The 57,671-nt window shown below is 68.8% G+C and carries 40 protein-coding genes and 3 pseudogenes (1 of these 43 running past the window's edge); 14 read left to right on the top strand and 29 right to left on the bottom strand.

Features of this window, described 5'->3' with window-relative positions; all coding sequences use genetic code 11:
• The 4 genes and pseudogenes from ACH4TV_RS41015 to ACH4TV_RS41000 all read left to right on the top strand — a co-directional run.
• Positions 1 to 514, top strand: partial view of an FAD-binding oxidoreductase gene (locus ACH4TV_RS41015; protein WP_398406460.1) — the 3' end only. 761 nt of this gene lie to the left of the window's left edge; 514 of the gene's 1,275 nt are visible here — the last part of the coding sequence; the start codon falls outside the window, past its left edge; its stop codon occupies positions 512 to 514.
• Positions 515 to 582: 68 nt separating this feature from the next.
• On the top strand, positions 583 to 1,281 hold the full coding sequence (locus tag ACH4TV_RS41010; protein WP_330288732.1) for a flavodoxin: 699 nt from the start codon (positions 583 to 585) through the stop codon (positions 1,279 to 1,281).
• 24 nt (positions 1,282 to 1,305) lie between these two features.
• Positions 1,306 to 1,578: pseudogene (locus tag ACH4TV_RS41005) on the top strand (SDR family oxidoreductase); the annotation flags it as partial.
• Between the two features lie 435 nt (positions 1,579 to 2,013).
• Entirely contained in the window at positions 2,014 to 2,550 is a 537-nt protein-coding gene (locus ACH4TV_RS41000) for a LuxR C-terminal-related transcriptional regulator (protein WP_398406459.1), read from the top strand.
• A 311-nt stretch (positions 2,551 to 2,861) separates the two neighbouring features.
• On the opposite strand, the gene ACH4TV_RS40995 is transcribed toward ACH4TV_RS41000, so the two are convergent.
• Together ACH4TV_RS40995 and ACH4TV_RS40990 are read right to left on the bottom strand one after the other, a co-directional pair.
• Complete coding sequence (locus tag ACH4TV_RS40995; RefSeq protein ID WP_398406458.1) at positions 2,862 to 6,152, bottom strand: S8 family serine peptidase; 3,291 nt, start codon at positions 6,150 to 6,152, stop codon at positions 2,862 to 2,864.
• A 732-nt stretch (positions 6,153 to 6,884) separates the two neighbouring features.
• Positions 6,885 to 7,826: a helix-turn-helix transcriptional regulator gene (locus ACH4TV_RS40990; RefSeq protein ID WP_398406457.1), complete on the bottom strand. Its 942-nt coding sequence runs from the start codon at positions 7,824 to 7,826 to the stop codon at positions 6,885 to 6,887.
• A gap of 308 nt (positions 7,827 to 8,134) precedes the next feature.
• On the opposite strand from ACH4TV_RS40990, the gene ACH4TV_RS40985 reads away from it, so the two are divergent.
• Entirely contained in the window at positions 8,135 to 9,112 is a 978-nt protein-coding gene (locus ACH4TV_RS40985; RefSeq protein WP_398406456.1) for an aldo/keto reductase, read from the top strand.
• 482 nt (positions 9,113 to 9,594) lie between these two features.
• On the opposite strand, the gene ACH4TV_RS40980 is transcribed toward ACH4TV_RS40985, so the two are convergent.
• The 6 genes from ACH4TV_RS40980 to ACH4TV_RS40955 all read right to left on the bottom strand — a co-directional run bounded on the left by ACH4TV_RS40980 (position 9,595) and on the right by ACH4TV_RS40955 (position 19,030).
• A complete protein-coding gene (locus tag ACH4TV_RS40980; RefSeq protein WP_398406455.1) occupies positions 9,595 to 12,789 on the bottom strand; it encodes an RICIN domain-containing protein in 3,195 nt (1,064 codons plus the stop codon).
• Positions 12,790 to 12,874: 85 nt separating this feature from the next.
• Positions 12,875 to 14,635, bottom strand: a complete 1,761-nt coding sequence (locus tag ACH4TV_RS40975; RefSeq protein ID WP_398406454.1) for an amylo-alpha-1,6-glucosidase — start codon at positions 14,633 to 14,635, stop codon at positions 12,875 to 12,877.
• 113 nt (positions 14,636 to 14,748) lie between these two features.
• On the bottom strand, positions 14,749 to 15,591 hold the full coding sequence (locus ACH4TV_RS40970) for a carbohydrate ABC transporter permease (protein ID WP_398406453.1): 843 nt from the start codon (positions 15,589 to 15,591) through the stop codon (positions 14,749 to 14,751).
• A complete protein-coding gene (locus ACH4TV_RS40965) occupies positions 15,588 to 16,568 on the bottom strand; it encodes a carbohydrate ABC transporter permease (RefSeq protein ID WP_398406452.1) in 981 nt (326 codons plus the stop codon). The genes ACH4TV_RS40970 and ACH4TV_RS40965 overlap by 4 nt, the downstream gene beginning before the upstream one ends.
• 20 nt (positions 16,569 to 16,588) lie before the next feature.
• On the bottom strand, positions 16,589 to 17,833 hold the full coding sequence (locus ACH4TV_RS40960; protein WP_398406451.1) for an extracellular solute-binding protein: 1,245 nt from the start codon (positions 17,831 to 17,833) through the stop codon (positions 16,589 to 16,591).
• 141 nt (positions 17,834 to 17,974) lie between these two features.
• On the bottom strand, positions 17,975 to 19,030 hold the full coding sequence (locus ACH4TV_RS40955) for a LacI family DNA-binding transcriptional regulator (protein ID WP_398406450.1): 1,056 nt from the start codon (positions 19,028 to 19,030) through the stop codon (positions 17,975 to 17,977).
• A 785-nt stretch (positions 19,031 to 19,815) separates the two neighbouring features.
• Here ACH4TV_RS40955 and ACH4TV_RS40950 point away from each other — a divergent pair.
• Positions 19,816 to 22,461: a cellulosome protein gene (locus ACH4TV_RS40950; RefSeq protein ID WP_398406449.1), complete on the top strand. Its 2,646-nt coding sequence runs from the start codon at positions 19,816 to 19,818 to the stop codon at positions 22,459 to 22,461.
• Positions 22,462 to 23,265: 804 nt separating this feature from the next.
• Here the strand turns inward: ACH4TV_RS40950 and ACH4TV_RS40945 are convergent.
• Positions 23,266 to 24,246: an aldo/keto reductase gene (locus ACH4TV_RS40945; RefSeq protein WP_398406448.1), complete on the bottom strand. Its 981-nt coding sequence runs from the start codon at positions 24,244 to 24,246 to the stop codon at positions 23,266 to 23,268.
• A 403-nt stretch (positions 24,247 to 24,649) separates the two neighbouring features.
• Here ACH4TV_RS40945 and ACH4TV_RS40940 point away from each other — a divergent pair, with 403 nt between their 5' ends.
• Positions 24,650 to 26,020, top strand: coding sequence for a metallophosphoesterase (locus ACH4TV_RS40940; protein ID WP_398406526.1), 1,371 nt, complete (start codon positions 24,650 to 24,652; stop codon positions 26,018 to 26,020).
• A 177-nt stretch (positions 26,021 to 26,197) separates the two neighbouring features.
• On the opposite strand, the gene ACH4TV_RS40935 is transcribed toward ACH4TV_RS40940, so the two are convergent.
• On the bottom strand, positions 26,198 to 26,662 hold the full coding sequence (locus ACH4TV_RS40935; protein WP_398406447.1) for a PaaI family thioesterase: 465 nt from the start codon (positions 26,660 to 26,662) through the stop codon (positions 26,198 to 26,200).
• Positions 26,663 to 26,959: 297 nt separating this feature from the next.
• Positions 26,960 to 27,847 carry a helix-turn-helix transcriptional regulator gene (locus ACH4TV_RS40930; RefSeq protein WP_398406446.1) on the bottom strand — a complete coding sequence of 296 codons (888 nt, stop codon included), beginning with the start codon at positions 27,845 to 27,847 and terminating at the stop codon, positions 26,960 to 26,962.
• A gap of 104 nt (positions 27,848 to 27,951) precedes the next feature.
• Between ACH4TV_RS40930 and ACH4TV_RS40925 the strand changes: the two genes are divergently transcribed.
• The gene (locus ACH4TV_RS40925) at positions 27,952 to 28,437 is read left to right on the top strand and encodes an HAD-IA family hydrolase (protein WP_398406445.1); all 486 of its coding nucleotides are present in this window, start codon (positions 27,952 to 27,954) and stop codon (positions 28,435 to 28,437) included.
• A gap of 44 nt (positions 28,438 to 28,481) precedes the next feature.
• Positions 28,482 to 29,075: a TetR/AcrR family transcriptional regulator gene (locus ACH4TV_RS40920; protein ID WP_398406444.1), complete on the top strand. Its 594-nt coding sequence runs from the start codon at positions 28,482 to 28,484 to the stop codon at positions 29,073 to 29,075.
• A gap of 54 nt (positions 29,076 to 29,129) precedes the next feature.
• Here ACH4TV_RS40920 and ACH4TV_RS40915 read toward each other — a convergent pair whose 3' ends face one another.
• Both ACH4TV_RS40915 and ACH4TV_RS40910 read right to left on the bottom strand, forming a co-directional pair.
• A complete protein-coding gene (locus ACH4TV_RS40915; protein ID WP_398406443.1) occupies positions 29,130 to 31,652 on the bottom strand; it encodes a family 78 glycoside hydrolase catalytic domain in 2,523 nt (840 codons plus the stop codon).
• Between the two features lie 43 nt (positions 31,653 to 31,695).
• Positions 31,696 to 33,024 carry an MFS transporter gene (locus ACH4TV_RS40910; protein ID WP_398406442.1) on the bottom strand — a complete coding sequence of 443 codons (1,329 nt, stop codon included), beginning with the start codon at positions 33,022 to 33,024 and terminating at the stop codon, positions 31,696 to 31,698.
• Positions 33,025 to 33,683: 659 nt separating this feature from the next.
• Between ACH4TV_RS40910 and ACH4TV_RS40905 the strand changes: the two genes are divergently transcribed.
• The 3 genes from ACH4TV_RS40905 (at position 33,684) to ACH4TV_RS40895 (ending at position 38,461) form a co-directional block, all read left to right on the top strand.
• The gene (locus tag ACH4TV_RS40905) at positions 33,684 to 34,631 is read left to right on the top strand and encodes an alpha/beta hydrolase (protein WP_398406440.1); all 948 of its coding nucleotides are present in this window, start codon (positions 33,684 to 33,686) and stop codon (positions 34,629 to 34,631) included.
• A 232-nt stretch (positions 34,632 to 34,863) separates the two neighbouring features.
• Entirely contained in the window at positions 34,864 to 35,067 is a 204-nt protein-coding gene (locus ACH4TV_RS40900) for a zinc-binding dehydrogenase (RefSeq protein WP_398406525.1), read from the top strand.
• Between the two features lie 304 nt (positions 35,068 to 35,371).
• Positions 35,372 to 38,461, top strand: coding sequence for a S8 family serine peptidase (locus tag ACH4TV_RS40895; protein WP_398406439.1), 3,090 nt, complete (start codon positions 35,372 to 35,374; stop codon positions 38,459 to 38,461).
• Between the two features lie 408 nt (positions 38,462 to 38,869).
• Here ACH4TV_RS40895 and ACH4TV_RS40890 read toward each other — a convergent pair whose 3' ends face one another.
• Together ACH4TV_RS40890 and ACH4TV_RS40885 are read right to left on the bottom strand one after the other, a co-directional pair.
• A complete protein-coding gene (locus tag ACH4TV_RS40890; protein ID WP_398406438.1) occupies positions 38,870 to 39,838 on the bottom strand; it encodes an alpha/beta hydrolase in 969 nt (322 codons plus the stop codon).
• 112 nt (positions 39,839 to 39,950) lie between these two features.
• Positions 39,951 to 40,781: an SDR family oxidoreductase gene (locus ACH4TV_RS40885; protein ID WP_398406437.1), complete on the bottom strand. Its 831-nt coding sequence runs from the start codon at positions 40,779 to 40,781 to the stop codon at positions 39,951 to 39,953.
• Positions 40,782 to 40,851: 70 nt separating this feature from the next.
• Between ACH4TV_RS40885 and ACH4TV_RS40880 the strand changes: the two genes are divergently transcribed.
• Entirely contained in the window at positions 40,852 to 41,463 is a 612-nt protein-coding gene (locus ACH4TV_RS40880) for a TetR/AcrR family transcriptional regulator (RefSeq protein ID WP_398406436.1), read from the top strand.
• A gap of 220 nt (positions 41,464 to 41,683) precedes the next feature.
• Here the strand turns inward: ACH4TV_RS40880 and ACH4TV_RS40875 are convergent, their stop codons facing one another.
• The 14 genes and pseudogenes from ACH4TV_RS40875 to ACH4TV_RS40810 all read right to left on the bottom strand — a co-directional run.
• Positions 41,684 to 42,721 (bottom strand): aldo/keto reductase, encoded by a 1,038-nt coding sequence (locus ACH4TV_RS40875; RefSeq protein ID WP_398406435.1) that lies wholly within the window; start codon positions 42,719 to 42,721, stop codon positions 41,684 to 41,686.
• Positions 42,718 to 43,464, bottom strand: coding sequence for an HAD family hydrolase (locus ACH4TV_RS40870; protein WP_398406434.1), 747 nt, complete (start codon positions 43,462 to 43,464; stop codon positions 42,718 to 42,720). Before ACH4TV_RS40870 ends, ACH4TV_RS40875 begins: the two co-directional genes overlap by 4 nt.
• A gap of 59 nt (positions 43,465 to 43,523) precedes the next feature.
• A complete protein-coding gene (locus ACH4TV_RS40865; protein ID WP_398406433.1) occupies positions 43,524 to 44,759 on the bottom strand; it encodes a beta-ketoacyl-[acyl-carrier-protein] synthase family protein in 1,236 nt (411 codons plus the stop codon).
• On the bottom strand, positions 44,759 to 44,998 hold the full coding sequence (locus ACH4TV_RS40860; RefSeq protein ID WP_398406432.1) for a phosphopantetheine-binding protein: 240 nt from the start codon (positions 44,996 to 44,998) through the stop codon (positions 44,759 to 44,761). The genes ACH4TV_RS40865 and ACH4TV_RS40860 overlap by 1 nt, the downstream gene beginning before the upstream one ends.
• Complete coding sequence (locus ACH4TV_RS40855; RefSeq protein WP_398406431.1) at positions 44,995 to 46,056, bottom strand: beta-ketoacyl-ACP synthase III; 1,062 nt, start codon at positions 46,054 to 46,056, stop codon at positions 44,995 to 44,997. The genes ACH4TV_RS40860 and ACH4TV_RS40855 overlap by 4 nt, the downstream gene beginning before the upstream one ends.
• The gene (locus tag ACH4TV_RS40850; RefSeq protein WP_398406430.1) at positions 46,053 to 47,108 is read right to left on the bottom strand and encodes an AfsA-related hotdog domain-containing protein; all 1,056 of its coding nucleotides are present in this window, start codon (positions 47,106 to 47,108) and stop codon (positions 46,053 to 46,055) included. Before ACH4TV_RS40850 ends, ACH4TV_RS40855 begins: the two co-directional genes overlap by 4 nt.
• A 6-nt stretch (positions 47,109 to 47,114) precedes the next feature.
• Positions 47,115 to 48,329: a hypothetical protein gene (locus ACH4TV_RS40845; RefSeq protein WP_398406428.1), complete on the bottom strand. Its 1,215-nt coding sequence runs from the start codon at positions 48,327 to 48,329 to the stop codon at positions 47,115 to 47,117.
• Complete coding sequence (locus tag ACH4TV_RS40840; RefSeq protein WP_398406427.1) at positions 48,326 to 49,180, bottom strand: HIT family protein; 855 nt, start codon at positions 49,178 to 49,180, stop codon at positions 48,326 to 48,328. Before ACH4TV_RS40840 ends, ACH4TV_RS40845 begins: the two co-directional genes overlap by 4 nt.
• A gap of 36 nt (positions 49,181 to 49,216) precedes the next feature.
• The gene (locus ACH4TV_RS40835) at positions 49,217 to 49,972 is read right to left on the bottom strand and encodes a DUF6182 family protein (protein WP_398406426.1); all 756 of its coding nucleotides are present in this window, start codon (positions 49,970 to 49,972) and stop codon (positions 49,217 to 49,219) included.
• Entirely contained in the window at positions 49,969 to 50,625 is a 657-nt protein-coding gene (locus ACH4TV_RS40830; RefSeq protein WP_398406425.1) for a dTMP kinase, read from the bottom strand. The genes ACH4TV_RS40835 and ACH4TV_RS40830 overlap by 4 nt, the downstream gene beginning before the upstream one ends.
• Positions 50,622 to 51,530, bottom strand: coding sequence for a hypothetical protein (locus ACH4TV_RS40825; RefSeq protein WP_398406424.1), 909 nt, complete (start codon positions 51,528 to 51,530; stop codon positions 50,622 to 50,624). Before ACH4TV_RS40825 ends, ACH4TV_RS40830 begins: the two co-directional genes overlap by 4 nt.
• On the bottom strand, positions 51,527 to 54,313 hold the full coding sequence (locus ACH4TV_RS40820; RefSeq protein WP_398406423.1) for a PEP/pyruvate-binding domain-containing protein: 2,787 nt from the start codon (positions 54,311 to 54,313) through the stop codon (positions 51,527 to 51,529). Before ACH4TV_RS40820 ends, ACH4TV_RS40825 begins: the two co-directional genes overlap by 4 nt.
• 675 nt (positions 54,314 to 54,988) lie before the next feature.
• Positions 54,989 to 55,213, bottom strand: a pseudogene (locus ACH4TV_RS40815) (SDR family NAD(P)-dependent oxidoreductase); the annotation flags it as partial.
• Between the two features lie 852 nt (positions 55,214 to 56,065).
• Positions 56,066 to 56,945 (bottom strand): annotated as a pseudogene (locus ACH4TV_RS40810) (integrase core domain-containing protein); the annotation flags it as partial.
• Positions 56,946 to 57,407: 462 nt separating this feature from the next.
• Between ACH4TV_RS40810 and ACH4TV_RS40805 the strand changes: the two are divergent.
• A partial coding sequence (locus ACH4TV_RS40805; protein WP_398406422.1) for a transposase occupies positions 57,408 to 57,671 on the top strand: 264 nt, incomplete at its 3' end.

Genomic DNA, 57,671 nt, shown 5'->3' with positions numbered 1-57,671 from the left:
CTCAGTCACCGACGACAATCAGAAGACCCTGAGCTTCACGATTCGGCAGCACGGAGACTTCACTCGCCGCCTCGACAATGTCGAAGTGGGAACCCGCGTCCGCCTGGAGGGGCCATTCGGCCGCTTCGAATCGATCATCCAAGGGCGGGACCGTGAAGCCCCGCTCGTCCTCGTCGGAATGGGCGCGGGCGTGGCGCCCCTTCTCAGCCTGGCAGCAGCACACCACACCACGCGAAAGATTCACCTGCTGTGGGCGGTGCGTAACCCAGAAGACGCCTATTACCGTGACGTGCTCGAGGAGTACCAGGCGGCGTCCGGTAGCCAGATGCAGGTCACCATCAATGTTGGCCGGTTTCGACGCGAAGATCTTGCCGACACTCTTTCCGCGGAGGCAATTACAAAGGGCGCGTTCTTCATCGTGGGTCCGAACCCCGCCGTGTTGGCAAACCAGCGTCTACTGCGGCGCATCGGAGTCTCTGCACGGCGAATACACCAAGAACGCCTCACCATGTAGACGGTGCGGCCACCTTTCCAAGCCGCCCCAATGAAATCGACATAGACGACGAAACGGAGTTCACTGAGATGACAAACACTACGCGCCGGAAATTTCTTGCACTGGTCACCGTCGCATTGGCGGGAGGTAGCGTCGCCGGCTGCTCGATAGTAGGAGGGGCAGGCGAGGCACTCAGCGATTCCGGATCTTCGGAAACCGCCCCTCCGCTGGACAAATCGCGTACTCTGGTCGCCTATTTTTCGATGCCGGAAACCGATGACCCGACCAACATGACCGAGGACGAGGAGAGCAGTACTCACGTCGTTGACGGCAAGGTTCTCGGAAACACCCAGCACGTCGCTCAACTCATTGGGGAGAGCACGGGTGCCGGAATGTTCCGCATCGAGACAGCAGAGGAGATGCCTCTTGATCATAAAACGCTGTCGGATCTTGCACTCAAACAGCAGGAAGAAAACGAAAGGCCGAAACTCAAGGCTCTGATCCCGAACCTCGAAGAGTATGACACCGTGTTCATCGGTTATCCGATCTGGTGGTACGGCCTGCCGATGCCGGTGTACACATTCCTTGAGCAGCACGATTTCAGCAAAAAGAACATCATCCTGTTCAGCACCCACGGTGGAAGCCGCCTGTCGGGAACTGTTGAAATCGTCACCGAAAAGCTTGCTGATTCAACCGTGATCAGTAATGCGTTCACGATCTCGCGAGACGACATGGGCAGTGCAGAGGCGGGGGTGGGTGATTGGCTCGACAGCCTCGGGGTTTCATGACGCTCGCCAGCTGATCCCAACTCCTGGGGCGAGCGGGGAGCCCGGATCAACTCCATCAGCCCCGGCGTGATCGCCACCCCCATGGGACAGCAGGAACTCGACGGCGACAGCGGCCACATCATGCGCGCCATGATCGCAGCGTCGGGAACCGGCCGTCCGGGCACTCCCGACGACATCGCCGAGGCCGCCGCCTCCCTCCTCGGCCCCAACGCCACCTTCATCACCGGCAACGACCTGCTCGTGGACGGCGGCGTCGTCGCCGCCATCCGCACCGGCCGCCTCACACCTGCCGCCTGACCCGGAGGACCGGGGCACAGCGGCACTCCCGCACCCCGGCCATCCTCCACCACCCCACGAACCGTCAGCCCTCATGACGCCACGCTTTGAAGGTCGGCGAGAGGCCTTGCTCGCTTTGCCTTCTTTGGGAATTTTTCCCCGTTTCCGGTGTGCCATATCGCCATTTTGCACCGGATGAGCAAGATGCTAAAACTTTCAATATCATCGGAGTAGGTAACCACAAAGGGCTCCGATACACTCCCCCCACATGGAGTTGTAGTGATTCACCACTTCGCTTTCCAAATGGACCCCCCTTATCCGATACCGTTGTCGGTCGCTCTCGTCAGCTGTCACGACATCAGGTCGGTATCTCTCGCCGGCGTCAGCGCCCGACTGGTCCGGGAACCGCACGAGCTCCGCCCGAGTGACGACGTCGTACTGTTTTACGGATCCGGCATGGCACAGCGGCTGAGGTGTTTCTCGGACAAGATGGAGGGCTTGCTGCCGCCCGCCGTGGTCTTGGCCCACGGGCTTGACTGGGATGACGTGCGCCTGGCGCTGGACAGTGGAGCCGCCGGCTATCTCCTGGAGAACCGGTACGCGTACCTGCTCGCCGAGGCGCTATGGTGCGCCGCCCGCGGTTCCAGCATCCTGGACCCGGAAATCGCCGCCGAACAGGTCCGGGTCGCCGTCCGGGCCAGGGCCGACGAGGAGGAGCGCACCAGAACGACGGAGAGGACGAAGTCGGCGACGTCCGCCGATCGACTGCGGCAACTGTCCCGGCGGGAACGGCAGATCATGGAACTGCTCGTCTCCGGGCGGGGCGTCAGTGACGTCGCCCGGGAACTGTTCCTGACCGACAAGACGGTGCGGAACTATCTGAGCCGCATCTACGTGAAGCTCAACGCGCGCTGCCTGTCGGAGGCGATCCTGTACTGGCTCGGGCACCTGGACGCCCCATCCGCGACCGATACCCCCGGAATCCAGACGTAGGCGGATCGGCGGCCGGCCGGAGCGCCGCCTGCTGAATCGGTGCCCTCCGCCTGCGTCGACGGGGCGAGGCGTGTCGTCTCGGCCACGGGCCTACGGGCACGCCTCGGCGGGTACCGGCCGGGGCCGTAGCTCGGATCGCCTCCGTCTCCACTGATCGTCGTGGCACTCCGGTTCAGGGGCACCGTGGGCGGCGGCCTGGTCGCCGAGCTCGGACGTCAGTGCCCAGGGCGGTCGGAGCCGTCCCGGGCACTGACGTGGAGGTGGGCTGGTGCCTCAGCCGGGCGGGCGTGAGGCTGTGGCGTCACCCGCGTCTACGGCGTCACCTTCCCGATCTTGACAGTGCCTTTGCCCACGAAGGTCCCGCGGTCGTTGAGCAGGTGCACCTCGCCGAAGAGCGTGCGGCTCTCCCGTGCTGCGGTCGCGGCCGTGACGTGTGCGGACACGGTCGCCGAGGCGCCCGTGCCGACCAGCACCGGCCCCGCATCGTCTGGGGTAAGCGAGCCAAGGGCGGTGGAGAAGAACAGGTCGCGGTAGTCGTAGGCGGTGGAACCGGAGGCGATGTCGAAGCCCACCACCTCGATCGTGTAGGTGCCGGCGGGCGGACGAGACACGGAGACCGACTCCTCGGCGTCGCTGTCCGCGTCCATGCCGACGAGGTCGCCGTCGGCGTCGTACACCCGCAGATCCAGGTCGGTGGCCTTGTCCGAGGGGTTGCCGATGGCGACGTCCAGTGACGTGGTGCCCTCGGGCACCTCGACCGTGGTGGTCTGTGTGTCGCCGGTGGCGATGGTGGGACGTGTGGTCCGCGACGAGCCGAGCGGGCCGCCCTTGATGGTGCCGTTCACCGGCGCGTACTCGTTCTCGGCCGTCCAGGAGACGGCGGCCGGTGTGCCCGCCTTGGCCTCCGGCACGGTCGCGGGCTCCGGGTCGAAGGAGGTGCGGTACACGGTGACGTCCAGGTTGTACGGATTGTCGAGCAGCTTCGAGGCGTAGGACGACTGGACCGCTATCTCCCAAACACCGGCCTGCGGGTCCGGGTACGCGGCCACATCGGGGCTGTCGGGGTCGTCGTCCCTGACGGGCAGACCGTACGGCTGGATCGCGCTCGCCACCGTCCGGCTACCGTCCTTCAGGCCGCCGAGCCTGATCTCCAGGCTGTTGGCGCCTTCGGGGACGGTCACGAAGTAGGTTTCCGTGCTGTTGCGCTGCACCGATCCCGAGGCGGAGTAGGTGTACTCGGCCGGCGTGGAGACCATCACGGTCATCAGGACCTGCTTGTCGACGCCCACTGTCGTTCGGTCATCGATCTCCAGGCGGGCGCTCTTGATTCCCTTGGACGTCGGCGTGGCCTGGACCTTCACGGTCACCGGACGGTTCAGCGGCAGTGCCACCGTCTGCGAGCCGAGGAGAGAGAAGGTGCGGGACTTGTTGTTCTTCAGCCGCAGCGTGTGCGGGACCGGGCCGTCGGGGCCGGAGGTACGCGTCAGGGTGACCTTGTACGTCTTCTTCTGGCCGGCCTCGAGACCGCCCTCGCGGTCGTAGATCCCGGTACCGAAGCCGGGCGTCTTCAGTGCCTGGTCGAGCGCGGTGTCGACCGGGGCCTTCACGGTGTACTCGTGGGCGTTCGCTCCCTCCTGGATCTCCTTCCAGGCAGCCTGGATGTCGATCAGGCCCGCACCCTCCTCGTACGCCTGAAGTCCTTTGATGTGGCGGGCGGTCGAGGTGAGCGCCGTTCGCAGTTTCACGGGGGTGAGGTCACCACCCCGCTGCTTGGCAGCGGACAGCAGCAACGCGCTCGCGCCCGCCGTCTGCGGGGACGCCATCGACGTGCCCTGGTACATGGTGTAGCCGGCAGGCAGGTTCCAGCCCGTGTACTGCTTGAAGAGCTGGGCGCCGGGCATCCAGGACGGGCTGGAGGAGACCGCCGAGCCAGGCGCTACCAGGGTCGGTGCGAACCCGCCGTCCTCGCGGGGGCCGCGGGCGGAGAAGGTGAACAGGCCGTACTTCTTCTCCACTTCGGAACCGTAGTTGGCGGCCCAGGTCTCCTTGGAGACGCCGGCGCCGACCGAGATCACCTTGTCGGCCAGGCCCGGGTCATCGATCGTGTTGGCGCCGGGGCCGGAGTTGCCTGCGGCGATCACGAGTTGGACGCCATAAGTGTCGATGAGGCGCGTGTACAGCTCGGCGCGCGCGTTGTTGCCATCGTTGAGCGCGGGCAGGCCGCCGATGGACATGTTGACGATGTCGACACCGCGGTTGACGACCAGGTCGATCATGCCCTCGGCCAGCGCGACGTTGGTGCAGCCGGCCCCGAAGATGCAGGCACGGGACGACACGATCCTCGCCCCCGGCGCGGCTCCGTTCATTTTGCCGCCGAACAGGCCGTTGGCCGCGGCGATACCGGCGACGTGGGTGCCGTGATATTTGCTGACGACGCCGATGTTGACGAAGTCGGACTTCTTGCCGACCCAGTCGCCGCCGAGCGGGTCCATGGGTACGTCCTTGCGGATCTCCACGACGAACGGCTGCCGCTCGGCGATGTCGGTCTCGGGGTCGTCGGTGCCGAACCAGCCGATCTGATGAGCGTCCTTGTACGGCTTCATCGGCTCGTCGTCGGTGAAGTCGTGGTTGTTGTTCAGGTCGACGGTGACCGCGCCGGCCGCCGGCTCATACAGCACGCCCCAGCTGTCCGTGGTGTCACCGTCGCGGTTCGCATCGCCGTCGGTCAGGCCGTCCTCGACCCTGCCGCCCCTGGTGACGGACTCGCGGAAGACGTTGACGCCGTACGAGCCCGAAGGGGCCTTCCAGCTCTGGCCGCCGTAGGTGAAGGCCGGCCCGGACACGTCGGTCGTCATCGCGCGCCAGGTGCCGTCGCCGTCGACGATCGGGGCGGTGGCCGTCACCCAGTCGACGATCTTCCGCTCGCCGGTTGTGGTCTTCTGCAGCGCCGGGCTCGCGAGGTCCACTCCGGTGTCGAGGACACCGATGGTGACACCTCTGCCGTCCGCCTTCGGGTGTTTCTTTACGAAGTCGACGGCGCCCGTCTCGAAGGACGGGTTGTACGGGTTCTCGGCCGGGGTGTCCTTCCCGGGACCGGGATAGGTGTCCGAAGTCGCCTGCACGGCAGCGCCATTTACCCCGTGGGCAGCAGGCAACGGATCTTCCTGCCGTATCTCGTCGCGCAGGTCGATGCCGTGGACGGAGGAGAGCTTCACGGCGGCGGCGATGGCGGAGTCCGCGCGGCCGGTGGGGACGGTGGCCCGGACGTATCCGAGCTTGTCGTAGGTGCGGCCGACGGAGCCGCCCTTGACCGCGTCCAATTCCTCGGCGACCTGCTCGGTCTTCCCCGGAGCGGTGGCGATCATCATCGTGACGTTCTTCTCGCCGGTGGCCTCCGCCTCGGCGAGCAGCTCGGCGTCCGCCGAACCGAGCTTGTCATGCGCGGACTTGGGTCTCTCGGCAGAGGAGTGGCCCTCGGCAGCGAAAGTCAGGGGTATCAGCCCGGTCGTGGTGAGTACGGCCGTCAGTCCGGCGGCCACGGCTATGCGGGTTAAGCGTCTTCCACCCGATATCGGGTGGACGTGGGGGGTGGTGGGGGGCATTCGATTCCTTTCCCTCGGGGCGGTTCGTCCGCCACGGGGTGACGGTGACCGTCAGGGGAGTTCGGCCGACCGTCGCGGTTCTGTCGCCGTACTCCACCAGGCCGTCCGACTGTCGTGATCAGGCGGCCTGCCCAAGGATTCGCGCCACGTCGATCGACGGGATAGAGGCAAATCTCATCAACTGCGGTCACGTGCCTGTGTCTTGTCTCACGCTTTGGTGCTCCGCCAACGGGCCTGCCCTGAAGCCGTGTTCGAGCGAGAGTCGCCGCAGCGACCGGACGCGCTCGGTGCGGCGTAGGTGACTTCAGCGCCGTCAGTTACCAGGGAGGGATTCGATCCGCGACAGGGTCCCCGCGAATGAATATTCTGTAGCCCCTTCAAGCAAGTTGGGGAGAGTCACCTGCGCGGCCGGGATCGGCCACTTCCCGACGGCCCTGACAGGGGGCCGGGCTACTCTTTCGAAGCGGACGTTGCCTAGCGATCTGACGGTCGGGGCCACGTTGACTCAGGTGAGTGTCTGCCCCCACGGCATGCAGATGGGTTGAAAGAACACGAGGTTGTCGTTGGGACGCGCAGCCCGCGGAACTGCCCGCACCTCGGAGTGAGGTTCCGTGTCGGACTACGTGGCAACGCTGGCCTGGTTCTGGTGGCGGCCCAGCTGGCCAGGGACATCAACGCTTGGCGGCAGGCGGGGTCGCCAAAAGCTCCCGCATTTTCATCACGGTGGGCGCGTCAGGACGTAAAAGGCGAGCCCCCGTTCGGCCGTGTGCCCTGGCTGTGGGCCGAGGGAGTGGTCGCCTGCACCGTCCTGTTGGAGGACTGTTCGTGCGCGGTCATGTCGAGGAGGACGATCGCGTCGTGTTCGGGAGTGCCGGGTTCGGCGTAGTACGTGACCAGGCGCTGGCCGGGGGTCCCCTCCAGTTGCATGGACTGGTAGCCCAGGGTGAGGGTGCCGACCTCCGGGTGGTGGTAGGTCTTGTGGCCGTAAGCGCGTCCTCGGACGTCGTAGCGTTCCCAGAGGCGGGCGAACTCCGGGCTCTTGAGAAGGAGTTCACCTACGAGCTGGGCGAGGTCGGGGGCATCGGGATCGGTGCCGGCCACGGCGCGCAGGCGGGCCACGCAGCCACGTAGTGAGTTCTCCCAGTCGTCGAACACCTCGCGGGCCGCGGGGTGGAGGAATGAGTAGCGCGCGGTGTTGCGCTGCCTGGCCGGCCAGTCCTCGATGCCGGGGAGGAGTCGCAGCCCGGCCGGGTTGTGGGCGAGCAGGTCGAACGTGCGGCTGACCACGTGAGCGGGGTTGGGCCGCAGGCTCTCCAGCAGCAGTTTCACACCGGGACGTACAGTGCGACTGGGCGTCGGCGGTGGCTCCGATGCGGTGCGTGCGGCGAGGGCGGCCAGGCTGCGCAGGTGGTCGTGCTCCTCGTCCTCCAGCAGGAGGGCGCGGGCCAGGGCGTCGATCACCGAGGGACTGGGACGGTTCTCCTTGCCGCGTTCCAGGCGGACGTAGTAGTCGACGCTGATCCCGGCCAGAGTGGCCAGTTCCTCACGGCGCAGCCCGGGCGTGCGGCGCCGACCGGTGCCGGCGGTCAGGCCGGCCTCGGCGGGGGTCACCTGGGCCCTGCGGGCGCGCAGGAAGCGCCCCAGTTCGGTGCCATGCTCCTGCTGACTTGTCATGACTTCAGTGTCGCAGTGCCGTGACCTGCGAGGTAGTCGCAGGGGGGCCCTGTCACACCCCCGAACCGCGCTCCCTGGCTCAACAGGGACTCCCTTGCGGCGGCCGATGCGGGCAGGGTCGATGTTGTTCAGAGACAGGATCGACACGCACCGCGGCACCGCCGCAGGAGGACCCGAGTCCCGCCCGCAGCGACTCGGGGAGCACGACAATCGCTGCTTCTTTCGTACGAGCCTCCCCGTACAAGCGGCATCCAGCGGGTGGTGCGGACGCGTCCGCAGGCAACCGAGAGACATACGGAGCTGTAGCCATGAAGCACATCAAGCTGGGGAGCCTGGACGTTTCCCGTATCGGTCTGGGCACGATGGGGATGAGCGCCTTCTACACCGGACACAGCGCGGACGACGCCGAGTCGATCCGTACCATCCACCGGGCGTTCGACCTGGGCGTCACCTTCATCGACACCGCCGAGGTCTACGGGCCGTTCACCAACGAGGAACTCGTGGGCCAGGCCGTCAAGGGCCGTCGTGACGAGGTCGTCGTGGCGACGAAGTTCGGTTTCCTCTCACACTCAGGCCGCGCCGCCGGCTCCCTGGACAGCAGCCCCGCGAGCATCCGCACCGCGGTCGAGGGATCCCTGAAGCGGCTCGGCACCGACTACATCGACCTGTACTACCAGCACCGGGTCGACCCGGACACGCCTATCGAGGACACCGTCGGCACGCTGGCGGAACTGGTCGCCGAGGGCAAGATCCGCCACATCGGCCTCTCCGAGGCCGGCCCCCAGACGATCCGCCGTGCCCACGCCGTCCACCCGGTCACCGCCGTGCAGTCGGAGTACTCCCTGTGGACCCGTGACCCGGAGGCGGAGGTGCTGACGGTGCTGCGCGAGCTGGGCATCGGCTTCGTGCCCTACTCCCCGCTGGGCCACGGATTCCTCACCGGTCAGATCCGCTCGACGGACGACCTCGCCGACGACGACTGGCGCAAGACCAACCCGCGTTTCATGGGCGAGAACTTCCAGCGCAACCTGCGCGTGGCCGACGAGGTCAAGGCCGTCGCCGACGAGGTCGACGCCACCCCGGCACAGGTGGCCCTGGCCTGGCTGCTGGCCCAGGGCGACGACATCGCCCCGATCCCCGGCACCAAGCGAGTCTCCCGCGTCGAGGAGAACACCGCCGCCGACGCCATCGACCTGAGCACCGAGCAGATCGCCAAGCTCGACAACCTCACCCCGGCCGCCGGCGACAGCCACAACGAGGCGGGCAAGCGGCTCCTGGAGCGCTGACCCTGCTCGTCCGCCGGCAGAGCGCGGCCACGCAGGGAACGTTTCCGACGAGGTGGACGACATCGACGCCCTCGGCACCGGCAAACGAAGTCGCACTGACCCGGTGGGCATCCGGCTCGGACTCATTCAGCCGTCGCTGAGCCGACCGGACCGCACAGGCGCCCCACACGATGCGTGCGGCGCACTCGGAGGATCAGAGAACGTGCGCGTGGGCGAGGTGTCTGCCCCTTTGAGGTCGCGTACGCAGCGCGAGCGTCCACTCCCGCCCTGCGTACGGGGAACGCCCACAGGAGGAGGCCGCCGTTCTCCGTGAATTCGAGAGTCCCGAGCCCCGCCACGGTAGTCGGCGGGACTGGGGACTCCAGAATGTACGAGGAGAGGGGCCACGACCGAGTGTCGTGGCCCCTCTCACGTGATCCCGCAGGGAAGTCGGGCCTGTTTCTGCCGGTGCGACCGGGAGACTCAGCGGGATCCGCTGCTGGTCAGCTCTTGCCGAGCAGGCGCCAGATCTGGTTCTTCTTGGTGGTCAGGGTGCTGCCGGTGTCACATGTCCATTGGTGGACGAGGGCGCCGGGTGCGGTGGAGATGGTGCTGACATCTACGCACTTGCCGCTGTGTGCGGCGACCAGTTGGTAGTCCTGGCTGTTGCCGAGTGCGGTGACAGGCTTGAGGGTGAAGCGTTGGTTGGCGGCGCCGAGGCAGGTCCACTGCTGGACGGCGGCCCCGTTGGCCGTGGAGAGGGCGGAGATGTCGAGGCACTTGCCGCTGGAGTGGTTGACGACGGTGTAGGTGTCGGTGGTGCCGCTGACGGGGTGGAAGTCGAAGCGCTGTTCCTGGCCGGTGCCGCAGGTGTTCTGCTGGTACTGGGTGCCGTCGGCGGTCGACTGGGACGGGTCTTCGAGGCAGAGCCCGCTGTGCTGGGCGACGGCCGTGGAGGAGAAGCCGGTCGAGGCGCCGATGTGCAGGCTCGCCGGTGCGAAGGAGACCTGGTCGAGGTGGGGCGCGAAGCTGGAGCGCATGGGCTGTCCGATGTCGGTGCCGCCGCCGGAGTAGACCAGGCCGATGGTGGTCCCGTCGTAGTCGTAGAGCTGTGAGGCGGTGAACTTGACGGCGTTGGCGCCCTTGGTGAGGGTCACGGGGACGGTGTAGTCGTTGAACTGGTTCCAGTGCAGGGTGCTGGCGAAGTTGACGCGCTTGGCGGCACCGCCGTTGACGCTGACGTCGGCGTGCAGGGCGTACAGGTCGGGGTTGTAGTGGTTGGAGGGCAGTTCGTCGCCGTTGGCGTAGCGCATGGTCATGGCGTACGTGCCGGCCTCGGGCGCGTTGACGTTGAGGGTGAGGGAGTTGGCGGTTCCGTTGCCGATGCCGGTGACGACTCCGCCGTTGGCCTGGCTGTAGGTGGTGTCGGCGGCCGCGGTGCCGGTGAGTGTGCCGTCCTCCGCCTGGTAGGTGACGACATTGCCGGTGGTGACGGCGTCGGTGGCACTGAACGGGGTCACGGCCAGGCGGTCCAGGGCGAGCGTGCCGCCGGTGCCGGTCACCTTGACCTTGTTGATGCCGGCGCTCAGGTAGACCCGGTTGGCGGACGTGGACCAGGCACCGGTCGTCGCGCCGGAGAGAGTCTGGTCGTCGGTCGCTTTGCCGTTGACGGTGAGGTCGGCCTGGCCGGTGTTGCGGTAACGGGTGGTCAGGTCGGCGTATCCGTCCCGGGCGGAGTAGACCCAGAACGTCGCGGACTTGCCGGAGGTCAGGTTCACCGCACCCGCGCCGGACTGTCCCTGGGAGGTGTACGTGGCGGTGCCACTGTCCGAGAGGTTGGCCTGCTCAGCCTCGTAGAGCGTGGTGCCCTGGACGGCGGAGTCCTGGTACTGGAGGTCGATCTTGTCGACGATGGCGTCGCCGACTGTGGTCGCGCCGTTGTCGCCGGTGGTGGCCAGGGTGATGGTGTGGCTGCCCGCGGTGAGATGCACGGTGGTGTCGCTGTGCCCCCACACCACCCACTGGAAGCCCACCGGTATGTCGACCCTCTTGGACGCACCGCCGTCGACACGCATGTACACATTGGTCGGGCCCTTGACGTCGGGATCCTTGGCGTAGCTGTTGCCGAACACCGACAGGTTGTAGTCGCCGGTGGTGGGGACGGAGACGGGGAAGGAGATCACCGTGGTGGAGCCGGTGCGCAGACCGCCGACGTCCTTGGTGCCGGAGGTGGCGAACTTGTCGAGTCTGCTGGTGGTGCCCTCGGTGTTGATGTTGTATCCGCTGCCGCTGAGGGTGGCGTTCTCGGCCTCGTAGGAGGCCGTCCAGGTGTTGTCGGAGGCGGTGGTGCTGCCGGTGCCGCCCGGGGAGACGATCACCTCGTACGCGGACATCGCGTCGAGGGTGATGGGCAGGGTGATCGAGCCGTCCGAGCCGACCGCTATGTCGGCGTCGGAGAGCCGGGTCGGGGTGGCCGCCGCGCCGATGTAGCCGCTGTAGCGGTCCTGGAACACGCTCACGTGCACGGTGCTGCCGAAGACCGCGGGGTCGATGTTCTTGATGACCGTGTCGGAGGCGCCGCTGGTGCCGCCCCCGGCGAGGATGACGCGGGCCTGCTTCTTGGCCGTGTCCAGGCTCGCCAGGCCCTGGAGGGTGTACGCGTCGTTGTTGGCGGCGCCGGTGACCTTGACGGTGTTGCCGCTCATGGAGGTGTACCAGTTGTACAGCCACCACTGGGCGTTGGGGATGTTCTGGGCCGCAGCGGAGTCGCCGAGGTTGCCGCTGATGTTCCAGTACGGCAGGTTGCCGTCGATCTTCTCGTCCTCGATGGCCGCGATCCACTGCACCATCTGGCCGGGGTCGGTGAGGTGGTAGCGGAAGGCGTACTCGTTGAGGTTGATCGGCAGGTGCGAGCCGATCCCCACCGAGGTCTCGGCCGCGCGGTAGTTGTCGACGGTGCTGCGCACGTCCGCCGGGCTGCCCAGGGTGTGCCAGGTCGCTATGTCGGGCAGGCAGTTGTTGGCCTTGCAGTAGGTGAGGAAGCCCCTGAGGGAGGACTCGGTGTAGCTGGAGGTGTTGGGGCCGGCCAGCCGCGCCTGGGGCCAGATGCCCTTGATGAAGTTGTAGGTTTGCCGCCACTCCGCGTTGAAGGCGGCCAGCGGCCCTGCCTGGGTGCGCATGCCCTGGTACCACATGCCGTCGGGCTCGTTGTAGGGGACGAAGACGATGCGGTCCTTGTAGGGACTGGCCATCGCCTGCTCAACCTGAGTCTTCATCGCTGCCTGGTAGGCGGCGTAGTCGGCCCGTTCGTAGCTGAACGTGCGGTACACGTCCGTCATGTAGATCATGATGTCTTTGCCGCCGCTGTCCACGAAGGGCTTGGCGATCTCCAGCGCGTCCGAACCGGGGTGTTGCTGTCCGTCCTGGGCCTTCGTGTTGGTGGTCTGGAGCCCCATCCCCTCGATGAGGTTGTTCGTCGGTACGTCCGGGCCGTACAGGCCGTACAGCGCGCCGGAGGCGCCGTAGTGGAGGGCTCCGGTGGTGGTGCCCAGGTCGACGGTGAGGGTGGGGGTGGCGGCGGAGGCCGGCGTCGCCGTCGCGGTGGTGACGCCGGCTATGACGGTCAGCGGAATCAGTGTTCTGGTGATGCCGTGGAGAAGGCGTCTCGTGGTCGAGCGCCTTTGCCCGATTCCTGGCATGTGCTTACGTCCCTTCAGGGGTAAAGCTGGTTCGTTGCTGCGCCGGCCCCCGTGCCGGACGTGTGGGTGGGTTGTCGCTCGCGCATCAGGCGACGGTGGTGTTGGTCCTGGTGTCGGCGCGCCGGAGTTCGTGGGCTTCGGCGAGGAGGAGGTAGCTGCTGGCGGTCCAGGTGTAGGCGCGGTCGCGCAGGCCGGTCCCGGTGAGGGCGTCGAAGTTCTCGGCGAAGCCGTAGGTTTCGCACAGGGTTCGGAAGCGGGTGCTGATCTCGTCCGCGAGGTGTTCGTGTCCGGCGCGGCGCAGGCCGTCCTCGATGAGGACGGTGGCGGGGGCCCAGATCGGGCCGCGCCAGTAGCCGTCGGAGAGGTAGTGCGGCGAGGTGGGAAGTTCGGTGGCCAGGCCGTGCGAGGTCAGATGGGCCTCGATGCGGTCGGCCAGGACGCTGCTGACGCTTTCGGGCAGGTGCTCGCCCAGCGCGATGGGCATCAGGTCGAGCAGGCTGGAGCTGCTCCAGGTCTCGTCGCTGGTCATGCCGCGGGCGACGAACCGTTCGCCGGTCCAGAGCTGGTCGAGCATCGCGGCCTGGGTCGCGTCAGCCGTACGCGTCCAGGTGTGGGCGTCGTCGGGCCGGTCCAGTTCGGCGGCCAGGTCGGCGAGTTCGCGCAGTTGGAGGATGAGGAAGGCGGCCAGATCGGCGGTGACGGCCACGCGGGCGGGGTCGAAGGTGGTGGCGTTGTCCCAGCCGCTGTCGTTGCCGTGCTGGTAGTGGGGCAGGGCCGCGCCGGGTGCGCGCCGCGCGGTGAGCCAGAAATCCGTCCAGCGCGCGAGTCTGTCGTACGCCTCTGCCAGTTCTGTCCGGCCGAGAGGCTCGGGGAGCCGTCTGCGCAGGTGGCCCAGGGTCCAACCGTGGATGGGCGGTTTGACGAAGTTGTAGAGGACCTCGGAGTGGGTGACCGAGTCCGGTAGCGCGCCGCTGTCGTCCTGGTGGTCGAAGGGCAGCGAGAACTGGTCCCAGGCAAGGCCGGGAGAACCGGGAGCCAGGGCAAGGGCGTTGAAGCAGTGGTCCCAGCTCCACACCTTGTCCATCCAGTGCTTGGACATGAGTACGGCGGGCCGGGTGACCAGACCCGCCGGACGCACGGTCGCCGACCACACCACATAGGCGGCGAGTTCGGCGGCCGGGGTGGCGTCCGAGCGCCACGGGGCGGCCGTGTCGACGAACTCGGCGAACGACTGCCGCGCGGCCTCCGTGACCTCGCCGAATCCCGACCCGGAGCGGTAGGGCTGCCGTGCGCTGTCGAGTTCCTCGACCGCGACCTCCCACGATCCGTCGGCCTCGGCGGTGACCGTGAGACCGCGCTCCCCGGCGCCCAGGGCCTCGGATCCGGACACCTCGGCCACCGTGCCGGACAGCACGGTGATCCGGTAGCGGCGCCCGGTCTCGTAGGAGGTGAACACATGCGCGCCGTCCACCGGGTCGCGGTAGAAGTAGGTCCCGCTGAACGGGGTCAGGGCCTTCGCCGCCGCGGAGACGCGCAGACCCAGCCCCTTGCCGTGCACGCGGACGGTGTCCGGCGACTCGTAGGCGAGATCGATACGCCCGTCCGCGCCCGTCCAGCTGAGCAGGCTCGGCGTCGCCCGGACGGTGGTCTCCGCTCGCTCGCCCGTCGCCGTGTCGAGGGGGACGAGGCGCAGGACGGGGTGCATGCCGTTCTGGTGCGAGACGAGGTGGAGGTCCTCGGCGCGTGTCTTCTCCGCCAGCACGGGCGAGATGCCGAACCAGGATCCGTGCGTGCTGAAGGGTATGTCGTGGACGGAGAAGGCCGGTCCGGACGGGGCGGCGGTCATGAAGGCGGCACTCGTTTCTTGAGCAGGGGTGGTCGGCGGTCGGCCGGGCGGGGCGACACGGCTCGCACGACGGCCCGTGGACGGTACGGCTGCGTGCGGGTGATGGTCCGGAGTCAGTCCTTGACAGCACCGGCGGTCACGCCGGCGGCGACGTAGCGCTGGGCCAGGACGAGGATGACCGCGGCGGGCAGTGAGGCCACGACGGCGGTGGCCATGATGGCGTTCCACTCCTGGTTGTTGTTGCCGATGTAGTGGTAGATGCCGAGGGTGATCGGCTCGTTGGCGCCGCCGTTGACCAGGGTGCTGGCGAAGATGAAGTCGGACCAGGACCACAGGAACGCGAACAGCGACACCGTGACGATCGAGTTGCGGCTCATCGGCAGGACGATCGACCGAAAGGTGCGCAGGGCTCCGGCGCCGTCCATGGTCGCGGCCTGGAGGAGTTCGCCGGGGATACCGGACATGAACGCGGTGAAGATCAGTACGGCGAAGGGGACGGCCAGGGTGGAGTCGGCGACGATCAGACCGGGAACGGACTGGAGCAGGCCGAGCTGGAGGTAGATGGCGTAGAAGCCCATCGCCATGATGATGCCGGGGATCATCTGGGCGGCCAGCAGGACGAAGTTGAGGATTCCGCCGCCGCGCGGACGCAGTTTGGCCAGCGCGTAACCGGCGGGGGCCGCCAGGGCCACGGTCAGTACGACGGTGCCCAGGCCGATGACCAGGCTGGTGCCGAGGTAGGGCAACTGCTGGTCGACGACGGCCCGGTAGCCCTCCAGAGTGGGCCGGGCGGGGAACAGGTCCGGCGGGCTCTTGCGCATGTCCTGGTCGCGGGTGAAGGACACGTTCAGCATCCAGTAGACCGGGAACAGCATGATGGCGGTCAGGACGAGGCCGATGGCCGTCTTTGCCCAGGTACGGGGGCGCCGGTTCAGGACCGACTGTGCACTCGTCATGACAGCGCCTGCTTTCGCTGGACTCGGACGTAGACCAGGCCGAAGACGAGGGCGGCGACCACGAGGAGGTTGCCGACGGCCGCACCGGGGCCGAAGGCGGGCAGCAGATTGCCGAAGCCGAGCTGGTAGGACCAGGTGGCAAAGGTGGTGGACGAGTCCGCCGGGCCGCCCTTGGTCATGATCCAGATGATGTCGAAGACCTTGAGCGTGTAGACGAGGCCCAGCAGCAGGGTGATGGCGGAGACGGGGCGCAGCAGCGGGAAGGTGATGCGCCAGAAGCGCTGCCAGGCGTTCGCGCCGTCGAGGGCGGCGGCCTCGTACAGGCTGGTGGGGATGGACTGGAGGCCGCTGTAGAGCACGACCAGGTTGAAGGGGACGCCGATCCAGATGTTCGCGATGATCACCGAGGCCAGCGCCCAGGACGGTGAGGTCAGCCAGTTCACCGGGTCGATGCCGACGGCGTGCAGGGTGGCGTTGACGATGCCGGAGTCGCTGTTGAGCATCCATGACCAGGTGGAGGCTGACACGATCAGCGGCAGCAGCCACGGCACCAGGAACAGGGCGCGCAGGGTGGCGGAGAGCCGGAAGTGCTGGTTGAAGAAGACCGCGAGCGCCAGGCCGATCGCGTACTGGAAGACCAGGCACACGACGGTGAACACCACCGTGTGCAGCAGCGCCGGAGCGAAGACCGGGTCGTCGAACACCGTCAGGTAGTTCTTCAGGCCCGTGAATGGCGCATCCCCCTGCACGAAGGAGCGGACCGTGTAGTTGCGCAAACTCAGGTCGATGTTGCGGTAGAGCGGATAGGCGTAGAAGACGGCGAGGTAGACGACCACCGGGGCGAGGAAGGCCCAGGCGATCCACTGCTGGGAAGCGGGACGCCGTCGCGTGACGGCGGCCGGGGGCGGGGCGGCGGTCGCCGCCCCGTTCCCCTCGCGCACCGGCAGCGGGTCCGGCGCTGGTGTCGTGCGGTTCATCAACGGGCCTCTGGCACTGGTTACTTGGCGGCGGACTGGGCGGCCGTGAGCGCGTCCTTGGGTGACTGGGACCCGCTCAGCGCGGACTGGACTGCCTTCCACAACTGCTCGGAGATCTTGGGGTACTTGGTTCCCAGGTCGTCGCTGGTGCGTCCCTTGGCCGCCTTGACCGCGTCGACCCAGGGCTTCAACTCGGCGTTGGCGGCGATCTGCTTGTCCTGGACCTCACCGGTAGGGGCCACATAGGACAGCGTCGTGTCGGTGTCGAGCAGGTTCTGGCTGCTGGTCAGGCAGGACACGAGCTTCTGCGACGTGGCGTAGCGGCCGGTCTCGCCCTGCACCGGGACGGTGACGAACTCGCCGCCCGTCGGGGCCGCCGCGTTGCCTCCGGTGGAGGCGGGGACGGGGATGACGCCGTAGTCGAAGCCGGCCTTCTCCGCGTTGGCGAGCTGCCAGGTGCCGTTCTCCGCGAAGGCGTAGTCGCCGCTCGCGAACTCCTGCCAGCTGGTTGTCTGCGTGTTGTTGATGACCGAGTTGGGGGCGTAGCCCTCGTCCAGCCAGTTCTTCCACAGCGACAGTGCGGACACCGCCTCGGACGAGGCGACGTCGGTGAGCTGGGCTCCCGAGCCCCAGAACCATGGCAGGAACTGGAAGCTGCCCTCCTCGGTCCCGATCGCCGAGAACGTGATGCCCTTCTTCCCGGCCTTCTCGACCTTCGCGAGCGCCGCGGTCAGCGAGTCCCAGTCCTTCACCGACGCGATGTCCACGCCGGCCTCCTTCAGTACCTCCTTGTTGTAGTAGAGGGCGAGGGTGTTCGCGCCGACCGGAGTGCCGTATGTCTTCCCGCCCGACTGACCCGCCCCGAGCAGGTTGGCGTCGACGTTCGAGACGTCCAGCTTGTTGTCGTCGGTCGAGGTCAGCACCCCCGCCTCCGCCAGCGTCGACACGACCGGGTTGTCGACGATGAGGACGTCCGCGGAGTTGTCCTGCTGGGCCGCGAGCAGGGCCTTGTTCGTCAGGTCACTGGTGTCGAACGCGGTCCGCTTGATCTTCACGCCGGCCTCGGTGCCGCAGTCGTCCAGCAGCTTGGCCCACGCCGAGCTCTTGTCGAACTGCGGGTACGGGTCCCAGATCGTGTACGTGCCGCCGTCCGCGGCCTTCGTGGAGGTGCCGCCCGAGTCGGAGGAGCACGCGGTGGCGCCGGCGGTGACGGAGACGACGGTCAGGACTGCGGCGGTGAGACGCCGTCTGGCAGATCTGTTCATTGCGTGTTCCTCATGGTTTTTGGCACAGGTGTGCCCTGGGAGGGGTGATCGGGGCCTGTCGGCCTCGCCGCACCCGGACGGTGACGTGCGTAGTCGGCCGGTACGGGGTGCGGAGGTGAAGGGGAGTGTGCGGGGTGATGATCAGGGGTGCGTCTGGACGCCGAAGTCCGGAGCCGGGTCGGCCGACCTGGCGCCGGCAGGTCCGGTGCTGGCGCGCAACGAGATCGGCGGTGCGAGCAGGTGATGCCGGGCCGGTGCCTCGGGGTGGTCGAGCCGCTCGACGAGCAGGTCGACGGCGAGGCGGCCCATCTGTTCCGCCGGTACGTCCGCCGCGGTGAGCTGCGGGGTCACCGTCTCCGCCCACCGGCTGGCCACCACTCCGGTGACGGAGAAGTCGCGTGGCACATGGCGGCCGGCCTGGGCCAGCCCCCGGTACAGCCCGCCGAGCGCCGCCTCGTTCAGGGTGACCAGGCCCGTGGTGGCGGGATCGTCGTGCAGGATCCGCTCCAGACAGGCCAGGCCGGAGGCGGCGTCGTCCCCGCAGCAGTACGACCGGACGGTCAGCCCGCGTTCCGCCGCGGCCTTGGTGAACCCGTCCAGCCCGCGCTGGGCCGACTCGTACCCCGCCCGCAGCAGTTGCTCGGGCCGGTTGACGAAGGCGACCCGGCGGTGACCCAGATCGGCGAGATGGTGCACACAGGCCGCCGCCAGTGCCGTGTGGTCCAGCCCCACCCACCAACTGCCCTCCGGGTGGGCGGTACGGCCGATGGCGACGGAGGGGAAGTCGACCGCGGTGAGATGGTCGAGCCGGTCGTCCCGCAGCCGGATCTCCATCAGGATCGCGCCGTCGACCCGGCGCTCGCCCAGCAGCCGCTGGAAGGAACGGTCGCTGTCCACGCCGCTCGGGGAGAGCAGCACGTCGTAGTCATAGGCCGCGGCGGCCTCGGTGACGCTGCCGATGAAGTCCAGCTGCATGCCGGTGTAGTGGTTCCCGGCGGGCGGGAAGACCAGACCGATGGTGTTGGTCCGGCCGTTGGCCAGGGCCCGCGCACTCGCGTTGGGCTGGTAGCCCAGTTCGTCGATGACCCGCTGGATCTTCCGGCGGGTGTCCTCGGAGACGGGACGCTTCCCACTCAGGGCGTACGACACGGTGCTCCGCGAGACACCGGCCCGCTGGGCAATCTCACCGATGTTCACGGGACTCCTTGCTGAGAGCGGCCGAATCGGTTCGATGATTCCAGAGAACAAAATCGGCCAGACGCCGATCGTCGAACCGGTTCGCGTGAAGTGAAGGTAGGAGCAACCCGGATGGGTGTCAACGCCTCGCGTCGAATTTCTCGTAACGGCCCGGAAACCTCGACACGCGGAGGCGTGGCGCCTGGTCAGCCTGGGTTCACGCGCCCTCACCAGCAGGCCGGGCGCCACATTCGGCGGGACGGGACACCCGGCCCTGCCAGGGACGCCCGGGTATGCACGGCCGAAGAGATCTATGTCAGGGGTATTGCTGGCTGGTTTCCTCGATGCTAGCTTCCCCGAACCGGTTCGACGAACCATCGAGAGGTCATGACCGCTGTCGAGGCGCCGCTCACACGTCGGAGCGTCGCCGGGGCCCTTACCCCCTGATACATCCGCCGCCCAGAGCTCCCCCTCCGGGCGGCGGATGCCACCGAGTGACCGTCGCGCTCGTACGTGGCGGCGGTGCCTCGCTGACTCGACGCACCCGCCGCAACGGCATGCGGTTCGCTTCCCGAAGGCCGGCCGAGTGCGTCCGCAACCCGGAACCTGAGCGCCGCCGAACCGGGGCGAATCCTGTCGCGCGGCCCATGTCGAACCGACTCGCCCCCTGGCGGGACGTGGCCGGACCACCGCACGGACCGGCCCCGTCCCGCATGAAACGCATCGGATCCAGCATCCGAGATGCCACGGAATCCACGGAGACCTCAGTGAGACAACGACAAAGAACGACGGGAGCCGGCGTCATCATGGCCGCAGTCCTCGCCACCATGCTCGCCGTCCCCTTCACGGGCACGGCCCAGGCGGCCGATCCGGAACAGCTCGTCATCGATCTCGCCACCGACACGGGCGCCTTCCACGGCGGCGCCTCCGGCTCGCTGTACGGGATCTACGGCGACGGCGCGCCCAGCCGCAACCTCATCGAGGGCATGCACCTGCGCACGGTGTCCACCAAGGCGCAGGACGGCCCGCAGCACCCGGGCGCGGACGCCCTGGAGATCCTGCCGCCGTTCGTGGACTCCGGGGGCAAGGACGTCTACATCTACATGACCGACATCTACCGGGGCTTCCCGTACCAGTGGCCGGGCGCCAACGGCCCCGAGCGGCTCGCGGACTTCAAGGAGAAGATCAAGAAGCAGGTCGCCCAGGTCACGACGACGGGCGACTACAAGGACCACGTCGTCTACGTCCCCTTCAACGAACCCGAGGGGAACATGTTCGGCTCGGGCGCGTGGAGCTACAACAACGTGTCCTGGCTGAACGACCCGCAGTACTTCTTCGCGGCCTGGAAGGAGACGTACCACCTCATCAAGAGCCTGGACCCGGACGCGCGGATCGCCGGCCCGAACACCTCCCTCCTCTTCGACCAGGTCAAGGGCTTCCTGCAGTACGCCAAGGCCAACGACGTCGTCCCGGACGTGATGACCTGGCACGAGCTGTCCAGCCCCGCCGCGGTCCGCACCAGCGTCGCAAAGTACCGGCAGTGGGAGAAAGAGGTCGGCATCGACCCGCTGCCGATCAACGTCAACGAGTACGGCCACAACTACCACCTCTCCGTGCCGGGCCAGGTCGTCCAGTGGGTCTCCGCCATCGAGGAGTCGAAGATCGACGCCGACCTGGCGTACTGGAACATCGACGGCAACCTCAACGACTCGGCCGTCGACGCGAACAAGGGCAACGGCCAGTGGTGGCTGTTCAACGCCTACGGCCAGATGTCCGGACACACCGTCCAGGTGACCGCTCCCCATCCGAACCAGCAGTACACGCTCCAAGGCGTGGCCACACTCGACGCGGACAAGAAGCAGTCCCGGGCGATCTTCGGCGGCAAGAGCGGCGACGCGGACGTCGTCTTCGACAACGTCGACCCGAAGCTGTTCGGGACGACGGTGCACGCCACGGTGCAGGAGATCCCGTGGACCGGGCAGGTCGGCGACTCGGCCCAGCCCCAGCGGCTCGCGGACCAGGAGGTATCCGTCGGCGAGGACGGCACGGTGACCCTGCCGATGACCGGCATGAACGAGATGTCGGCCTACCAGGTGATCCTCTCGCCCGGCGGGAACGGCGGGGAGCCGGTCGAGCCCTCCGTAAGCTGGCGGACGTCCTACGAGGCGGAGAACGCCACGTACACCGGCAGCGGTTACTCCAAGAACGGCCCTGAGGGCACGCCCTCCAACGTCGGCAAGTTCGCGACCAGCGGCGACTACAACGTCGGCGGCCTGCGCACCGGTTCCGACGGTGTGCTCTCCTTCGACGTCGAGGTCCCGCAGGACGGCACGTACGACCTGAGCGTCTTCGCCAACTCCTACAACCTGGACGGCCGGGTGAGGGAACAGGGCCCCACCAACGTCTTCCTGCGCGTGGACGGCAAGGACCCGCAGGAACTGCGGATGCCACTCGGCTACAAGTGGGTGGTCTGGGGCCACACCGACACCACCGTGAAGCTGACTGCCGGCAAGCACAAGATCACGCTCGCCGCGAAGGACGCCGACCTGGGCGTCACCAAGGGCGACGCGATCATCGACAAGATCGACCTGGCCCTGCGTGACGAGCACGTCACCCAGCCGGCGATCTACGAGGCCGAGTACGCCACCCTCACCGGAACCCGGCCCGGCTACACCCACCCCGAAGCCTCGGGACCGGGCGCGGTGCCGCTGCCCAAGGGCGCCTCCGCGACCTTCTGGGTCCACTCGGCCGTGGACGGCGAGGCGACGGTCTCCCTCGACCACCTCGGCGGCGGCAAGGCGAAGGTGTCCCTCAACGGCGACACGCTCGATATCCCCAAGGTGGGCGCCGGCAAGAAGGGCACGGACGTCGTACGGGTTTTCCTGTCCGCGGGCATCAACAAGATCACCGTCACCGGCACCAAGAAGAACCTGGTCCTCGACCGGCTGCGGGTCGCGGCGTCGAGCGGCAACCTGGCGACCAAGGTGTACCAGGCGGAGGGCGGCACCCTGAGCGGCGCCGCCAAGGCCACCGAGGCGTACACCTTCGCCACCGGCGGCAAGGCGGTCACCGACATCGGAGACGGAAAGGCCAACGCCCTCACCCTCGACATCGTCGCCAAGCGGGCCGGACAGCACGCGGTGACCATCCGCTACTCCAACGCCGAACAGGCACCCGCCACCCACTACAACCCCGACCCGATCGCCCGCCACGCGGACCTCTCGGTCAACGGTGGACCGGCACGCCAGATCCTGTTCCCGACCACCTTCCACTTCAACAGCTTCCGTGACCTGACCGTCCCGGTCACCCTCAAGAAGGGCACGAACCGACTCACCTTCACCGCCGAGGAGCTGCCCGACTTCAACGGCGACACCTACAACCAGTACGACCAGCGATCCCCCTACGCGCCGGTGATCGACCAGGTCGCCGTCACACCGCTGACGGAGAAGTAGCAGCCCGGCTCATCGGAACGCCCAGGTGCCAACCGGACCCCGGTCGGCACCTGGGTTCGACGGATTCCGTGGCTCCGGAGTGGATCGGCCTTGCCGCAACTGCCTCTCAAGCGAGCAGGCCCGACCGCACCCACAGCTGAAGGCAGTCGGCCCACGGCTATTCGATCCGTTGGTCGTTGATGGACCGCATTGAGTCAGAACTGGGAGGCGGTCCCTTTTCGAGGTCGATTCTCTATCGTGGGTTCTGTCTGCCGCTGTTGTTGTACACGGCCGACGAAGAACACACCTTCCGGCCGTATCACGGAGGTCGAGAACTTCGTGATTCTGCGACCCGTTCTCGTTGCGCTGCCGAGTCGGCCGATCGATGACGAAATCGGGCGTCACGCGGCAGTCCGAACGCGACTGCAAAGCAGGCCCGCGCCCAGCCTCATACGAAGCCCGTCAGACACAGCCCCGGTGCATAGAGGCGATCCGCCCGGTCAGCCGCTCATCGTCCGTGACAGCGAGGCCTCCGGCGTGGCAGAGAGCGAGGGCCCAACCACCCCGGAGGCCTCACCTTCGGTCATCGAGGAACACAGGTCGATCCGTTGAAGACGGAGCCTGCGGAGCAGCTCTTCGAGCCGGTCACGGAGCCCGCATAGGCCGGCGCCTGCGAGAAGAACACGGCTCCAAGGATGCCGCACACCGCGGCGGCCATCACGGCTGCCTTACGGGGTTTGCTGAGGATTGCACTCACAATCAGCGGCTGCTCGTGCAAGGCGCGAGCAGCCGTCTCAGTCGTTCGGAGGCCGCGGCGCACAGCGGTCAGCCTTCGATGCCGGCCATGCTCGCCTCGTTGTGGCGATCACCCGAGGCGGGGGTGAGGTTGTTCAGGCGGTCGAGCTGAGCGGCGCTGAGTTCGATGCCGTCGGCGGCGGTGTTCTCCTCGACGCGCGTAACCCGCCGGGTGCCGGGGATGGGGGCGATGTCGTCGCCGCGGGTCAGCAGCCATGCCAGCGCGGTCTGCGCGGGGGTGGCTCCGATCTCGGCGCCGATGGCCTGCACTTCGTCGACGATGCGCAGGTTGCGCTGGAAGTTCTCGCCGATGAAGCGTGGGTTGGACTTGCGCCAGTCGTCGTCGGTGAAGTCGTCGACCGTGCGGATCTGCCCGGTCAGCAGGCCGTGCCCGAGCGGCGAGTACGGAACGAAGCCGATGCCGAGCTCGCGCAGCAGTGGGAGGATCTCGGCCTCGACGTCGCGGGTCCACAGCGAGTACTCGGTCTGCAGTGCGGCCACCGGGTGCACGGCGTGCGCGCGGCGGATCGTCTCGGGGCCGGCCTCGGAGAGCCCGATGTGGCGCACCTTGCCCTCGGCGACCAGCTCGGCCAGCGCGCCGACGGTCTCTTCGATGGGCGTGCTCCGGTCGACGCGGTGCTGGTAGTACAGGTCGATGTGGTCGGTGCCCAGCCGCTTGAGGGAGCCCTCGACTGCGGTCCTCACGTTGGCGGCGCTGCTGTCGGTGACGCCGGGGCCGCCACCGGAGTGGGAGACGAGCCCGAACTTCGTCGCCACGACGACGTCGTCGCGCCGGCCCTTGATGGCCTTGCCGACGAGCTCCTCGCTGTGGAAGGGGCCGTAGATCTCGGCGGTGTCGATGTGGGTGACCCCGAGGTCCAGCGCCCGGTGGATGGTGCGGATCGACTCGGAGTCGTCGAGCCCTCCGCCGGTGGTGTAGGTGCCGGCCATCGTCATGGCGCCCAGACCGATGCGCGAAACATCCAGTCCGCCCAGCGATACGTGCTTCATCAGGTATTCCTTGCGGTAGCGATCGTCAGGCCCAGTCGGTGATCATGACCTGTAAATGCATGATCAGTGCGGTGCGGTGGGCCCGCCATCCAGACAACCACCCGAGGACCTCGCGCGGGCGCCCGTACGGGGGCCTGTTCTTCCGGGGGTCTGGCAGTACCCCTTTCACGGGGGAAGAGGGGCGGAGGTCCGCCGTACGGTGAGTGCATGGACCGCAGCACCCAGATCCGTGAGTTCCTGCGCAGCACGCTGCCTGACATGTCGGGGGCCGCCGACGGGTCGTCGCTCCGCGGGCTGTGACGGGCACTGCCCGACAGGTCATCAGACGCGGTCGGTCACACGTCGTCGTGGGAACCATGCGTCCCATGAACGTCTCAAGGAAGGACTGCGCCCAGCCGTGGTCATCGTCGTCCCCCTCGTCTGGATCGCGCTGCTGACGGCGTTCGGCGCGCTTCACCTGTACGCCTGGCGCCGTCTCGTACGCGACACGACACCCCTGGGCTCGCTCCTGCGGCGAGCCGGAAGCTCTGTCTTCGTGGCCGGGCCGCTGCTGACCGTTGGCGCCCTGGCAGCCGAGACGAGAGCCCCGTTCCTGCTCGAACAGAGCCTTGCCTGGCCTGGGTACCTGTGGATGGCGCTGTTCCTGTACCTCGTGCTCGCGCTGCTCGCGGGTGAGGCCGTCCGGCCTGTGCTGCGGCGCCTCCTCGTACGGCGGGACACCGGCACGCACGAGGACACCCCCATGGCGGTGGGGACTGTCGCCACCCCGCCCGGCGGGTCCAGGGCGGATCGGAACCCGGAACTCGTCGCCCCCGTGGAGCCCAGGCTGGTGACGTACGCGCACGGCGGGTCCGGAACCGTCGCTCCGGACATCGCGGCACCCGAAACCGTGGCAGAGCATCCGCGCACACCTGAGGTCGGTTCCCCGCCGCGCCCCGGAACAGCGAGTACCTCGCGTCGCCTGTTCGTCTCCCGTGTCGTGGGCGGTACCGCCGCGGCTGTCGCCGTCGGCACGGTCGGCCACGGTACGTACAGCGTGCTCCGCGGCCCCAAGGTGAAGCGCCTCACGGTTCCGCTGGCCAAACTCCCGCGCAGCGCGCACGGGTTCAGGATCGCCGTGGTCAGCGACATCCACCTCGGCCCGGTTCTGGGCCGCGGCTTCGCCCAGAAGGTCGTCGACACGATCAACGCCACCCAGCCCGACCTCATCGCCGTCGTCGGCGACCTGGTCGACGGCAGTGTCGAGGACCTCGGCCGGGCCGCCGAACCCCTCGCACAGCTGCGAGCGCGCCACGGAGCGTTCTTCGTCACCGGCAACCACGAGTACTTCTCCGGCGCCGAGCAATGGGTCGAGAAAGTGCGGGATCTGGGATTGCGGCCGCTGGAGAATGCTCGCACGGAAATGCCCGGCTTCGACCTGGCGGGTGTCAACGACCTGGCCGGCACGGCTGAGGGCCAGGGCCCCGATTTCACCCGGGCCCTCGGCGACCGCGACCGCTCCCGCGCCGCCGTCCTCCTCGCCCACCAGCCCGTCGTCATCCACGACGCCGTCCGTCACGGCATTGATCTCCAGCTGTCCGGCCATACCCACGGCGGCCAGCTGTGGCCCGGCAGCCTCATCGCCGAACTCGCGAACCCGACGGTCGCCGGCCTGGAACGCTACGGCGACACCCAGCTCTACGTCAGCCGCGGCGCCGGAGCCTGGGGCCCGCCGGTCCGCGTAGGCGCGCCCTCGGACATCACCGTTATTGAACTCGCCTCGAGTCAGGCCTGATTCAGCCTCGTCCTTACCAACCGCAGTAGCTCGTTGACTGGCTCTGAACTGCGACGATTCCTAGATTGCATGTCTACGAGGGGAGTTGCAGCCGTTGCCGGAACTCGGTTGAGTGATGTCATGCCTGGGCTCTATCGGGTACGGCGGCCGGTCTCGGCCCGCCGGGATGATGAGCGCCTACGGTGCGAGGGCGTCCACGCGGATCATGGTCTGCTGACCGGTCGCGACGAGCTTGGCCTGCCCGTCGCGTATTCCGAACACTTCCAGTCGGCACACGGTGAGCGTACGTCCTGACTTCAAGACCGTGCCCACCGCTTCGATCTGATCGCCAAGGGCGGGCGAGAGGAGGTTGAGCTTGTACTCGACGGTGAGGCCTTCGCTGTTCTCGGGGAACAGGGTGAGCGCGGCATAGCCGCCGGCACTGTCCGCGATGGCGCTGGTGGCGCCGGCGTGGATATAGCCGTGCTGCTGGGTCACTTCGGGCCGGCTTGGCAGGACGATACGAACACGGCCCGGGGCTATTTCGGTGATCTCAGCGCCGAGGTGGCGCATCAGGCCCTGGCGGGCGAAGCTGTCCCGGACGCGCGCCTGAGTCTGAGGGCTCGCTTCTTGCTGTTCCTGCGCAGGGTGCTCTCGCATCATTCTCCTTCATGGTGCCGCTACGCGGGTTGGGATCAGCAGTCAGCCAGACGCGGCGCGGGGCATCGGATGGGTGAGATTAGCGTTCCAGGAGCCGCTTGCCCGCCTCGTTGTGGCTATTGCTGGCTGCTGGCTGCCGGGTGAGGTTGTCGAGATTGGCGAGCTGGTCGGCACTCAGTTAGATGCCGGGCAAAACGGTGCTCCCCACGGCGACATCGAAAGTGTCGGCGCCCATGGCGGCGCGATGGCATCGGCAGTATCGAGGCCTCGCAGCACGGTGGCGCAGTCGCCTTGCGATGGTCAGTCGGCTGGTTTGTGTGCCTGTTCGGGGGCGAGTGGTGCGGCGGTAGGGGTGTTGGTCCAGCTGGCGAGGATGCCGATGGCCTCGGCGGAAGGGGACGCGGGTTCGGGGGTGTAGATGATGAAGTTCTGGTCTGCGTCGCCTTCGACGGCGAGGACGACGTACTCGAGGGTGAGGTCACCGACGAGTGGGTGGTGGAACCGTTTGCTGCCGTTGGTGTGGGCGAGGACGTCGTGGTCGGCCCACAGACGGCGGAAGGTGTCGCTGTGCAGGGACAGCTCGCCGATCAGCTCGGTGAGTTGCGGGTCGTCGGGGTGGCGTCCGGCGTACAGGCGCAGCGTGGCCACACAGTCCCCGGCAACGCGTTCCCAGTCGGTGTACAACGCGGGGGCGGCCTCGTCGAGGAAGACGAAGCGGGCGGCGTTGCGCTCGCGGTGGGGCCGGGCCTGGAAGTCCGCCATGAGGGCGTAACCGAGTCGGTTCGCCGCCAGGATGTCCATGCGCCGCCCCTGCACCATGGCAGGGACTGCGAGTGCGTCCAGTGCCCGGTACACGGCCGGGCGCACGCGCTGCGGCGCCGGTGGCCGCCGGCTGCGTGCACGGGCCGCGGTGGGCCGGGCGAGATCGAAGAGGTGTGCGCGTTCGGTGTCGTCCAGCTGCAGGGCGCGAGCTACGGCATCCAGGACGGTTTGGGAGACGCCCTGGGTGCGGCCCCGTTCCAGGCGGACGTAGTAGTCGACGCTGACCCCGGCGAGCTGGGCGACCTCCTCGCGGCGCAGCCCCGGCACCCGACGGGCGCCCGGATGCGGGGCGAGGCCGGCCTGCTCGGGGGTGACCCGGGCCCGGCGGGTGCGCAGGAACTCACGGATCTCGGTGCTGCGGTCCATGCACTCACCGTACGGCGGACTTCCGCCCCCTCACCCCTTGAAAGGGGTACTGCCAGACCCCCGGAAGAACGGGCGCCCGCGCGAGGCCGCGCGAGCGGTGGGCGGTGGTGACCTCCTGGGTCACCGTCCTGGCCCGCGCCCGCCTCACGGCGGCGGGACTGCCCGCACCGCCCGTACTCATCACCGTGGGCGACGTGAGTCACGGTAAACCGGCGCCCGACGGCTACCGCTCGGCGGCGGAGAAGCTGGGCTTCGCCGCAGCGCGGACTGTCGTCTTCGAGGACAGCACCGCGGGGGGCGAAAGCCGGAGCCGCGGCGGGCGCGACCGTCATCGGAGTCGGGCAGCGCGGCCTGGCCACCGACGCCACCATCGTCGTCCGCGACCTGCGCGGCCTGACATGGCGCGACGGCGTCCTCAGCCTCGCCGCCGCGGACCTGCTGCGGTTCTGACCCTGCCCTACGCATCCGCCGTGGGGCGCCGGACGGACTACCCCGTTCGCCGACGGACTGCGCGCCGCCGTCCTCACCGACGCCGCACCGGCCTCGGCGACGTCGTCCTCGTGGTCCGGTGTTCCGCCGGCACGACGTGAGCCCCGGTCATGGAGGAAGTGATCAGCCTCACTACTATGGACGAATGGGCAGCAACGGCCGCGTCCGCGGCTCAGGCGACGGACGCGAGCGCATTCTCGTGGCGGCACTGGAGGTGTTCTCCGCACGAGGCTTCCGTGCGGGAAGCCTCAATGACATCGCGGAGGCGGCAGGGCTGACGCGGGCCGGGCTGCTCCACTACTACCCGAGCAAGCAGGCCGTACTGCTGGCGCTTCTGGAGCATCGGGACGCCGAGCTGCAGGTCGCCGAGCCCGAGCTGGGGATGACGCTGCTGGAGGTCCTGGAGAACATGGACACGTTCACCGCTCGGGCCGTCGGAGACCGGGCAATGGTCCAGCTCGCGCACATCCTCACCGCGGAGGCCTCGGGCGAGGAGCACCCGGCCAGGGAGTGGGTCGCCCGGCGGTACGCGACGTTGCGTGGCGCGCTGGCGGATGCCGTACGGCGCTCGGTGGACGCCGGTGAACTGCGTTCTGACGTGGACCCGGAGGCGTTCGCGGCGCTCGTCCTGGCCGTGGGCGAGGGGGCGGAGAACCAGTGGCTGGTGAGCCCGGACACGGTGGATCCGGTCACGGTGATACGGCAGTTGCGCCTGCTGTGCGAGGCGGCCAGGCCCTGACGGATCGTCCGCCCGGCGAGCCGCCGGACGGACGATCTTCCTGAGTTCCTCGGATCAAACGAATGGCACGCGCGTGTGCCCGCTTCCGTATGAGCGTTCCTGCCCACCGGGGAGCAGGAGGGTGAGCGGCACAGGGCTGTCGACCTCGACGCCCGACGAGTCGAAGGCCACGTGCAGCAGTCCGTCGCGTGTCGGCACCGCGCCCTCGGCGCGTTCCACGACACCGTAGGCCGGGGCGACACGGGCTCGTCCGAAACCGGGTTCGGCCGGCGTGACGCCCAGGACGTACGTCATGAGGTCGCGTGCCGGAGTGGAACTCCACCCGTGGGCCGGGGTGCCCCACCCCCAGCACTCGCCAAACGTGTCGTAACCGTCGTGCAGAAAGCGGCTCCAGCGCCGCAGGGCACCGACCAGTTCGGGGACCCGCCCGGTGAGGGCCGCGGCGTCGTGGACCAGGTAACTGAGGAAGGGCTGGGCCCGGACGACCTGTTCCTCGGAGTCCCAGTCGATGCGCCGCACGCCGCGCATCTCGTCGTGGATCTTCTCCGCGTCGTAGCCGCCCTCCCCACCGATCCAGGAGCGGGTGACCAGCCGGCCGGGGTCCATGATCCGGTCGATGATCCGGTGGTGACGTGCCGCGGGGGCCAGCCCGGACGCGATGGCGGCGGCGCCGGCGACCTGGGAGGCCGGGGGCTGTTGGACACCGCTCAGCAGGTGATCGACGTAGGTGCCGCGACGCTCGTCCCAGAAGATTTCGTACCCCTTGCGCGCCCTTTCCCAGTGCCGTCGGGCCCAGGAGGCCTCGCCGTCGTTGCGCAGCAGGGTGCTGATCTCGGCGTACTCGCGCAGGCCGCGCGCCCACAGCGCGGTGACGATGGAGCTCGTTCCCGTGGTGAACACACTGGACCAGTCCACGAGGTTCCATTCCGGCAGATCGCTCAGCACCCCGTCGTCCGTCCGGAACGGCAGGTACCAGGCGAGGATCCGCCGGGCGGTGGGAGCGAGTTCGGCGAGGCGGTCGCGTTCGTGCTCACCGCCGTGGCGGTAGAGGTTGTGTACGCCGTGCAGCCAGTGCAGGGACCAGTCGGGGATGGTGGTGCCGCCGCCCTGTTCGATCTCCCCGACGACGCTCATCGGCAGGATGCCGTCCGGGCGGGGCGAGTTGGCCAGGTCGAGGTAGTGCCAGGCCGGGCGCCAGTCGGTGGAGGTGGCGAGCTGCACCATCTGGTGGACCACGGCGTCGCCCACCCAGGCGCGCTGCTCCCGAGTGGGGCAGTCGACGAAGGCGTCGTGCGAGGTGAGGGCGACGGTGCGCACCCCGGCGGTGTACAGGGCGTCGAGTTCGGGGTCGCTGCTGCGGAAGTACGCCGCTCCGGCGCGCGGGTAGAGGTGTTCGCGGACGGCGACCGCGTCGATGGTGACCGGTCCGTCCGAGGTGACGAGGGCGTGCAGATAACGGAAGCCGTTCACCTCGCACGACTCGAAGCTGTCGTCGTGGCCGCGGGCGATGTACCGGGCACCGGTGTTGGGGGCCGAGAAGGGGTCGTTCGCGCCGGGCGCGTGGGGCGTCTCGCGGTACATGAGGTCGACCTGCGTCCCGGAGGGAGCGGTCAGGTCGAGGCGCACGAAGCCGCAGACGATCCGGCCCATGTCGACGACCACGTGGTGGGCACGGCCGGTGCCGGGAGTGAGTGTGAGGGGAAGGGAGGTGGCCACGGGTTCCGGCAGGTCCGGCGTGGACAGATACGTCCGCACATGTCCGACCGGATGAGGGTCGTCGGGTACGGCGGCGGGCGGTGACACGGCGATGCGCACCGGGGTGACGGTGTCGCCGCCCAGCGGGCCGATCGGGCGGGGCCGCAGCGGCCCGTAGGGATCGGCGGGCGGTGTCGAGCGGGCCAGCGAGCCGAGATGAAGTGCGGGCACGATGCGTGCCTTCTGCCAGTCGGAGTCGGGCGCCCCCGACTTCCAGTCCGAGGGCAGCAGGCGGGCGTCGAGGCACTCGACGGGGATGCCGTCCATCCCCTCTGCCTCCGCGCTGTGCCAGGCACCGGGGGCCAGTACCCGCCAGGTGTCGTCCGTCACCAGCAGCCGGTCGCCGAGGTCGGCCTCGAGGACCAGGACGGCGTCCCTGCCGAGTGCGCCGTTGGCGGCGGCGGGTTGCCAGAAGGAGTTGGCCTTGCCGTAGTAGGTGACCAGGACGACCAGGGTGTTCTCGCCGGCGCGGGCGAGCGGTGCGAGGTCGAGGGTGTCGTATGCCAGGCGCCGGGGCTGCGATCGCACCGGGCCTCGGCCCGCTTCCCGGCCGTTGAGGTGGACGACGTAACGGGAGTCCGCGGTGATTCTGGCCGGGATGACCTCCGGCACGGCGTCGAGGGTGAACGTCGTACGGAACAGGTAGCGACCGAAGGGGCCGCGCGTGTCTGGCGGCCCGAACCCCGCGGGTCCCGGCCCGTGGTCCGGGGTGTGGGGGCCGATCCAGTGTGCGCGCCAGGCCGTGTCCCGCGGGACTCCGGGGATGTGGGCCGGCGAGCGATGGTCGGTTCCGGGGGGCTGGGCCGCCAGGTTGTCGATCACGAGAGAATTGCTCCGTTGGGTGCGTTGTGCGAACGGGATACGGTCAGGCGGTGCCGGGCACGCCGACCGGGTCGGCGACGGTCGTGTCGTTCCTGGCGGGTTCCCGGTCCCACGGCGCGGTGCGCCGGGAGCGTTCGAGAGCGGGGACGGCGATCGCGCCGATCAGTCCGCTGACCACGAGGAAGACGACGAGCAGCGCGACGAGCAGTCGCGGGTTGCTGACGGCGATCGTCGGGGTGATGACTGCGAAGCCGGCGGCCAGGCCCCGGGTGATGCCATGGGTGATCCCCTGGGCCGTCCCGCGCAACAGGGTCGGGAAGAACTCCTGCGACCACACCCTGTAGATCCCCTCGCCGGCGAACGCTCCGCCGATGCCGAAGCCGGTGCCCAGCAGGAACAACGACACGGAGGTGAACCCCATGACCAGTGGTGCCGCACAGGCGACGATCTGGACCACCGAGCCGAAGACGAAGAACGCGCGGCGGGCCCGGGAGTCCGCGACCTTGAGGAAGACGAACGCGCTCACCAGGGTGAAGGGCACGGACACCAGCCCCAGCAGCGAGGCCTGACTGAGGGAGACGTGCGCGACGTTGACGTAGAGGAAGCCCAGAAAGGCACCGACGGTGTTCGCGGTGAAGCTCCAGAAGGCGCAGTACAGGGCGGTGACCAGCAGCGGCACCAGCAGCTTCGGGTGCAGCAGGGCACGCATCGAACGCTCGGCACCGAGCGCCTCCGTCTTTCCGGGGGCACGTGCCGCCTGCCACTCGGAGGACTCGTGCAGCGAGCGGCGCAGGAACCAGGTGACGATCGCCACCACGAGGACGTGTGCGTAGAGGATCCGGGCGCCGGTCACTCCGTACGGCGCGACGACTCCGGCCATCAGGGAGACCACCACGACGCCGCCCAACCACAGCAGCGAGGTGACACTCACCATGCGGCCCTTGAGGCCGTCGGGCGAGTTCTCGGCGATCAGGGCGAGTGATGTCGGCAGGTCGGCGCCCATGGCGAGGCCGGCGATGATCACTCCGATGTACAGCATGGGCGTGTTGACCGCGCTGAAGAGCACCGCGACGCCGACGGTGAACACCAGCAGATCGAGCGTGTAGACCCGCTTGCGACCGACGAGGTCGCCGAGTCGGCCGCCGATCGCGGCACCGATCGCGATGGTCACGGTCAGCAGTCCGGAGAGGATGCCGATCGTCAGCGGGGTGAGCCCGAACGCGAACTGGAACAGGACGAGGGAGACCGCCGTCGAGACGATCGTGGCAGCGTCCAGATAGGAAGCGAGACCGCCGAGTACGGCGATCTTGTACGGGCCTGGGGAGCGGTCCGCTTTGGCGGGTGTGGCTGGAATCAGAGGCTGGTGCGGCATGGGAACACCTCTCGAAGCACCTTTGCTACGGGGATACCGGGCGGTGAACGGCATGTTTCCGCCATCGGGTGGGCACAGTAGAGCACAAGCTCCCAACTAGTTGGTAGGTATCGAGGTGAAGTAATTTCGCGACCGCCATCGGCACCGACTCGCCCACGCGACCGTTGGACGATCAAGGCAAGATCGCGGTCATGCCAATGAATCGGAGGTTGACTTCGGCACTTACATGAGAATCAGCGACTTCCCGGCGGGCCGACGTGCCTGGTGAATGAGCTGCCGCTCTTGCGGGTGGGACCGTCGAGGAGGCAGGCGGCGTCGCGCGAAAACCACTTCGGAGGCACCCGGGAGGGGCGGACCGTCATGTCGCCGACGGAAGCAGCCGACCCGGAGGCGGGCTGTCTCGTCGCCGCGTTGGCCGGTACACAACCCTGCCGGCGTGATGGCCCGGTCGAACTCGACCGAGTAGGTGCGGCTGCCTCCGACCGGCACGGCACCAGGCTCGACGGTCAGACCGGCCCGCCGTTGATTTCGCCGTGGCCGAAACGGCAGAGGCTCGGTAAGATCGGTCACCGATTGACAGGATTCCTGATTATTGTTCTCCTCAATCAAGGTGCGCTCCCGGTGGCGGTCGAGCGCTCTCGGACCGAACGGAGACTCCCGTGCCCCTTCTCGCCCGTCCGGCGGTAGCCGCCTTCGCGGCCAAGGCCATGCAACGTGTCGTAGCGTTGGCGAACAGCCGTGCAAGCGGGCGGGGTTCACAGGCCTCGTGGTTCGCCCGTCTGCCCGAGTACACGTGCACCAAGCGTGAGCTGACCATCCCGACCGAGGTCGGCCCCGCTCGCGCCGTGCTGTACCTGCCCGCCGACACCGAGGGCACCCCTCCCCCGCCGGTCCACGTCAACTTCCACGGCGGCGGCTACGTCATGCCGCAGATCGAGCTGGACGACGCGCTGTGCCGGTGCATAGTCGTCGAGGCAGGTGTGGCCGTGCTCAACGTGGACTACGTGGTCGCCCCGCAGCACCAGTTCCCCGCGCCGCCCCGGCAGGCGTTCGAGGTCGTCCGGTGGGTCGCCGAGCACGGGGGCGAGCACGGTTGGGACGGCGAGCGGCTTTCCGTGGGCGGCCAGAGCGCGGGCGGCGCCCTCGCGACGGCGGTGGCCCGCCAGGCGCTGGAGGAGGGCGGCCCGTCGATCGCCCTCCAGGTCCTGCACTATGCGCCGCTCGACCTCGTCACCGCCGGCCGCGACAAGCGGGCCGCGATCCCCAAGCCGGTACTGCGCCCGTGGATGGCGGACGTCTTCGACAGCGCGTACGTCCCGGATCCGAAGCAGCGGGGCGACCGTCTGGTCTCGCCCGCGCATCCCTCGGACACCGCCGACCTCAAGGGCATCGCGCCGGCCTTCGTCGTAACCGCCGAGTACGACCTCCTCAAGGCCGAGGGCGTGGCCTACGCCGACCGGCTCCGCAGGGCCGGATCGCTGGTCGGCCATCACGACGTCACCGGCGCCGACCACGGTTACGACGCCCAGGACGAGGCCAGGGCGCGCGAGGTGTACCCGTTGATCGCGGAGCAGGTGCGGCGGGCGTTCGGGGAGGAGACCTCGTAGCCAGACGCTGGGTAGCCGCAGGAGGGGCAACATTTTTGTCAATGATCTTGGCGGCAGTTGAGCCGCGTCCGGTCCGCAGCGTGTCCCCTCAGCCGACCGGCGGTGTGCCGTGCGTGTGGAACGACTCGATGGTCTTCAGACCCCACGCCTGGCCCTTGGCGCGCTCCGCCTGGGTCCAGGTAAGCCCGCGGTCCTGTGTTTCTGGGACGCCGATCCCGGCCGCGGCATCACCGTGTATCCCATTAACGTCCGCACACGCGTCACCGACACGGCGGCCATCACCCAGCTGCGCGAACAGGTCGAGTCAGGTGAACTCACCCTCCGAGTCGCGGCAACCCTGCCTGTGCACCAGGCAGCCGAGGCTCATCGGCAGCTCGAGAAGGGCGGCCTGCGGGGGCGGCTCGTCCTCGAGTTCCCGCCCGCAGCAGCCACCTGAGAATCACCGCGAGTGTCGTCGCTCGGCAACGGGTGGAAAGCCCACTGAAAAGGGCTTCCCACCCGTCGGCCCGGAGGTGTTTCCGGTGATGACGACACAAGTTCCGCCAGTCACTCCGCAGCCGAGCCCTACAGCGTTTCTCTGTGCAGCTACCGTGAATGTGGGTGAATTTTAAACTTTCAAGATTTCTCGCGGTGCCAACTTCTGCGACAGTCGGGATCAGGGGGTTAAGTCACGCCAAGTCGACCAACTGGGACCATAGTTGATGCACCGTCATAGACATCCGAGAGGCGTCGCCGCGCTCTTGGCTCCTCTCCTCGCAGGATCCCTCACACTGGCCGGTACGGCGTCCGCACACGCCGCCGCCGACTCACCCGACTCCAGCCAGACGAACCGCAGTTACAGCGCGGGCACCTACGTCGTGCAACTCTCCGATGAACCGGTCGCCACGTACGAGGGCGGACTGCCCCGCCTGAAGCAGACCGCTCCCGAATCGGGGAAGCGGTTCGATGCCGACTCCGGCGCCGTCAAGAATTACCTGCGACACCTGAACACCCGCCGTGACGACGTGCTGGACGCTGTCCCGGGCGTCAAGAAGTTGTACGACTACGACTACGCGCTCAACGGGTTTGCCGCCCGCCTCACCGGCAGGCAGGCCACGAGGCTGGCCAACACTCCCGGCGTGGTGTCGGTGACCCCCAGCAAGGGCCACCGAATCACGCCCCCGGCCGACCGCATGGCCCCGGCCGACTCCGCACCCACCGCCCCGACAGCGACCACGATCACGAAGTCGATCACGCCGGCGACTGCCGCCGAGGGATCGGTCACAACACCGCCACCCGACATACCCCGCTTTCTTGGCCTGTCCGGGAAGAAGGGCCTGTGGTCGAAGGCCGACGGCCCGGAACACGCAGGCGAAGGCATGATCATCGGGATGATCGACACCGGATTCGACCCCGAGAACCCGATGCTCGCCCCGCTTCCGGAACCGCGCCCGGACGCGGAGGTCATCGCCAAGAAGTGGCACGGCCGCTGCGCCGAGGGCGACGACAGTGCACCCGAGGCCATGATCACCTGCAACAACAAGGTGATCGGCGCGGACTGGTTCCACGCGGGCGCACCCGGGCCCAGCGGCGCCGAGGTTCCCTCGCCCCTGGACACGGACAGCCACGGCACCCACACCGCCACCACCGCCGCCGGAAACTACGACACCCCGGCGTCGATCCCCGGCACCAACGTCAGCGGCACGCTCAGCGGAGTCGCACCGGCGGCCCGGCTCGCCGTCTACAAGGCCTGCTGGGACAGGTACTGCCAGGACGTGGACACCGCGGCGGCGATCGACCGGGCGGTGGCGGACGGCGTCGACGTCATCAGCTTCTCCGTCGGCAACACGCTGAGCGATCCGACCTCCATCGCCATGTTCAACGCGGCCAAGGCAGGAGTCTTCGTCTCCGCGGCAGCCAGCAACTCGGGTCCGAACACGGTGGAGAACACTGCCCCCTGGGTCACGACGGCGGCGGCCACAACCCATGACACGAAGTACGACTACGCGCTGGTCCTGGGTGACGGAAGCCGGTTCCCCAACAGCGGCTTCAGTACGGGAGTTCCCTCGGCCCCGCTGATCAACGCCGTCGACGCTCGCAAGGAGTCGGCGGACGCCGCCGAGGCCGCGATGTGCTTCACGGGCACGCTGGACCCGGCCAAGGCGAAGGGAAAGATCGTCGCCTGCGACCGCGGCGTCAACCTTATCGTCGACAAGGCCGACGAGGTGCGGGACGCCGGAGGTGTGGCGGTCATCGTCTCCAACACGCCGTCCAGCTCCCAGAGTTCCCTCTGGGGAGACTTCTCCGTCCCCATGTTCCCGCTGGGCCAGGAGGACGGCGCGAAGGTCAGGGCATACGCCGCGACGGAGGGCGCTGCCGCCGAACTCACCCCCTCGCAGCGCGTCCGCACACGGGCTCCCGCCGTCTCCGAGTTCTCCTCCGGCGGTCCCGACCCCTTCAGTAACGGCGACCTGCTCAAGCCCGACCTCTCCGCACCGGGCAGCATGATCGCCGCGGGCACCGTTCCGGGAGGCGCCGCCGGATTCGCGGGCAGTTTCGGCTTCATGGACGGCACGTCGATGGCGACCCCGCACATCTCGGGCCTCGCGGCGGTGCTGAAGTCCTTGCACCCCGGCTGGTCGCCGATGGAGGTCAAGTCGGCCCTGATGACGACGGCCTCGGCAACCGACAACGAGGGCAAGCCCATCGGCCGGCAGCGTCCCACAGGCCAGCAGGGTGCGGACTCGGCGACCCCGCTCGACTACGGCGCCGGCCAGGTCCGGCCGGCCCTCGCCGCCGACCCCGGCCTGGTCTACGACTCCACTTCCGCCGACTGGACGTCATACCTGTGCTCCATCGGCCAGGAGCCGACCGCGGACGACGGCACCGACGCCTGCGCCACCGCCCCGAGGATAGACCCGAGCGACCTGAACTACGCGTCGATCGCGGTCGGCGACCTGGCCGGCCACCAGACACTTACCCGAACCGTCACCAACGTGGCCACGGCGACCGCCACCTACCAGGCGACCCTCCAGACCCCACCCGGCTACACGGCGCAGGTCACCCCGAAGCGGCTGACCCTGCGGCCGGGCGAGTCGGCAACCTACAAGGTGAAACTCACCCGCACCGACGCCGCCTACGGCGACTGGTCGGACGGCTCCCTCACCTGGAGCGACGCCCACAGCCACCACCGGGTCACCAGCCCGATCGCCCTGCGCGCTACCCTGCTCGCCGCACCGGACGAGGTCTCCGTCGACGGCCGGAACCCCACCACGCTCACCACCCGGGTGGGCTGGACAGGCGACCTGACCGCGAAGGCGGACATCTACACCCCGGAGAAAACCACCGGAACCCTCACCGGCACCGACACCACCGACTTCGCGGCCGACCCGCACACGTCGGACGCGGTGACGAAGACACAGATCCACGTCCCGCAGGACGCCCCGTTCACCCGGGTAGCGACCACGGAGGCCGACCACATGCCCGGCAGCGACCTCGACCTGTACGCGTTCGACGCCGACGGCACACTCGTCAGTGCCTCGGCCAAGGCGGGGTCGGACGAACACGCCGACCTGCCGCCCGGCGACTACGACGTGTACCTCGTCCAGTCCCAACTCCCGGAGGGCTCGACGAGCCAGCAGTTCACCCTGTGGACCTGGAAGGTGGGCCAGAACACCCCGGCCGTCCGCGCCGTGGTCACCCCCGCCACCCAGCAGGTCGTTGCCGGTGACCTGCGCGACCTGACGGTCACCTGGCCCGGGACCGTACCGGGTGAGCGCGATCTCGGGGTCGTCGAGTACGGCGACGGCTCCAGCACCGTGGGTCGCACGACCCTGACCTTCACGCAGTAACCGACTCCCGACGGAACTCCGCCCGCCGCCACGTACCAACAGGGCAGCGACGCGGACTGCCCGACTAACTCGGCCGTCGGGCGGTCAGAACCGCCCGCCCGACGGCGCCGCAATACACAAGTCAGCCCTCTGGTCGAAGAAGGCATGGACACCGGCCTACGACGCCGATGACGCCGAGCGGTTCGGCGCCCGGGTCGCAGAGATCACCGGCACGCCCGCCCTGACCCTTTCTGGCCGAAGGACATGTGGCGGATCGTCCGCGAGGAGCGAAACGCGTTCATCGCCGTTACGGATGGGCGGGAGGTCCGACCGCCCTGTCCTGGACGCGGCACCGGGCGTCCGCGGCGGCGCGGTCAGGTGCCCGGCAAGCTCTCTCATCCGTTCATGGCGCGGTGAGCTGCGCGTTCCTCACTCCCCGAGAAGCCGGCCCAGCCACCGCAGTCGTGCCGCCTGGGTCGCCCGGGACACCTCGGCGTGCGGTGCCATCATGTCGTAGCCGTGGAAACCGCCGGGCCACACGTGGAGTTCGGCGACCCCGCCCGCCTGCCAGATCCGCGAGGCGTACGCGACGGTCTCATCCCGGAAGGTCTCCGCAGAGCTGATGTCCAGGAAGGCCGGAGGGAGTCCGGACAGGTCTTCGGCCCGGGCCGGAGCGGCGTAGGCGGGCACGTTCGGGCCGCCGCACCGGTCGCCGAGCAGCGCGGTCCAGCCCATCTCGTTGGAGGCTTGATCCCACACTCCCAGGCCCGCCATCTGGTGGCTGGACACCGTGTCATTGCGGTCGTCCAGCATCGGGCACATCAGCAGCTGACCGATCGGCTGCGGACCCTCGCGGTCCCGCGTCAGCAGAGCCAGCGCCGCGGTCAGGCCGCCGCCCGCACTGGCTCCCGCGATGACGATCCGCTCAGCGTCGCCGCCGATCTCCTTCGCTTGCTCCGCCGTCCACACCAGACCGGCGTAGACGTCCTCGATCGCAGCCGGGTACGGGTTCTCGGGCGCCAGGCGGTACTCCACGGACACCACCACCGCGTCCAGCTCCCGCGCCCAGCCGAGCACCATGTCGGTCCCGGTCCGGTTGTCGCCGAGGACCATTCCGCCGCCGTGGACGTGGTAGAAGACCGGGCGGGCACCGGCGGATACGGCCGGGCGGGCAATCAGCAGCGAGATGTCGGGCGCACCCTCGGGGCCCGGCACGACCCGGTCCTCCACCTCGAAGAACCCGTCCTGGTCCAGTGCCTCCGGATCTGGCCTGGCTGCCGCGATGCCCTGGCGTATCGCGGGCACCATGTCGATCGTGAAGGTCGAAGGAAGCGTCTCGGCGACAACCTCCAGAACGGCGGCGAGTTCGGGGTCGAACGGGGGCGGAACCATGCTCATGGTTTCTCCTCATACATGCGGGCACTTGCGGGGCGGCCGACAGTTGCTGGTCGTTCGGGGAGGTGGAGGATGGCTGGGGTGCGGGAGTGCCGCTGTGCCCCGGTATTCCGAGTCAGGCGACCGGAGCGAGACGACCGGCGCGGATGGCGGCGACGACACCGCCGTCCACGAGCAGGTCGTTGCCGGTGATAAAGGTGGCGCCAGGGCCGAGGAGGAAAGCGGCGGCCTCGGCGATGTCGTCGGGAGTGCCCAGCCGGCCGGTTCCCGACGCGGAGATCATGGCGCGCATGAACTGGCCGTTGTCCCCGTCGAGTTCCTGCTGTCCCATGGGGGTGGCGATCACGCCGGGGCTGATGGAGTTGATCCGGGCTCCCCGCTCGCCCCAGGAGGCACTGGCGGCCTGGACGCGCAGCCGGTTGCCGTACTTGGCCAGCGGATAGGCGGCCTGTCCCGCGACCTCCGGGTCGGTGAAGGGCAGGTTCAGCAGATCGTCGGCGGGCGTGTGGGCGAGGGCCTGCTCCTGCTCCGCACTCAGGGGGACGGGCAGCATGTGACCAGCCATGCTGGAGATCACCAGGCCAGCTCCGCCGGGCGCGACGACCCGCCCGAACTCCTCCAGGACCAGCGCCGTACCGAGCAGATCCACCTTCAGGACAGCGGCGGCGGGGGCCTGAACGGGAGAGAGGCCCGCGGTGTGCGCGACCTGGACCACGGGGCCGAGCTCTGCCGCCGCGTCCGCGAGAGCAGCGACCGAGGAGCGTGAGGAGACGTCCACCGTCTGTGTGACGATGTCGTGTCCCTGCCCGCGCAGGAGATCCGCGACGGAAGCGAGAGTCTCCTCGTTGAAGTCGGCGAGCAGCAGCTTGTTGCCGCTGCCCTGGCGCCGGGCAATGGCCTGTCCCATGCCGCCCACACCGATGACGACGACCACGTTTGCACCCACGGACACCTCCTATATAGCGTTACGATACGTTTCGTAATTATGGAGTGTACCTCTCGTAGGATGGGCGGCTATGGATGAGGTGCGGCGGCCTGGGCGGCCCCGGGACGCGGCCAGGGACGAGGCCATCCTCGACGCGGCGCGGGAGGTTCTCCTGCGCGACGGCTATGCCGGTCTGTCGATGGAGAAGGTCGCTGCCGCAGCCGGCGTCGGCAAACCCACGCTCTACCGCCGCTGGTCCTCCAAAGCGGCCCTCGTCGGCGATGCCGTCCTGCACAGCTTCCTCACTGCGGCGCCCGGCATCCGCCTACCTCTCCGGCCGACCACCGACGGCGCCGCCCAACAGCTGACCGCCTGGTTCGGGGCCTACGCCACATCGGTCGGCGACCCGCGCCATGCGGCCATGATCCTGGCGTTGACCGCTGCCGCCGCCGAGAGCCCGCACGACGCCGAAAGCCTGTACCAGCACCACACCCACGCGCAGCACGAGGCCGTCGTGAGCTGCCTGCGCGCGGGAGTGACGAGCGGCGAATTCCGCGCCGACGTCGAGGTGGAAGCGGTCGCCGACGCCCTCATCGGCTCCGTCCTCTACCAGCTCCTCACCCGCACAAGCAGCGCCTCACTCCACCGAACCGAACACCTGCTCGTTATCCTGCTGGCCGGACTGCGCAACCCTGATCACTGACTGCAGAGTCATGCCGTCATGGTGGGGCAGGACGAACCCTGGTGCCGGATTCGGGGAAGCCACCTTCCCATCCCTCCGAAGAGTGCCGCACAGGCCCTACTGACTCGGTCGTACGCGGCGGCCGTGAACGGCGCTCGCCGCGCAGACCAGTACCTCCTCCGCGGAGTAGCCGGCGGACAGTCCACCCAACTGCGCCATCAAGCGCTGGACACGTACTCGCTCATGCCGGGCAACCGCTGCGGTCAGACTCTGACTGCGGGGTGAAGTTCAGCCCAATGAGACGGGAGCCGGAGACCCGTGCTGCCATGGGCTCCAGGGCCGCGAGTTCATCGGCTCCGAGGACAAGGGTCGCGGCAGCGCTGTTCTCCTCCACCCGCGCGGGGCTGCGCGTCCCGGGGATGGGCACAACCGGCAATCCGTGGACGGCGGACCGGTGGTGTAGCCAGGCCAGGGCGATCTGAGCCACCGTTGCCCCGCCGGCCGCGGCGATCTGGTGGAGTGGCGCCATGATCTCGGCGTTGCGTTGGGCGTTCTCCCCGGTGAAGCGGGGCATCGTCCGGCGGTAGTCGTCGGCGGAGAGCTGGTCCGCGCTGGTGAATCCTCCGGCGAGGAATCCCCGCCCCAAGGGTGAGTAGGCCATGAGGGCCACTCCCAACTCGGCGGCCACCGGGACGACATCGGCCTCGACGTCCCGGGAGAACAGCGACCACTCCGACTGCACGGCGGCGATCGGATGGACCCGGTTGGCCCGGAGCAGTTCCTCGCCCGTCACCTCGGACAGGCCCAGTAGGCGGACCTTGCCCTCGTCGACCAGTTTGGCCATCTCGGCGACGGTGTCCTCGACGGGCGTCCGGGGATCGAGGCGGTGGGCGATACAGAGGTCGATGGTGTCGGTGCCGAGCCGGCGCAGGCTGCCCTCGACCGCGGTGCGGAGGTATCCGGGAGAATTGTCGATCCCCCGGTAGTGCGGATCGTCCGCCCTCCGCACCAAGCCGAACTTGGTGGAGACCAGCACCCGGTCGCGGTGGGCCCGCACAAACGGGGCGAGCAGCCTCTCGTTCTGCCCATGGCCATAGTTGTCGGCGGTGTCGTAGAGGGTGACTCCGAGTTCCAGCGCCCGTTCCAGGGTATTCAGGCACTCCTTCCGGTCGCTGGGGCCGTAGAACTCGCTCATACCCATGCAGCCGAGTCCCTGGACCCCCACGGGCGGGCCGTCGACACCCAGCCGGGTGGTGGGAAGCGTGTCCGGCACGTTCATCCGGCCACCCGCCCCGCGCGGTCGGCCGTACGGTGGGAGCCCGGCTCCGCCCAGAGGGTGCCGGCGGCGAGCTCCTCGTCCACCTTCCTGAGGAGCCCGGAATCGATCTTCCGGATGTCGTCGACCATGTACCGCACGCCGGTGGCCTCCATCTCCGCGCGCTGGAAGTTGTGGGGCAAGGAGGCCGGTACACCGATGAATCCGGCTCCCAGACTCTTGGTGACCTCGGCGACGCGGTTGATGTCGTCGACGAAGACGACCTCGTCGAACTCGTAGCCGAAGATGTCCCGGACGATCTCCTTGGTACCGGGCCGGAAGTCGTTGACGTCGACGTAGGGGATCTCGCTGTCGAAGTACTCGGCGAGGTGGCCGAGATGGGTGTCGAAGGTGTACTCGCGGTTGCGTCCTCCGTAGCAGACGACGCGGACGCCGGCCTCCCGCAGGGTGGCGAGGAGTTCTTCGGTGCCTGGGATCAACTCGACCGGGTTCTCCCTGAGATATTCCTCGCGCTCCTTGAAGAACGCCCCGATGGTCTCCTTGGCCGACCACGGGAGTTTGCAGGCAAGGGCCATGTTCTGGCCGGCCGCCAGTTGGGGGGAGCCCCAGACTCCGCGTTCGACGGCCGCGGTGTACTCGCCGCCGTGCCGGGTGACGAACCGTTCGATGACGGGGCTGTACGTGTCGTTGAGCAGTACGCCGTCACTGTCGAGTGCGACGAGGCGGATCTTCTGAAGGGGGTTCATGAGTACCTCCGGGTGATGGTTCGCCAGATGGGAAGGGGGTTGTTCCGGGCGGGTGCTGATCAGGCGGTCGTGAGCACCAGTGCCGCGTTGTGGCCGCCGAAGCCGAGCGAGGTGCTCACGGCGACGTCCACGAGGGCGCTGCGGGGAGATCCGCTCACCACGTCGAGCTCCAGCTCGGGATCGAGCCGGGTCAGGTTGGCTGTCGGCGGAACACTGTTGTGTTCGATAGCGAGCGCGGTGTACGCGGCCTCGATGGCGCCGGCCGCGCCGAGCGTGTGTCCGATGACGCCCTTGGCCGAGGTCACCAGGGGCCGGGCGCCCAGCACCCGGTGGAGTGCCCGCCCTTCGGTGACGTCGTTCAGCGGAGTCCCGGTGCCGTGCGCGTTGACGTGATCCACATCCGCGGCGCCGAGCTGCGCGTCGGCCAGCGCGGCCCTGAGCGCGCGTTCGATGCCCTGGCCCTGCGGATCGGGCGCTGTGGGGTGGTAGGCGTCGGTGGAGCTGCCGTACCCCCGGACAACGGCCCGGATGCGCGCGCCGCGCGCCCGGGCGTCCGCCATCCGCTCCAGGACCAGGACGCCCGCGCCCTCGGCGGCCACGAATCCGTCACGGTCGGCGTCAAAGGGGCGGGACGCCCTCTCCGGCTCCCGCCCGCGCCCGGACAGCGCGCCCATCCTGCCGAGCCCGGCCATGACCAGCGGGGTCAGCGCGGACTCGGTCCCTCCGGCCAGCACCACATCGCAGGCCCCGGAGCGCAGAAGTTCCCGTGCTGTGCCCACCGCGGTGGCGCCGGAGGCACAGGCGGTCGCCGTGACCAGACTCGGTCCCCGGGCACCGACGTCGATCGCGACCTGTGCGGCGGCCATGTTCACCATGAATCTGGGGATCAGGAGCGGGGAGACAATGCGCGGTCCCTTCTCCAGCAGGCTGCCGTGCTGCTGTTCCAGGGACTGCATCCCGCCGAGCGAGTTGCCGAGCACGACGCCGACCCTGGCACCGTCCCAGGTGGCGGGATCCCAGCCAGCCTCCTCGACGGCCTGCCGGGAGGAAGCGATCGCCAGTTGCACGAACCGGTCCAGCTGCCAGGCGGAGAATCCCCCGAGCAGGGCGTCCGGATCGAATCCGGGCACCCGGCAGCTGAAGTCGACCGGGGAACCGCGCAGTTCCTCGTCGGTGGCTGCACAGGAGACCCCCGACAACAGGCGGTCCCAGTTCTCCTTGACTCCTATACCGGCGGGGGTGACCAGCCCGAGCCCGGTGATCGCCGCTTCGAACGGGCGCGCAGGGCCCGTCATCAGAGCACGGCCTTCTTCGCCGCCACCACTTCAGCTGCTTCGGCGATGGTCATGTGGTCGCGCAGTTCGCCGTCCGCCACCCTGATGTCCAGTTCGTTCTCCAGAACGAGCGCCAGCTCCACGAGAACCAGGGAGTCGAACCTGATGTCCGCGAACGTCGCATCGGAGTGAATCAGTTGGCGGTCCACTTTGAAATGATCTGACATGATATCGGCGATTATTTTCTGTGACTGGTTCATTTTCGCGCTCCTGACTGGTCAGCTGGTGGTGCGGGGAGGATTTGATTTCCGGGGTGCGCAATGTGCGGCCAGACGAGGGCCACAGACCCCCATGCGAGTCCGCCGCCGAACCCGGCCAGAACCACGCGGTGTCCCGGCCTGAGCTCGCCGGAGAGGACACCGTCGGAAAGCGCCAGCGGAATCGAGGCGGCGACCGTGTTGCCGACCCTGTCGATGTTGGACAGGAAACGCTCGGCGGGCAGCGCAAGCCGGTGAGCTGTCGCCGTGATGATCCGGGCATTGGCCTGGTGCAAAACGAACCGGTCGATCTCTTCCAACGGCCACCCGGCCCGCGCCGCGGTCTCCCGCGCCGAAGTGGACATCCGGTGCACCGCCTCGGCGAAGACGGCTCGCCCGCGCATAGTGAGAAAGGTGTCCTCCGACTTGACGGGCAGGCCGGTGGAGCGCTGCCGTGAGCCGCCCGCCGGAATCTCGACGAGGTCGCTGCGGCTGCCGTCGCTACCGAGGCTCAGGCCCAGCAGCGCCCCCGGCTGATCGAGGGATCCCGCCCGCAGTACGACGGCCCCTGCCCCGTCGCCGAAGATTGCTCTGGTCGTACGGTCCGCCGGGTCGAGAATCGTGGAGAAGGTGTCGGCTCCTATGACCAGTACGCTCTCGGCGACTCCTGTCGCGATCAGCCCCGCCCCGGCCGCGAGGGCGTAGACGAAGCCGGCGCACACGGCCGCCACGTCGAAGGCCGGTACCGTGCCCAGTCCGAGTCGGCTCGCCACCTCGGGCGCGGTCGCCGGACTCAGCCGGTCCGGTGTGCTGGTCGCAAGGACCAGCGCACCGACGCCCACCAGGCCGGCGGACTCAAGTGCCCGCCTCCCCGCCTCGACGGCGAGGTCGCCGGTGGCCTCGCCCGGGGTGATCACATGGCGCTGCCGGATGCCGGTACGTGTGCGGATCCACTCGTCGTCGGTGTCCAGGAGGGCGGCGAGTTCATCGTTGGTCACCACCGTGCGCGGCACCCAGCCCCCCAGGCCGGCGACGACCGCCGCACGGTCCGTGCCGCTCATCCGAGGCACCCCGGACTCGTGGGCCGCGCACGGAAGCTGGTGGCCATGACGACCTTCGTGCGGGTGATCTCCGCCCCTCGCTGGTAGAAAGTCACCTCGACTGCTCGGTCGCGCTCACGGCCGTCCGACGCCACGTCCCGGCCTCCGCCGCCTGACGGTCGCGCCGCCGTGAGGACGACGGGCTCGTCAAGCTCGGCGAATGCGAGAAAAGACGACTCCACCGCGACGATGCCGCCGAGGCGCGGCGCGATGCCGCCCCACTCTTCCAGCGCCAACACCGCCATCTGACAGGCCGCCTCCGTCAGCACCATCCCGGGGACGTGGTCCTGCGGGTGGTCGAAGTAGCTGGGGTTGTCCGTGGCGAGGCGCAAGGTCGCGGTGAGGGCGCCCCGAGCGACACCGACGTCACTCAACAGGGCATCCATCGTTCTGGTCCGCCCCACCCTGGCCGGATCGACCGGCTGTCCCGCCCCGGCCGTCGGCTGCTCGTCCGACATCGCCGGAGGGTGCCCGCGCCTGCGCGACCGGACGGACGCGTAGGCGTCTTTGGCCAGGTAGCCGACGTCCATCCGGACCTGCCCGACCTGGGTGTCGGCCAGCCACAGCCGGAATTCGTAGACCATGCCGTGCGCTCTGGTCGCGGCAGGGCCGCGGCGCTCGGCAACGGCCGTCATGAACAGTTGATTCGAGCCGGACGGCACGGGGGCGAAGGCCTGCGGAGAGACTTCGAGGGACCAGTTCCGCAGGACGAAACCGGCGCCCGTCTCCACACCGAAGAAGGCGTGCGCGGCATAGGTCTCGGCTTGTCGGCAGCATTCCAGCAGGAGCATCGGATCAGGGCTCCCGGCCGCATGAGTGCGGCCGGTGTAGTACGGATGCACCGGGGGCAGCACGGCGGCTGCCACGAAGCTCTGCGCATCCACCTGCAGCACGTCGGTCAGGAAGACCTCGGTGAGGTGGCGGCGGTGGATCATCTCCCGGGCCACGGTGTGGGAGAAGTTCAGCTGCGCGGCGGACTCCGGAAGGGCGGTGCCGCGCGTCGGGGTGGGCATTCCTTGTCACCTCTCCATGTCTGTTGGAGCCCCGCGGTCCGGGAGTGACCCCATGACGACGCGGAGCAGCTCGCCCGCGGGCACGGCGGGATCGCGGCCCAGCAAGGTGGTGGCCAGCAGGTACGGATCCGCGTAGCGCCGCCGCCCTGCCCTCGCAGCCAGAAACCGTCCGGCGGTGCGGTGCTCGGAGCCGGCGGGGGGCAGGGGGCCGCCGGACTCGTCGAGCAGCCGGACTGCGCGGCGCATCCATCGCCGAAGGTGCCCCAGCGAGAAGGACGAGCGGGCTGTCCTGCCCAGACCGGCCACCAGGTACAGGCGCAGGCCGAGTTGGAACGCCTCGGGGCCGAACTCGTCGACCAGCGCACCGGCGAACGCCCCCAGGGTGTGGCCCTGCCAGCCACCGAACCTGGTCGACCGGACGACTCCGTCGATCGGGACCCGGGGGACCTCGAACCGTACGACAGTGGCGCCGAGAGCGGTGAACACATGGGCCAGCGTCTGGTAGTCGGTGCGCAGGTCGACGTCATGGGCCAGTACCACCAGGTCGTGGCTGTCCAGGAGCGGCACCAACTGGCGGAGCAGGTAGAGCAGGTAGTTGGCCTGCCCGTCCGGGCTGGTAACGGCCCGCAGCGGCAGCCCCGCAGCGGTGGCGTCCAGATAGGCGGGCGCTCGCAGCCCCCGGGCGTCGATGCACAGGTTCCGGCTGACGAGGAGATCCAGGACTGCGGCCTCGGAGGCCAACTCCGGGCCGGTGCGGCCCAGTCCGGGATCGGCCATACCGAGCAGCCGGTAGTGGCCCTCCCAGACGTCGAGGAGACGTGCCGTCACCGGGTGGGTCCAGCCTGCCTCGGCACGCCGCACCACCGGTAACAGGTCGGCCTCCGGTGCGGGCCCGGCCCGGTTGTAGGCGGTGTACAGCTCGCCTATCTCCTCCTCGCTCAGGGCTTCGTGTGCCACGTCGGCGTGGCAGCGGTCGAGGTACTCCCAGAATCCGGCCACCTGCTGGCTCCCGGCGAAGGCGGTGTGGTGGTACACGAAGGTCACATCGGCGAACGTGGCCGTGGCCCGGTGGAGCATGTCGAGGGAGAGCAGGTACTTCAGGTGGGTTGGCGTCAGCGGTTTGGTGGGGCTGACGGGCACCGGTGCGAGCAGGATGCGGCATCCGCGCTGTTGTGCGGTGGCGGACGCCAGGGCGTCGGCCGCGTACGCACTCGCCGTCATCGCTGTTCCACCGTGCCGTCGAGCGTTGTCCTGAGACGGCGGATCACGTCCTCGGCCTCGGCTGGGGTGCAGTATCCGGGATCGGAGACAAAGCCCCGCCCGCTCTGCTTCCCCTCGGTGCGGGGCACCAGCCATGTATGGAAGTGCTCGGTGCCCTCCATGCAGGAGAAGACATGAATGCGGGAGGCTCCGGTGGCTTCCTTCAGGGGATCGGTGAGCCGCTGGACCAGCGGACCGAAGGTGGCGGCCTCGTGGGCGTCGAAACCGGCGTGGTCCAGGAAGTGCCGGCGGGACTCGATCAGCAGGGTCCCGGCCGGCCAGTACGGAGTGGGGCCGTGTCCGACCCGCCAGGTTCCGTCATCGATGATGTGCCCGCCGGGCGGTTTGGCGAAGCCCGCCCAGGGCGGCACCGGCTCGCCCGCGTACTTGCGGCAGATCAGGCAGTCCTGTTGGAGGGGGCTGCGCCCGCTCAGCAGTCGGCTGAACGGATCGCGGACGCGTGCCAGCGGTTCCAATTGCGCGTGCAGTGCGTACCAGGCGTCGATTGCGGCGGCCTCCGCCGCCGGGTCCGCCGGGTGGAAGGCGCCCGCCACGTCGACGTCCTGAGCAGGCGGCAGGTCCTGCGCGTGCTCGCCACGGCTCCTCGCATATCTCGCGACGGCCTCCTCGAGCAGCGGGACCTCGGTCGCGAGGAGCGAACTGAGCTCGGCGGTCAGCCCGCCTCCGCCGTCCGCGGCGGCTGGGCGGTCCTCCGCGACGACCGCCGTCCTGAGCGATTCCGAAAGACTCCGCAGCCTTGAGGAGAGCGCCAGGCGGGCCAGATCGTCATCGGTGAAGTCGGGAATGTCCATGGTTCCTCGCCGTCCAATCGCTGTTGAGTGGTGCTGTTACCTGTGGTCGGTCGGGCTGTGGCGGCCGTGGTGGGACGTGTCGGAGAGCCAGACGTGGAGACGGAGCCGTTCCGGGTCGTCGGCCGCCTGGTGGACGCGGGCATAGCCCTGCGTTCCCCCGGCCGCTTCGACACCGAGGTCCGGGCGGTGGATCAGGCGGAGACGTTCGTCCGGCCGGAGGCGGCCTTGGAGTACGGACTCGCTCAGGGCGTGGTGGAGGTGGATGAGGTAGTCGGCGAGTTTCAGGTCCCGTACGGCGATGTGCAGGGGCCGGCACGGGCCGCCGGGTGTGGGAGGCGTGTCGGCAGGGGGTTCGGCAGGTGCGATCTCGATGTCCGGGCGGAGTTCCGGAAGAACCCCGGAGACCGGTTTGTACAGCCGGATCGGGCCGGGCAGATGCTGGGGCGCATAGGGCCCGAGCCAGGCGGTGGTCCCGGTCGGGGAGACCAGGCGGGGCGGTGTGCGCTCGGTGAGGTTGGCGGGGTTGCCGAACAGGAAGAGCGTCCGGGTCCAGGATCGGCGCCAGGCGTCCGCCTCGGCCGGGGCAAGGCCTGCCGCGAACTCACGTGCACCGTTGACCAGGCTGTCCAGGTCGAAGGAGCGCAGGAGCACCACGACGGTGGCCTCCGCGGGAGGCCCTGCCGCGGGATCCTGAGGCGGGCCGCCCACCCAGGCGGCGCGTTCGGCGAGGAGTTCGGCCAGCCGTTCCTTTGCCTGCGACCCCCCGGTCGTCGGGTGCTCGGTCGCGGTCACCGCAGCGCCTCCGTCCGCACGGAGGCGAGTACGTCGGCCATGACGGTGTCCGGATCGGCCGAGCCGTCGATGACGGTCAACGGCACGTCGCCGACCTCCTTCAACAGCGCCTCGCGCAGTTCGGACTGCAACTGGAGGAAGCCGGCCCGGCCTGCGGTTCCGGGGCGCTGCTCGAAGGCGTTGAGAAGTGCTCCCTGACCGCTGCGCGCCCAGGTGACCTCGGGCGGGACGTCCAGGTAGAGCACCCCCCTCGGCCGGGGGAAGAGCCGCCATAGGTCGAAGGTGGGGTCGTGCTCCAGCCCGAGCAGGCGGCATTTGGCGAGAAGCTTGTAGAAGTACGAGTCGACGATCACCGGTTCCGGCCCGGTGGAGCGGGCGAGTTGGTCGCGCAGGTGCAGCACGATGGTGTGCAGCACGGACAGCACCAGTTCCGGGGAGTAGCGCTCCCCGGCCCACAGGAAGGCGTCGTCGATCCAGCGCTGCCGTAGTCGTGCGATCAGCGGGTACTGCTCCAGATATCGGTCGTCGTAGGACACCACGCGCCAGCCGTGGTCGTCGTGGAGTCGATCCAGCACGGTGGACTTGCCCGCGAAGTCGGGTCCGAGCAGGGTCCAGAAACCGGGGTCGTCGGTGGTCGGTGCGTAGGGGGTCACCGCAGCCCTCCTTCCGTGAGCAGGCCGACCGCCAGGAAGCTGGCGTACATGGCCGGCAGATAGTTGCGGGTCAGTGCCACCGGCCAGCCCGTGGCACCTGCCGCGAAGCGGGCCGCGGCGGTGGCCGGCAGGAGCAGCGGAATCAGCAGCAACCACCCCCAGCCGTATCCGGCGGCCTCCGGACGCCATGGCTGGGTGATCGCCAGCACGATGGCCGTGGCCGTCGCGGCGGCGGCAACGGCAGCGGCCGATGTGAGCGCCGGACCGAGCACCGTGACATAGGTCCGCTCTCCCGGCCGCGGGCGGCGGGTGGTCTTCCGGCCGAGCTCCAGGCAGAGTCCGCCGAATGTGGCGGCCGCAACGGCCATCAGCCCGGCGAGGTTCGGCTGCTGCTGCTCGGCCCTCAGAAAACCGGCGTACACATACAGGCTCAGCAGGGTCTGGATCGGCAGATTGAGCGCCAGTTGGAGTCCCAGCCTGTCGGCCGACGGCCTGCCTGTCCGCCATTCCAGGGTCATCACACCGATCCCGTAGGCGAGTTGGACACCCAGCGCCGCCAGCACCATGCCCCGGTGGGCGTTGAGCAGGAGCAGGACGGCGGTGCCGACGGCGACCAGGGTCAGCAGGTCCCGTTGCGTGACCATCCCGCTGGGCAGCGGTCGGGACGGATGGTGTTCGCGGTCGTACCCGTGGTCGCGGAGGTCGTCGAGAGCCCGGAGCAGGAGCATGTCGACGACCAGGGTCACCGCGGTGATGGCCAGCCCTCCGTCGGGGCGCCAGCGGGAGACCGTGCCGACGGTGCAGGCGAAGAGGGCGGTCAGTCCGACGGCCCAGGAGAGCATCAGGGGCAACTGCGTCCTCGGCGGATAGGCCACGCCGACGTAGCGACCCAGTCGGCGGATCATGACGCGCCGTCCAGGATGCGCACCGTACCGGAGGAACCGTCGACCTCGATGAGGCTGCCGTCCGCGATGAGGTTTGTCGCGTCGCGCACCGCCACGACGGTGGGGATGCCCAGCAGTCGGCCGGTGATGGCCGTGTGCGAGAGCAGCGTCCCCCGCTCCACCACCAGGGCGCTGGCCGTCATCATCAGGAAGAGCCAGCCGGGGTCGGTCTCACGTGCGACCAGGATGCGGCCCTGGCACTCGTCGGCGTTGACCGACGGGTCAAGAACGATCTTGGCCGTGCCCCGCACCGTGCCCGAACTGGACGCCAGTCCGGTCAGCAGGCGCGATGGCGCGGTGCCGTCCTCGGGCACTGCCTGCCGCGCCGCGTCCTGGCCGGTGACGGACCGCAGCGCGGTCGCCAGCGGCAGGTCCCCGTCGGTCGTCATACGTGGTGGCAAGGGGTCCCCGGCCGTCCAGCGTGCCCGCTCGGCGGCGCGCACGGCCGCGAGTCCCCTGAGGTCGGCCCCCGCGAGTGTCCCGTCGAAGGCGCCCAGAACCTCGTCGGCAGTGAGGTCGAGAACGTCCCTGGGCCGGTCCAGGCGGCCGGCCGCGGCCAGTTCCTCCCCCAGCCTCATCAGCAGGACGCGGACATCACCGATGAGCTGACTCCGGCAGAAGCGGGTGTCCTCGCGCACCCGGGTCAGCATCCGCATGATCCCGAACGTTCCACGCAACACCGCTCGCTTGAGGGGGTTGCGCAAACTGCCGCGCAGCTCCTGCTCGGCCTGTCGGCGGATCTCCCGGCCGGCGGTCCGGCTGCCCTCCACGGTCAGTCCCTGCCGCAGATACGCGCGTACCGTGTGCAGGACGGTCCAGGGCTGGTCACGCGGTGTCAGCGTCTCCAGCTTGAGGTCGTGCAACCCTCGGTCGCCGTAGTGCTGGACATGCCGGCGCATCGCCGAGACGAACGGCTCGTCGTGGCCCTGCTCCGTCAACCGCCGCCACAGCTTTTCGGGGTCCTGGTCGGACAGCAGGGCGGTGCGCAGGTCCGGGGACGCGGCCGCGGTCTCGGCCAGGGCGATCGCCGATCGCAACGCCGCGGCGGACCGGTTGTCGGGTCCGCCGACCAGCATGCCGTTGAGCAGACTCCGGCCCGCCTCCGGGAGCCACCGGCGCAGCAGGCCGTTGGCGGCCCAGGTCACGGTGAACAGAAAAAGCCCGTTCACCAGCGTGACACCCCAGCGGCGGGACACCTGCGCCCACAGGGTCCGGTAGGCCTCCACCGCCTCGTGCGGGCGCATCGCCGACACATCCGAGAACTGCGGGTGATAGCTGTCCCACCACTGCAGGAACCGGCGGACGCGGCGGGGGTGCGCCATCAGCCTGCCGAGGATCTCCGCGAGGTGGACGGCGTCGGCGAGCCGCGGCAGCGGGCCGCGTCGGCGTGAAGCCGAACTGAGGCGGCCGCTCTCCACGAGTCCCAGGGACTGTTCCCAGGTGGACCACAGCGGCCGGAAGCAGCGGATCTGCCCGTGCAGCCTGTACCAGGAGTCCAGTTGGTAGTAGACCCGGCCGTCGAGGTGTCCGACCATCCGGCGCAGCAGTGGCCGGTTGTGTTCCAGAAGTCGGGCGGGCACGCCCATCCGCCGGTACAGGTCGCCGAATCCCAACTCGTACAGCGTGCGGGCCACAGAGAAGGTCAGGGCGGAACTGACGCCTGGATAGCTCTCCGTGACGTTGTTGTTGTCCCAGAGGATCCCCCCGGCGTTCCCGCTATGGTCCGGTGGGGTTGTGGATGCGCGCGGCGCGGTCACGATCGGCCGGGCCTGCACCAGGTGTACGCCGCCGTCCTCGGTGATGGTCCCCTCGATGTCCTGGGGCTCCCCGAAGTGCTTCTCGACGCGTAGCGCGAGGGTGCTGATCTCCTTCAGTTCGGTGTCCGAGAGCACCGGGGCCGGCGCCTGCCGTGCGTCGACCGGCACCGCCACCGGGCCCTGATCCGGTCGCGCCGGGTCCCAGCCGACCGCCCTGCTCTTGACCACGACATGAGCCTCGATACTCCACGCCACAGGATCGACGAAGAAGTGGTCGACGTCCGCCTTCTCCTGGACGACGCCCTCGCCGATGCCGTGAGCCGCCGCGATCACGCAGCGCCTCGCACTGTCATGGGGGGCACGGGGGTCACGGGTGAAGGCGACGAAGGACCGCACTCCCATGACCATGCGCTGCACTCCGACCGCCACCCGCGCGCTGAAGGGGTCCAGCCCCTGCCGGGCCCGGTACAGCGCCGCCTCCGGGTTGAAGGCGGAGGCCCAGCACGAGAGGATCCGGTCGGCGAGTCCTTCTCGGCCCACGTAGAGGAAGCTGTCGCTGAGGCCGGCGAACGGGTCCTGCGCCGAGTCCTCCCCCAGCTCCTGGTCGCCCGGCCGAGGCACCACACAGGCGCGCACCGCCACCAGTCCGCCCGGTCCGGCGAGCTCGTCGAAGCGGCGGTCCAGCGCCTCCCTCAATTCCTGGGGCACTTCCAGACCGTGAACGACACTCTGGAGGGCTCGCGCCCTCTCTGCCACCGCCGAGGCGGAAGACGTCCCCCAGTCCGGAGACGTGGAGTCGGGGGGCGTGGGCAGCTCCGGACGGACCACACGGTCGAAAACGGCGGCGGGTACACAGGCGAAGGGAGGTATCGGGAATCCCTCAAGCCCCAGCACCGCCTGCCGTGCGAATTTATGCCCGACCTGCAGCGGATCCACCAGTCCGGCTCCGCTCCCGATCAGCCAGTCGGTGCCCGAGCCATCGCGCATCACGGCTTCCCCACCAACGCCAGGGTGCGGCCGAGCGCCGGAGCCGGAGCCGGCCTGCGGGATTCCCGACTCGGCCTGGGGCGGAGAACACGCTGACGGCTACTGGGCCGCAACGGAGGGAACACCCTCGGGTTCCCTCCCCGAAGTGGGTTGCTCGCGTATGGCCAGCACATCCGCGCGGGCGAGATCTCAGCTACATAGCCTGCGAGGTTCCCGGCGTCGTCGGCCAGGACACTGATGCGTCCGAAACCGTGCTCGCAGTGGCGGCCGGTGCCGACATCCTGGTGGGCGGACTCCAGGACGACGTCCGTGCTCGGACCGCGTCCAGCACCCGTATCGAACATTGACTTGCTCATGAGAGATCGCCTTCCGGGTGCCGTATCGGCGCCAGGGGTTGTGTGGTGATGAATGGCGTCGCGTCGCCGGAGGAGCTCGGACTCCTCGCCGCCGACAGGACCGATCGGGTGCACGGTGCGCCACCAGCGGGTGGACCGTGCTTCGGGACGTATCGCTCAGGCGCGGGTCACCGTAGGCCAGGCCCGTGCTGCGAGTGACAGGCAGCGGGGATCGGTTGGCTGAACCGGCTGTGCCGGGTCAGTGCTCCTGGGCCGCAGACTCCAGAACGAGGACCGGGATGTCACGGTCCATGTTCTTGTGGTACTCGGCGTAGTCGGGGACGTCGATGCGTCCGAAGCGGTCGACGGCGGCCTCGGCGTCCTCCGGGCTGGTGACGTCGAGCTTGGTGACGAGCAGGTTGTCCTGGGGTCCGCCGAGGGTCTTCTCGACCTGGTCGGGGCGGCGGCCGGTGGCGACGACCTGGTGGCCGGCGGCGAGGGCTTCACGGGCGATGTCCGTGCCCAGACCGCGTCCGGCACCGGTGACGAGAACGACCTTGCTCATGAGGGGTTTCCTTCTTTCAGGCGCCGTGATCCGGCACCCGGTATGTGCGGTGGTGATGCGTGCAGCGGAGGGGCTGGAGACAGGTGGCACAAGTGCCGCGGTATGCGGGCCGTTCACTCTGCCCTTGGGCGGCGCACCACCAACAAAACCGGTTGTCACGGGAGTATGGGAGTCCCTGATGAGGGGGTCACTGTCAGGGACCCCCTAACTCCCCAGGGTGCGGAAGATGCTGACAGAGGGTCAGATAGTTCTCAGGAGGAACATCGACCATGGCTGCCCCCACGAAGTACTCGTTGGATTTGCGTGAGCGTGCGGCGAGGATGTACCACTCGGATCCGAAGCCACAGATCAAGAAGCCAGCGGGATCTACGGCTCGCCGCGCGTGCATGCCAAGCTGAACGCGAGGGCACACACGTGGGCCGCAAGCGGGGCGAGCGCCTGATGCGTGAGGTCAACCTCGCGGGAATCAGCCCTCGCCGCAAGGGCGTCACGCGCCGGAACGGAAGGCCACGCCCGCCCCAGACCTGGCCAACAGGGACTTCACCGCACCGGCGCCGAACCGGTTGTGGGCCACCGACTTCACTAGCGGTTCACAACAGCACGCTACGACGGCCGGGACGACACCTCTCTCCTCCCGCGAGGGTGAGCGAAACCCTTCAGCACGCAGCCCTGGTCAGCTGTCACAGGGCAGGGCAGCCACAGCAGCAGAACGGCGGGCAGACCGCCGTTGTAAGTGCGGCCCGCAGGAGCCGTCACCTCCGCCACCGAACCACACGGGCGGCAATGACACCCCGCCAAAAACCGAACCCAGGACACTGCGCTTGCCGAATACCTCCTCCATGCTGGTCGGACGGCATGTTGATACTCGTGGAGGGTGCCGCCGAGTCGCGCTCGCCGTCGTATGTCCAGATGGGCGATCCGGTCCGGGTCCTCGACCGGAGCGGGCAGCGAGTAGAGAGGGCAGGCATTCGCAAGACCCTGGTGCGGCCGGTGCTCATTATCGAACGTCCCGAACTCACGCAGGGCGCACAGGAGATGGCGCTGGTTCCAGATCAACGTACGGTCCAGCAGCTCTCGCCTGCAGGTCTGCACCCACCGCTCCATGACCGAGTTCATGCGCGGCATCCGGACGCCGCTGAGCACCACCTCGATACCCGCGTCCTTGAGCACCTCGTCGAACGGCCGTCGGAACTTCCCGTCCCGATCCCTGATCAGACAGCGAACCCGGCAGCCGGCGTCCTCGAGGTCCATCACGGAGATTCTTCGCAGCCCGGACCACCCAGGACGCAGTCGGGTTCGCGCTCGCGCCCAGGATCCGGATCCGGCGGCTCGCGTGCTCGATCACGGCGAACACGTACAAGCGGGCCCCGGACAGAGCGCGGCCTCGAAGAAATCGCACGCCAGCAGGGCGTCGGCCTGGGAGCGCAGGAAGTCCGCCCACGTGCTGGAGGCCCGCTCGGGCGCCGGATCGACATCGGCCTCCTCCAAGATTTCCCAGACCGTGGATGCTGCCACCTTCACCCCGAGTACGAGCAGCTCACCGTGCAGGCGCCGACAGCCCCAAATAGCCCCAACTTGGATTTTCCCTGGCTAGGCGCAGCACCAGCGCCCGGATCGAGTGCACGGTGCAGGGCCGGCCTCCGCGCTTCGGCCGGGACCGGGAAGCGTGTCGGCGGGCGATGACGTTGCGGTGCCGGCGCAGTACCGTGCCCGGCCGCACCAGCAGCCGCATCCAGCGCAGCAATTCCCGTGGCAGGCCATGGAGGAGCGACGCCAAAAACGCACGGCCGCCCGCGTGGAACCGGACCCGCTGCCCGTTCAACTGCCTGGGCGAACAAGACACACCAGAAAGTCAGCCACCCCGTCCGCGTCCCCCTACGGGCCAGCCGACTCAAACGGTGCAAGCGTCCACGCGACAGTGATCACGCCAGTGTCCGCCGCCTGGGCGAGCTCGGGACGGTTGGAAGGTTCAGTTGCCGGTATCGCCAGGACGCGACCCGCGGGGGTGAAATCTTCCCATTCTGGCTGCAGGCCCAGTGGAGGCTGCGTCTTAGAGCGTTGTGGCCAATCGGATTGCGTTCGAGCGGTAGCCGGGGGCGGTTCGGACGCTCGTGCGGTGCGGGTGGCGGGCATTAAAGAACGGGCCCCTCGGTAGGGACACGGTTGAGTCGACCAAGCCCTCCGAGGAGACCCGTTGCCCGTCCAGTGGACCACTGCCGTGCCCGAGACGTCCAACTCCGTCACCCTGGAATGCGACTGCTACGTCCACCAGTTCGGGGCGATCGCTCCAAGGCGGCGGGAGTCCTACTACGAGACCGACATGAGTGACGCGGAATGGGCTTTGGTCCGGGCGTCGATGCCGGTGCCGGCCTGGATGGAGTCCAGGGGCGGCCGGCCGGAGGCGCACTGCCACCGTGACATGATCGACGCGGTGCGCTACGTGGTCGACAACGGCGCG

This window comes from Streptomyces sp. NPDC020898, assembly GCF_044333925.1.
In the GTDB taxonomy this organism is placed as follows: Bacteria; Actinomycetota; Actinomycetes; order Streptomycetales; family Streptomycetaceae; genus Streptomyces.
The sequence above is the reverse complement of the archived record's forward strand: the minus strand, read 5'-3'. Positions and strand labels throughout refer to the sequence as shown.

What these genes read in the sequence shown, in the direction of transcription:
- ACH4TV_RS40855 (WP_398406431.1), bottom strand. Translation starts at nt 46,056, where the DNA reads ATGAGCGGCACGGACCGTGCGGCGGTCGTCGCCGGCCTGGGGGGCTGG.
- ACH4TV_RS41010 (WP_330288732.1), top strand. Translation starts at nt 583, where the DNA reads ATGACAAACACTACGCGCCGGAAATTTCTTGCACTGGTCACCGTCGCA.
- ACH4TV_RS40840 (WP_398406427.1), bottom strand. Translation starts at nt 49,180, where the DNA reads ATGGACATTCCCGACTTCACCGATGACGATCTGGCCCGCCTGGCGCTC.
- ACH4TV_RS40990 (WP_398406457.1), bottom strand. Translation starts at nt 7,826, where the DNA reads ATGACAAGTCAGCAGGAGCATGGCACCGAACTGGGGCGCTTCCTGCGC.
- ACH4TV_RS40910 (WP_398406442.1), bottom strand. Translation starts at nt 33,024, where the DNA reads ATGCCGCACCAGCCTCTGATTCCAGCCACACCCGCCAAAGCGGACCGC.
- ACH4TV_RS40875 (WP_398406435.1), bottom strand. Translation starts at nt 42,721, where the DNA reads ATGAACGTGCCGGACACGCTTCCCACCACCCGGCTGGGTGTCGACGGC.
- ACH4TV_RS40845 (WP_398406428.1), bottom strand. Translation starts at nt 48,329, where the DNA reads ATGACGGCGAGTGCGTACGCGGCCGACGCCCTGGCGTCCGCCACCGCA.
- ACH4TV_RS40850 (WP_398406430.1), bottom strand. Translation starts at nt 47,108, where the DNA reads ATGCCCACCCCGACGCGCGGCACCGCCCTTCCGGAGTCCGCCGCGCAG.
- ACH4TV_RS40985 (WP_398406456.1), top strand. Translation starts at nt 8,135, where the DNA reads ATGAAGCACATCAAGCTGGGGAGCCTGGACGTTTCCCGTATCGGTCTG.
- ACH4TV_RS40930 (WP_398406446.1), bottom strand. Translation starts at nt 27,847, where the DNA reads ATGGACCGCAGCACCGAGATCCGTGAGTTCCTGCGCACCCGCCGGGCC.
- ACH4TV_RS40945 (WP_398406448.1), bottom strand. Translation starts at nt 24,246, where the DNA reads ATGAAGCACGTATCGCTGGGCGGACTGGATGTTTCGCGCATCGGTCTG.
- ACH4TV_RS40980 (WP_398406455.1), bottom strand. Translation starts at nt 12,789, where the DNA reads ATGCCAGGAATCGGGCAAAGGCGCTCGACCACGAGACGCCTTCTCCAC.
- ACH4TV_RS40970 (WP_398406453.1), bottom strand. Translation starts at nt 15,591, where the DNA reads ATGACGAGTGCACAGTCGGTCCTGAACCGGCGCCCCCGTACCTGGGCA.
- ACH4TV_RS40865 (WP_398406433.1), bottom strand. Translation starts at nt 44,759, where the DNA reads ATGACGGGCCCTGCGCGCCCGTTCGAAGCGGCGATCACCGGGCTCGGG.
- ACH4TV_RS41000 (WP_398406459.1), top strand. Translation starts at nt 2,014, where the DNA reads ATGGCACAGCGGCTGAGGTGTTTCTCGGACAAGATGGAGGGCTTGCTG.
- ACH4TV_RS40920 (WP_398406444.1), top strand. Translation starts at nt 28,482, where the DNA reads ATGGGCAGCAACGGCCGCGTCCGCGGCTCAGGCGACGGACGCGAGCGC.
- ACH4TV_RS40825 (WP_398406424.1), bottom strand. Translation starts at nt 51,530, where the DNA reads ATGATCCGCCGACTGGGTCGCTACGTCGGCGTGGCCTATCCGCCGAGG.
- ACH4TV_RS40820 (WP_398406423.1), bottom strand. Translation starts at nt 54,313, where the DNA reads ATGCGCGATGGCTCGGGCACCGACTGGCTGATCGGGAGCGGAGCCGGA.
- ACH4TV_RS40960 (WP_398406451.1), bottom strand. Translation starts at nt 17,833, where the DNA reads ATGAACAGATCTGCCAGACGGCGTCTCACCGCCGCAGTCCTGACCGTC.
- ACH4TV_RS40880 (WP_398406436.1), top strand. Translation starts at nt 40,852, where the DNA reads ATGGATGAGGTGCGGCGGCCTGGGCGGCCCCGGGACGCGGCCAGGGAC.
- ACH4TV_RS40860 (WP_398406432.1), bottom strand. Translation starts at nt 44,998, where the DNA reads ATGAACCAGTCACAGAAAATAATCGCCGATATCATGTCAGATCATTTC.
- ACH4TV_RS40950 (WP_398406449.1), top strand. Translation starts at nt 19,816, where the DNA reads ATGGCCGCAGTCCTCGCCACCATGCTCGCCGTCCCCTTCACGGGCACG.
- ACH4TV_RS40975 (WP_398406454.1), bottom strand. Translation starts at nt 14,635, where the DNA reads ATGACCGCCGCCCCGTCCGGACCGGCCTTCTCCGTCCACGACATACCC.
- ACH4TV_RS40870 (WP_398406434.1), bottom strand. Translation starts at nt 43,464, where the DNA reads ATGAACCCCCTTCAGAAGATCCGCCTCGTCGCACTCGACAGTGACGGC.
- ACH4TV_RS40995 (WP_398406458.1), bottom strand. Translation starts at nt 6,152, where the DNA reads ATGCCCCCCACCACCCCCCACGTCCACCCGATATCGGGTGGAAGACGC.
- ACH4TV_RS40965 (WP_398406452.1), bottom strand. Translation starts at nt 16,568, where the DNA reads ATGAACCGCACGACACCAGCGCCGGACCCGCTGCCGGTGCGCGAGGGG.
- ACH4TV_RS40890 (WP_398406438.1), bottom strand. Translation starts at nt 39,838, where the DNA reads ATGAGCATGGTTCCGCCCCCGTTCGACCCCGAACTCGCCGCCGTTCTG.
- ACH4TV_RS40935 (WP_398406447.1), bottom strand. Translation starts at nt 26,662, where the DNA reads ATGATGCGAGAGCACCCTGCGCAGGAACAGCAAGAAGCGAGCCCTCAG.